Here is a 57,671-nt window from a genome sequence, read left to right on the forward strand (position 1 = left end):
CATGACGGTAACCGGACCGATAATTTCATCGGCTATGGGAGCTACACTGATTCACGAACATATCCTGGTAGATTTTATTGGAGCTGACAAGATCAGCTATGACCGTTGGAACCGGGAAGAAGTGATCAAAAAGGTAATGCCCTACCTGGAAGAGATGAAGGCGCAAGGGGTAAAGACCTTCTTCGACTGCACCCCTGCATTTCTGGGCCGCGATCCTGTATTGCTCAAAACGATCGCTGAGAAAACCGGATTGCACATCGTTACCAATACCGGATACTATGGTGCTATCAAGAATAAACATTTGCCGGCCTGGGCACATACCGAAACCGATCAGCAACTGGCGCTGCGATGGATCAGGGAAGCCAAGGAAGGCATTGAAGGAACCGATGTGCGGCCTGGCTTTATTAAGATCAGTGTCGATGAAGGTAAGCTATCGGCATTGCATCAGAAGATCGTGCGCGCAGCTGCCATTACCCATCTTGCTACAGGCCTCACCATTTGTTCGCACACAGGTAAAGCACCAGCAGCGTTTGAACAACTGGAAATTCTAAAGGCCGCCGGTCTGCAGCCGGATACATTTGTTTGGGTGCATGCGCAGGCTGAAGACAATATCGAGCAACATATCAAAGCGGCCACTATGGGCGCCTGGGTTAGCCTGGACGCCATCGGTTGGGGCAAGCCGGAACAATACGTCTCCCTGCTAACGGAGCTCAAAGAGCGCCGGCTGCTTCACCGGGTCCTTATCTCACACGATGCCGGCTGGTACGATCCCGCTAAACCTGCAGGCGGTGAGTTCATTGGTTTTACCGCACTGTTTACTAAGCTGATCCCTTTGTTGAAGAGCAAAGACTTCACAAAGGCCGATATCGACCAATTGCTGGTCTACAATCCTATCATAGCGTTTACTGCCGGTGTCCGTCGTTTACCATGATGTTTTAAAGACGTCCTCTCACAAACAGCGAATTCCTATATTGCAGCCTAAACCGGGCAAGCGTGGAACCATTCAAAAACCTCTACAACGATACTTTCTTTAACGGGCTCACCAGTGTACTTTCCAAAACACTCAAAGACTTCGACAAGAAGCAATTCCTTAAAAAGATATACGACAAAGACTGGGAAGCCAGGGAGCTGAAGCAGCGCATGAAGCATATTGCAGAGACCCTGCATGGTTTTATGCCTGCCAATTATGATATAGCTGTAAAGCAACTGTATAAGATCATCGATGCTTTACGCAAAGAAGGGAAAAATGGAGCGCTCGAACACATGATCTTCACGGAGTATGTCGAGAAATACGGCATCGATCACTACGATACCTCCATGGAAGCTATTGAATTCATTACCCAGTTCATTAGTTGCGAATTTGCCATCCGCCCCTTTATCATTCGTTACCAGGCCAAGGCGATGAAACAAATGCTGAAGTGGTCAAAGCATGAAAGTTTTCATGTGCGCAGGTTGTCGAGTGAGGGATGCCGGCCGCGACTGCCCTGGGCCATGGCGCTGCCGGCTTTGAAGAAGGATCCTTCGACGATTCTTCCCATTCTCGAGAATCTGAAAGACGACCCTGCTGAGTTTGTGCGTAAAAGCGTGGCCAATAACCTCAATGACATAGCGAAGGATAATGTAGACATCGTGCTGGACCTGGTGAAGCGTTGGCAGGGAAAATCGCCCCGCACGGATTGGATTATCAAGCACGGCAGTCGCACCTTGCTGCGCAAAGCGAATCCCCAGGCCATGAAGTTGTTCGGATTGGCGGTGGCCGATAAGGTAGTGGTCGACAAGCTAAAGATCACTGATAAAAGCATTGGCATCGGCAGTACGCTGCTTTTTGCCTTCGAGCTTACCAACAAAGGAGATCAGCCCATCAAACTGCGGGTAGAGTATGGAATCGATTATGTGAAATCAGGCGGCAAGGCCAGCAGGAAATTATTCAAGATCACTGAGAATATATATCAACCGCACAAAACGGTAGCTTTTAAACGGGCACAGTCATTCCGTAACCTGACAACCCGCAAGCATTATGCGGGTGTGCATACTTTGTCGGTCGTGATCAACGGACAGGAACTGGCGACTAAGAAGTTCGAAGTGACGGAGTAGGGCAGGGGCATATATCGGAAACTCGATTCTTCGCGCCTGGTTCCAAACTCAGGTAGCCCTTTTGCTACAGGTAAAGCAGGATTACGCGCCATTCATACAAGTGGCCCGCTGTGGTCATAGGACAAACGCATAATTTCGGATACACAAATGCAACAACAGTTATGGGAAAAATAACGAATACTACCTGGGATCCTGCCACACAATTGATCAGTACACAAATTTCGGGCAATGTGGATATTGAAGATGTTGAGCGGTGGGAGCAATCCCTGTTTGAAGCGCTCGATCAGGTAGCTGAAAACGGAACATTTAAAATATTCGTGAACCTGCATGGATTCAAAGCCGTCAATTTCGAGGCTCATAAACGGTTTCGCAATATCGTTCCCTTAACACTCTCAAAATACGGCTGGCGCGTGGGTTACCTCGATCTGTTTGACGAAGCTGCTGACCTGCCTATCAGTACCACCAGGGGTATCCGCTGCCGGGCCGCTGTGCATGTGCACCAGGACGAGACCAAGATCAACCTGTATGAGAACAACTATAGCCGGGACAATGAGCATTATTTTAGCGATCCGGTAGTGGCGGAAAAGTGGATTGTTGAGGTGGCGTGAGTGGGGGGAGGTAGGGAGATCAAATAATTGTTTAATTTGATCCCCTCAATCATTAGCCATGCCTTCCAAAAAGAAATCATCCGGCAAAACAGTGCCAGCGCCAGCACGTGTCGCCAAAGCGTCTGCAGGTGCCCGGGAAACCACGAAAAAAGCAAAAACGACTAAACCTTCGTTGGTGACTAAGGAGCCCCGAAATGCCCCCAAAAAAGCGGCAAAAGTCAAACCCGTTCCCGCCACTAAAGCGGCCGCCAAAAGCGCCGCCCCGAAATCCACCGCCATCCCTCCCCGCAGCATCCAGGACGACCTCCAGGTACGCTCATTCGAATCGCTGGCCGACCTGGAAGCCTGGATGGCCACCCATCACCAAAAAGAAAAAGGCATATGGGTGCGCGTCTTCAAGAAAGGCGCCGGCAGCAACACCATCAGCCGCGCCGATGCGCTCGACGTGATGCTTTGTCACGGCTGGATCGATGGCGTAGCCAACAAATACGACGAACATTCCTTCCTGCAACGATTCACGCCCCGACGCTCCAAAAGCATCTGGTCCAAAAAGAATATCGACAACGTTGCACGGCTTATAAAAGAAGGCCGCATGCAGCCGGCCGGCACGAAAGAAATTGAAGCAGCCAAAGCCGATGGCCGCTGGGCCCAGGCCTACGATTCTCCGGCCAACAGCTCTATCCCTGACGATTTTCTGGCCAGCATCAAGAAGAACAAGGCCGCCTACACTTTTTTTCAAACCCTCAATAAAACCAACCTGTTCGCCATCTCCTGGCGATTGCAAACTGCCAAGAAACCCGAAACCAGGCAGCGACGTATGGAAGCTATTATAGATATGCTGGCGAAGGGACAAAAATTCCATTGAGTTACCGGTATACCAACTTGTTACGGGTTAATGAACTGAACAGTCTGTGATTTTCATGACTTTTGCTTATAGCAGATCATTGCCACATTTGGAGAATTAATGACAGGATAATAGCAATTAGTTCAAACGCCGTATTCCCGGCATGGTCTATTGGTGGAATTTTACGCCATTAACGAAAGTCAAAATCATTTCAGATGGAAAAGGCACGGTATAACATTTTCAACCTCATTCACAAGGCGCTCAGGTCAATGCTGTATGAAACAGCTAACCTGATACAACAAACTGATTTCGAGTGCCGCGAAGAGGCCGAACATACAATGTACCTATTGGAGAAGATATTGTATTACTTCGACAAGCACGCTCAGCATGAGGACACTTTCATACTTCCGGCCATAGCCCGGTACAACAAGGAACTCGTAGACAGTTTCGAGAACGAACATGTAGCCGACCATGCACTGGCCGAAAGCATCCGGGAATCCATGGAAGCCTGGGAGAAGACAAATGATCCTGCGGAGATGATCGCCCTCGGCCGGCATATTTTTCTCACCTTCAATGATTTCATTGCGTTCAATCTTACGCACATGAATAAAGAAGAGGATGAATTGAATGCTGTATTGTGGGAATACTTCAGCGATCCCGAACTGATGCAGATCACACAATCATTGGTGGCCACCATACCGGCAGAAGACCTCTTCGATCAAAGCAAACGGATGATGGGAGCGGGCAACAACCAGGAACTGCTTGCCTGGCTTTCGGGCATCAAACAAAAAGCCCCCAAGCCTTTATTTGACCTCCACATCCGCATGGCGCGCGAGGTATTGTCTACAAAACGATGGAATGCCATCAGCGAAGTACTGCTGGCCGATGCAACCGTTGTATATTGATATCCGTACCCTGCTCGCACATTGGGCAGGGTTATTTTTCCTCTACAGAAGCTGGCATAAAGATCGACTTCAGTAAAGCATACAGCTCCGGATGCCTTTGCTCCATTTCCGCAGGCTTTTCAAAGAAATACTCCGACACTACCGCCAGGAACTCCGCTTCATTCGTAGTACCATAATAATTGATATCCGACCTGCCTTGTTTGATCAATTGCATTTCTTCGTGAATGCGTCTAAGCCAGGGCTTAGCATACTGGTGTGGTATCAGGGCTTCGGGCAATCCATCAGTAGCTCCATCCGATTTATCGACTAAATGCACAAATTCATGGATGGCTGTATTGTGCTTATCGCTTCCCGCACGAAAGCCCTGCCGCACATTTTCCTGCGATAAGATCATCTGGTTTTGCATGGGTCCTGTGCCTACCATGCCCAATATATTGCGGCCATTGCCATCCTGGCTATATTCTTCATTGAAGGAACCCGGATAAAGTACCACCTCATGAATGTTGCGATACTCCCAATCGGGAAACGCAAAAATAGGAATGATGGCGCCGGCGGCTACCAGCACCCTGTCCACATCCTCCACCGTCGTATTGACGCCGGTAATGTGTACACGCTCCAGGAAACGCATCACGCGTGCCTCGAAAGCGACTTGATGGTTTTCATCGAGCCGGCGGTAAAAAGCAACATGTTCCTTCAGGAGACCTTTAACGGTGTCTAATGACAAGCCAGTCACCACTTTTCTTTTTCTAAAAGCTAGCGACAATAAAAACGCCATGATAGCAATGCCTGTAATGCCTAAGATCGTTTCCATGTATAAACTGCGTGGTTACTAATTGAATTGTAAGATACGCCATATGAGTGAGTTGAGTGCTTAATTACAAGGCTTTATAATGATAAGCAGGGCGCTGCGTCCTGCCTTTTTTCGTTAAAGTTGTAATAAAATGACAGCCTTTACTACCAATATGTATGCAAAAGACAATTCTATTTATACTGTTATTTGGGGTGGTTAACTTTTTTATCATCCTTACGCATATTTCACTGTATCAGTCAGACACACCCAAACTGAGTTGGATCAGTATGATCGCGCACGGGCTGCTGCTCGTCATCTTTCCCTATCGCAAAATATTCAAACAAAAAACAACCCGATAAACAATGAAACCAAGTAGACTTTTACATGTAATGGTATTCTTTTCACTCGTCAGCGTTACTGCCTGTACCTGTAACAGGGTATTGCCCAACTTCGAGGGGGTTAAGATGGAAAACTATGGCCGCAATGGTCGCGAAGACTTTAAAGCAGTGACCGGCGCACAAGGTATTCTTGGTCCGGGTTCCGAGTTGTTCCAGGTGCCTATGTGGGAACAAAAGGCCGACCCTTCCGAAGTGAACATTACGGCTAAGGATGCGGGTTCCTTCAGTGTAGACCCTACCTATACCTATTCCGCTACCCGTGGCCACGGTGTAGATATCATCTTCCATTATAAACACCTTGGCGTGGACGATCCCAATCTCATGATGGACAATATCGAAAGCAATGTATTGAATCAGATGGTGGTGAATGCCTATCGTGAAGAAGGTCGCAGCTACAGTACCGATAGCCTCATGAACAACCTCAATGCTTTCGAAAAGGCAGTGGAAAAGCGCTTGCGCGATGAGTTTGGAGCCAAGTTCTTCAACCTGTTGACGCTGACCTCCGGCCTGAAGCCACCCGCCTCCATGGTCGCAGCGATTGAAAAACGCAACAATGCCATTCAGCAGGCCGAGCAGGTGAAGAACGAACTGGAAGTAGCGCGTATGCAACTGGAGAAAGCAAAGATCGAGGCCGAAGCTAACCGGGTAAAAGCCACCGGCCTGGAGCCCCGCGTATTGCAGGAACAATGGATTGAAGCGATCCGCAATACCAACAACAAAGTGATCATTACCGACGGTAAAACACCCGTTATATTGGGTAACCCATAAGATTAACCATTAATCAGCCATAAACCTTGTCGCCCGGCATACACTGCCGGGCTTTTTTTATTACGCTGGTTGAAAGCTTAGTAATTGTAACAACTCCTGTTTGGATAAAGCAGGCACCAGGGCATTGCCGGTTTTGATGAGGTCGTCGGCCAGCGATTGCTTGGTTTCCTGCATCTGCATGATCTTTTCTTCTACGGTGTCCGCACAGATGAGCCGGATGGCGATCACCTTCTTATCCTGCCCGATGCGATGCGCGCGGTCGATGGCCTGGTTCTCTACAGCAGGATTCCACCAGGGATCTATCAGGTAAACATAGTCGGCCTCTGTAAGGTTAAGACCTGTGCCCCCGGCCTTAAGGCTTATCAGGAATACGCGGCTGTTCGGATTGGTTTGAAAGGCATTGACCACCGCACCACGGTTGCGCGTACTGCCGGTAAGCATTTCGTACCCGATATCCCTTTTCTTCAATTGTTCAGCGATGAGGTCCAGCATGGTTACAAATTGTGAGAACACCAGGATCTTATGGTTGGGTGATTTGTCTTCGATCTGTTCCAGCAGGGTATTGATCTTGGCCGAGCTATGACCCGTAAGGGCGTCATCACCCAGCAGGGCTGGCGCATCGCAGATCTGCCTTAGCCTGGTGAGGCCCTTCAGTACGTTCATGGGGTTCTTTTTCAACTGATCGTCGGTAGTGGCAGAAATGTATTCCCTGAACTCTTTTTCATAAGCATCGTAAATGCCGCGTTGCTCTTCATCCATTTCGCAATACACCACCATCTCTGTTTTATCGGGCAGTTCGGGCGCTACTTCATCTTTTGTTCGGCGCAGGATAAATGGCTTTACTTTCTGGTGCAACTCGATAGCCCTTTTACTGTTCTTGAACGAATCGATTGGCACAGAGAATACATCTTTGAAATATTGTTTGCTGCCCAGCAGGCCGGGACAGGCAAACGATAGTTGGCTGAACAGGTCGAAGGTATTGTTTTCGATGGGCGTGCCGGTAATCGCGATGCGATTGCGGGCATTGAGCAGTCGTACGGATTTATATCGCTGCGTTTCGGGGTTTTTGATGTTCTGCGATTCGTCGAGGAAAACGTAATTGAACGTATAGTCTTTCAAAAATGAAATATCCGACAGCAAGGTGCCATATGAAGTAAGGATGAGCTCATACTCTTCAAACGATTCGGTGTTTTTGATGCGGCCTGCTCCATGGACAGTACAAATTTTGATGGAGGGCGCAAAGCGCTCTACTTCCTGTTGCCAGTTAAAAATGAGCGTCGATGGCACTACCAGCAGGTTGGTGTTGTGCTTAACCTTGTGCCTTTGCGAAAGAATAAAGGCAATGATCTGGATCGATTTACCCAATCCCATATCATCGGCCAGACAACCACCGAAATTCAGTTCGTCGAGGAAATTGAGCCAGTTGAGTCCCTCACGTTGGTAGGGCCGCAGAATGCCATGCAGCTCTACAGGTTCCTCAACGGCTTTGATGTCTTGTACACCACTCAGTTTTTCCCGATAAGCCTGTATTTCCATTTCTATGGCTTCATCCGGCAGGGCGGCTTCGTACAGTTGTTCAACGGCCGATAGATTGATCTTATTGATCCGGATGGTCGACTCGTCGATCACCTCCGCATTGTTGAAATAGTCCGTAAACTTCTTGATCCACTCTTCCGGCAGTATGCCCTGGGTGCCGTCTCCGAGCTGAACATACTTGTTGTGGTTGCGGATGGATTTGTATACCTGTTTGAGGGAAGCCTTTTGTTTACCAAACTTTACCCGTATGTCAGCATTGAACCAATTGATGCCCGTAAGCACTTTGATGTCGACCTTGACGCGGTGGGGGTTAACGCGATTGTTATCAAGCTCGTTGAAGCCGAGCACCGTGATGCCTTCTTTTTCCCACACCTCAAAAGCCTGGAGGAACCAATCTTCGGAAAGAAAACGGTCACGGTGCAAGTACCAGTAATGCAGGTCGTTTTCCTGCTGTTCGTCGAAGTGTGGATGCTGGCTAAGGATCAATGCCGTAAATGCGCGTTCCGCATCGTCATTGCGTGGAATAAGCACATCCTTCCCCTTGGCATCGGTGGTATGCACGAGCCTTTTGGTACGGATGGGGATCTCTACTTCGCCGTAGCGGATCACCGGAATGATCATCACAAAATTCTTCAGGTCAGAGAGGTAAATGATACGCTCCAGCTTGTTGCCGTTGGGCGTGCGCGCCATATCGGCTGGCGTGGCTTCAGGAATATATTGATAATCGATGTCGAGTTTGTCTTCGAGCTTTTCCAGCAGCTGTGTTTTGAACTCACTGTACTTATTGCTGTGGATCAGGAAATGGTCTCTTTTTTTCAGCAGTTCGATCATTCCCAGCGCCGGCAGCTGATCGATGAGGTATAAGGTGTTATCAGCCTGCAGAAACCAGTTGAAACGTAGCTGGGCGTCTTTCAGGGATAGTTCTCTGTCGGACAACTGAAGTTTGCCGTGTACGGTGTAAAAAGCGCCTTCCTGCGATACGCTGATGTTGATTCCGCCAGGTAACAAGGCGGTTCTTACAGGTGTAACAGAGGTGGCAGTGACATTCTCCGACACCTCCGGATGGTGCAGGTAAAAACGATAGCGTGCCGGGTTCCGGATAATGGCTTTCAGGGCCTTGAGGTCGGAGGTGGATCGTTTGGCTGCCGGATGGATCTGGAATTTATGAATGGCTGTATAGAACTTCAGGTGATCAGGATCGTCGAGGGTCCAGGCAAGATCGAGCGGAGCCAGGGGAGTTAACGGATTCTTGATCTTGCCGTCTTTGGATTGCCCGGCGCTGTACAACTCCACTAATAGGTGCTTATGGTATTTATGTTGTTTGAGAACAATGATGGTCGTTTTGCCTTCGGCCTGCGGGACGCTTGCAGGCAACTCGTCGGTTGCCGGGTACAGCAGCTGCTGTAGCGCCTGCAAAGAGTCGGGGTTCACGGCCAGCAGGGAAGCCTGCGTAGCCGTAATGGTTAGTTTGTTGTTCTCGTATTGAATACTGAAAAAATCATCCAGGTTATCTACGGTGGCCAGACCATAATCCGCCGCAAACTTTTTCAGCTTCTCCAGGCGAACCTGTGGAAAGAAGAAGGCACCGAGGTCATCGCGTCTTAGCAGCGCCGTGAGAACCTGTGCTTCATGGGTGCAAAGTTTTTGATCATCGGGGTTGCAGGTGCAGGAGATCAATAGTTGCTGATCCTGCCGCAGTACAGTCACGGGAGGAAATATGGGATAAGCCAGGCGGTTGATGAAAATGCCATGGTCGGGCTCCAGGCTATGGGGCGAAATGAGCTGGTACTCCCGGGGCTCGATATAATTCGCGCCGGGGCTGCGTTGCGCGATTGCAGTGTCGTTAAGCTGGTCGATGATAAACCGCTTGAAACGTGCGTCGGCTCCGGGTGGGGTAGCTGTATGGTGTGCTGCCTGGTCCATAAGGGTGCAAATATCGGCTATTTGATGGATCGGTCAGGCAGGGAACGGTAAGCCCCTGATCCGGTCGTATGGAGCCATAGGTCGGCAGTATTGAACCCTGAATTGTTTGTCGCGCTGACGCCAGGCACGCAGCTCGAAACACTCGTCGTTTTCGGATAAGTTTTTTATAGTTGCGTTCGCTGAACCACCACGACCGCCGACATGTTTACGCAGCGGGGTTGGGGGCTCTTCCTCTGCAATTACCTGCACGCCTGCATACTGTTGCAGAAGGTATTCATAGACATCGGATGCCTTCCATCCGTACTTCAACCAGGTTTGCGCCTGGCCTACCAGCTTGCGGAACAACGACTTTTTTCTGAAGGGAGGCGGTACCTGCCAATAGACTGCTGATGCAATAGGCGACGCTACAGCCATCCAGTCGGCATGTTTCATGAAATTGCGAAAGGCGGGATCTTTCTTTACTCTTTTGGCGGTGAGCGAACTGCGTGTCCGCACAAAGTACTTTTCACGCATATAGTAAATTGTTACCGGCCCCACCGTACCGGTAAAAGGCGGAATGTAGTTAAGTCGTGCCATGTGCTATGTTTTACTTAAAGTTAAGCCTGGCACATCACGAAAAAGTCAGGGCCTGGCTGCACCCGTGGCAATCTGTGGCTTTCCGTGGCATTTAGTGACTTTCCGTGACATTTAGTGACATTTGGGGGCCTCCAAAAAAGGGGTTTAGCGCCGATTTTTCAGTACAAGGCAATAGATCCAGTTTGTACCAACTACCTGCCTGGCTCGCTTCTTCCATACGTTTCCTTCGCTTTTCCTTCGTGTTTCATTATTGTTTCATTCGGTGTTAAAGCGCAGTATACCAAAAGAAGGAGCGAATGAGGTATGAATAAGGCATGAATGAAACTGGCTTGGGGAGGTTTACAACAAGTGATGATTCTGCATCACCCACTTCAACAGGGCATTATTCCCTTCTTCCAGTTGCAGCTTGCGGCAAATGTTGTGGCGGTGGTTCTTGATGGTATAGGGGCTCAGGAATAGCTCCTGCGCAATTTCCTTGGTCGTCTTTTGATCGCGGATCAATTGAAGGATGCTGCGCTCAGTGGTATTGAATAGGGTAGTGGCATGGGTGATGCGCTCGCCCATAGTCGTATTCTGACTGATCCTGTTCATGACCAGCTGTACGCCGGCAAACAACTGCGCTTCATCCACCGGTTTGAGAATATAGTTGGCGGGGTTGATGGCCGAAGCCTGTTCGATGATGCTGCGGTTCTGGTACGAGGAAATAAAGATCACCTCAAAGGCATATTGCTCGCGTAATTCGGTCACCAACGCAATGCCCGATTGATTGTCCTGCAGGTTGATGTCGCACAACAACAGGTGGGGGAGCATGTCGGCCATGGCCGCCTGCGCCTCCTTTACCGACACGGCAATGCGCGTGGTGCAGGGAAAGGACGACAACAGCTGTTGTTCGATAAACCGGGCAATGATGATCTCGTCTTCGATAATAAGTACACGTACCATGCTTATAGTGGAATTTGAAACTGATAAGTTAAACCCTGTCCATTCGTTACGTTGATCGAGCCGTTCATTTGCCGTGCCAGGTCATGGATCAATGAAACACCCATGGTCACCGGCACGCCCTGCTCGCGATGACTGATCCCCGCGCCGTTATCCGAATAGGTAAACAGCATATTGTGCTCATCGGATTGCTGCATAGTGATCCGGATGGTCGGGTCGGAATGATCGATGAAAGCGTATTTGAAGGAGTTGGTCAGCAGTTCGGTAAGGATCAGTCCAAACGATAAAGCCTGTTTGCCCTGCAGCAGCAGGTTGCGGTCGATATCCTGCAGGATGCGAATGCGGCTGCGACTGTCATAGATGCGCTGCAGGTGATCGGCCAGTTCGGTAGCGAAATCATGGGCTTTTACGGAAGTTTGTTCTTCAAAACGGAAAAGCTTTTCATTTACCAGCATCATCGCTTTGATCTTACCCATATTACCGCGCAGTATTTCACGGGAGGCTTCGTCTTTGATCATCGGCACCTGCAGACTGTTCAGTCCATACAACAACTGGAGATTATTCTTCACCCGGTGATTGAGTTCGTTGATCAGGGTTTCGATCTTCGAAGCCCGGTCGGCCAGCAACGCCTTTTGTTCGGTAAGTGTTCTGTTAGAGATCATGAGTTCCGAAGTGCGCGCTTCCACCTTCTTTTCGAGTATCGCATTTTGGAACTGCTGTAGGGTATTGAGCTCCTCCAGGGCTTCATGCTTATCGATCTCATGCTGCCGTAACGCTTCCTTCAGTCCGGTGGCGAACAACAGAAACACAGCCATCGTCGTGATGTTGGAAATGTAAGGAGTGGGCAACAGGGCCTTCTCCTTAATGAGCGCCGAGCTGAGCACGGTGTAGATCGCCGAAAGAAAGAAGAGCCCTAAACCGTAGGCGAGGTAGCGCTGAGCCCTTGTAAGGCGGTGCCAGCATTTCCAGAGCGAGCAGGCGATAAAGCTGAGCGGAAACACCGATAGATAGAGGTTGATCTTATTGGCCAGCGCGAAATTGCCGGTAAAGTGATCGATGCCCAGTTGAACAACAGACAGCATGCCCAGACCAAGAACAAGCAAAATACCCACCCGGAACAACTTGGGATTGTATTGTTTCATTTGCCAGAAATCCATCAGCAGCATATAAATACCAAAACTACCCAGGTGTACGAAAGTAAAGTTGAAATACCAGCCGGTTTCCGGATGGTTGGGCGTAAACCAGTCGATGAAATATCCGCGGGTGCAGAACCCATACATGCCGATGCCCGCAATAAAGCAGAGTAACCAGAGATAAGGTCTGAAGCGGCTTACGGCCCAGGAGAGCAGGGTGTAGATAAAGAACAGGATCACTGCGCCCTGTGGCCATGCTTCTACAACGCGGGACATCATCGCCTGGGCCATATAGGGTTCGCGTTGCTGCAACGTGAAATCGAATACAGGCCAGTAGTGTTTGCTATGATGTACTTTAAGTAAAAGCTCATAATGGTGCCCTGCCTGCAGGTGGAGGGCCGCGAACTGCCGGCCATCGTATGGTGCAATGAATTTTTTAGGACGGAAAGCGCCCACCTGTTTATGAATGACCAGCCTGCCATGATCGTAGAGGTAGGCATCCACGTAAGTGAGGTGGTGAAAAGAAAGGATCATATCGGCATCAGCAGCAGTAGCATTGCTGAGCGGCATACGCAACCAATAATAGCTGGTGGGCGATTGTTGTTTTAATTGCTGAAGGGGAATGAATGCTGCACGATGCTCGTGGGCATTGGCGGTGTCGGATTGTTTGGTAACATCTTCCCACACCTCGAAATAGGGCGCCAGCTTTGTAATGACGGCGGCCTGATCGCTGGAGCGTATCGTCAATGTATCGGCCCGGCAGGGTAGGGCTGCCAGCAATACAAAAAGGATGCAATACAGTTTTGGTGGGGCGAGGGGCTTGATCAACATGTGCGATAAAAATGCAATATACTGTTTCTCAACACATAAAATCTCTCCTTAATAAGTTGATAACGGAGCTTTTGACCGTTATTTGACAAATTTGTCAATTATACCCAAAAACCTTGATCGTGATCATCATCGTTTACTACGGTCGATTCCTGCTTCGATAACTTTGAGGGCACTCCCCAGTCACCCCGGTCTTGTATCAATTGTGAAAATGGTTGTATGAGTTGTAGTAAAGCAGTTCCATAATGCCAAAGCGGCCAGCTGAGCATCGTCGTTTTGCCCCCTGTAAACCAATTTCCTTCCTAATTTAGAAAAGTTTTAGATAGCCTGAATTATGAATCTACCAATAGCAACCTCCGTCTGCAAAACGATCTGGCTGATGGGGCTCTTCTCGATGCTCACCGGCATTGTAAGGGCTCAATCAATACAGGATGTTCACAACAAGCACCAACCGCTGATAAAAGCCGCCAAGGACGATACAACCCGCATCCGCAACTGGCTCAGGTATGCGGATGAAATGATGGATGTCGATAATGATACGGCCCTGCCGATCCTGCAAAAGGTCATTGCCCTCAGTGAAAAAAAACAATTCGTATATGGTCTGGGTAAAAGCGCCATGTTGATGGGGGTAGTGTATGCCGATAAAGCGTCGTTCGGTACCTCGCTCTCCTGGTACCAAAAAGCCCTCACGCATTTCACTACCCTGAACAATCAGTTGGAGACCGGTAAAGTATACAACAATATAGGCAACCTGGCTTTTTTTCAGGATGAGTTTGAAGACGCCATCACTGCCTACCTGAAGGCGGTAGATGCATTTGAAAAAGCTGGCGAAACGCGACTGGTAGCGCAGGTGTACGATGGCATCGGCAATACCTTTCACGAAATAAGCCGTTTTGATAAGAGTCTCGATTACCTCATGAAAGCAGAAACCATTGCGCGTGCGAATAAGGATACTACGCTGCTAAGCCGGGTGCTCAATAACAAGAGTGTAACGCTTACCTCTATGGGTCGGGAGAGGGAAGGGATCAATATTTACCTGGAGGTATTGAAGATGGCCGATCAGGGAAATAACCTGGTAACGCGGTTCATGGTGAGGTCCAACCTGGCCAATTCCTACATCAACCTGAAGAAACCCGACTCGGCTGCCTACTACCTGCGCGAAGCCGAGCCACTGGCCGTTCGCGCCAATACGCCTTACTACCTGATGAACGTGTACCTGTGTTATGTGAAGGTTCATTATGCGCAACAACGTTGGGCGAAAGCCAAAGAATACTTGTTGAAGGCGAAACCGATCGCAGAAGAGATCGGCAGTAAGGAAGGGTTGTGGAAAGTATATGGGCACCTGCTGAAGGTCTATGCCCAACTTGGCATGAACAGGGAAAGCCTGGCAGCCTTCGATCAGTTCAGGGAGTACAATGATACCATACTGAATGAGAAAATGGCGGCCAGGGTCAACGATTTGGAAGCAAAGTACCGTTCGTTGCAGAAGGATAAGGAACTCTCCGATCAACAGCTGGCCATCGAGCAACAAAAAGTTAGCTTGAAGAAGAAGGACATGTGGATCGTCATCACGGTGATCGCCATGGTTACCTTCCTGATCATAGGCGCCCTGGTTTGGCTGGGCATCCGGCAAAAACAAAAATTGCAATGGCACATGATCCGCCAGGAGCACGAGCTGCTGGCCATCAGGGCCATGATGGAAGGGGAGGAGCGGGAGCGAACCCGTATCGCCCGCAACCTGCACGATGGAGTGGGCAGCATATTGTCGGCTGCACGGCTCAATATGGATTCGCTGGGTCACCAGGTGGGGCAACTGCCATCCATACCGGCTTACCGTGAGTCGTTGACCTTGTTGAAGGATGCTACGGCCGAGATCCGGGAAACAGCGCACAACTTATTGCCGGTGCTATTGCATGAGCAGGGCCTGCAGGAGGCCGTCAGGGCATTTTGCCAGAAATTCAACAGCGATCAATTGGAGGTTGCATTCCAGTCATTGGGGGAGTCCGTTCGATTCGATCATCACTTCGAACTAATGGTGTACCGGACGATACAGGAATTGATCAATAACGTGATCAGGCATGCGGAAGCCTCCCGGGCCATAGTACAGCTGGCCATCCATGCCGATATGGTGAGTATTACAGTAGAAGACAATGGTAAAGGGTTCGATCCGGATAACCTAGAACAGACAGATGGGCTGGGCATCCACAGTCTCCATTCTCGTATGAAGGCATTTCAGGGAAAGGTTGATATCGATTCCTCTGCCCGCGGCACATCCATCCACGTTGAGTTCAAAGCCGATCCGGTACAACATGTGGCTTGAGCGGATGCTGCTCTTGAATCATTACCGGCATGATCGATCGACCATGCCGGTAAGTGTTGTCATTATTGAAGACCCAGAAATTTAAAGGGCTGACTGTCTTTAAACGCCGCCGCGGCATTGCCGGCATATACTTCTCCTTTTGAAAGTCCCAGGCGTTTTACCGCTGCCTTCTCCGAAAAATCGATATCCTTCAGGTTCACCCAAAACGTATTGGGTGTTAACACCGTTTCGAAATAATACACCAGGTTCTTTTGATCCGATACCGAGCGCCAGCGGGTAGAGGAAATATTGGGTTGATCGGGCGTGGTAATGCCGTAGGGCACGGAGCAATTGCGGATCACGCTGAAAACACTGGCTACCGCGATATGGGTATTGTCGGTTTTAGGAATGGCCTCCGTATAAAAGGAAGCCCGTACGAAACGGTCTGCTGCACGGTTGGTACCGGGTAACATAACGGTGCCGCCGATATCGTGCCAGTATTCATTCAGCGCAAGCTGTTTATCGAAAACGGGTGAGTTGGTCATTACCTGGTAGCGCTTATCGTGGTGAATGATCAGTTTACCTTTCACATATTCAAAGATGGCATTGTCGCCCGAAGGGTCCGATACCGACATATGCAGGTTGGCCATGCGGTCCTCACCGGGTACCTTGTCGCTCACCACGATGAATTTTTCCTGTTCCAGCTCTTTCACCACATCGGTTACGGTAGCATAATTGTCCAATACATACTGGATCCAGGCGGCAATGGTAAGTCCTGGCTTTTTGCCATCATAGGCAGGGTATTCAGACTCGGCCAGCCAAAGCAGGTTGGCCACGAGCCCCTTTTCATTCATGCCATCGGTACTGCAGAAATCATAGGCTGATGCCACCACGCTGCCATACTTCGATTTCCACTTCAGTGAGTTGGGGCCGGCTTCGCCGCTCCTGCTCATGCCCCGCGGGAAGATCCAAAGGTTGGGATAAATGTCTTCCTTCCAATCCATCGACCGGGCGGTGAGGATAAGATCATTCAGGCCTTTGTACATAACCCGGGTGCAGGCATAGCTTTCATAAAAAGCACCTGCTACCTGCCATACAAACAATAACAACGCAGACTTGATCATCGTACGCATACAGAGGTTTTTGGTGAATACAATAAATAAGCCGGTTGAGAGCAGGAGTTGTATAGTCGACTAGGCCGGTCGCCTCCCTGTTCGATAGCCTGTAATGCAGGGATGCAGGTGAATAGATCAGTAATGGACCAAAGATATTGATTTAGGCAGGATTTGGGGTAGGCCTGGTGCATGGAAATATACATGACTTCCCATCATTTGTCAATTGACCCCGACCCGGTGGGCCTATAGCTTTGCAGGTATTCACAGAATCAATCATTATCAAAACCAGCAACAATGAAATCATCCGTTTATTTGGTGTTACCCGTACTGCTGCTTGCGGCGTGTGGAGGTGAGGGCGATAAAACCCAGGCCCTCGCATCACCATCTTCCGATTCGGTAAAAGTGGCAGCCGTATTGGACTACGCAGCTGATCCGGCTATCGAAGCCGAAACAAAGTCATTCCTGAAAGCACTCAATACCAGCGGCGGTAAGCCTATGGAAACCATGGAGCCCGCCGATGCACGCAAAGTGCTGGAGGGAGCTCAGACATCGGTGCAGGTAGATGTATCGGGTGTGGAGACTACCGAAAAAACGATTACGGAAGATGGACTCACCGTAAAGTTATATGTAGTGAAGCCTGCGGGCGCAAAAGGTGCGCTGCCGGCCTTTATGTTTTTCCACGGCGGTGGTTGGGTGATTGGTGATTTTGCAACGCACCAGCGCTTCATTCACGACCTGGTAGTTCATTCAGGTGCAGTAGCAGTGCATGCAGAGTATACGCGTTCGCCCGAGGCAAGGTATCCCGTTGCGGTGAATGAATGTTATGCGGCTACTAAATGGGTGGCAACGCATGGTGCTGAAATAGGCGTGGATGGTAAGAGACTGGCAGTAGCCGGCAATAGTGCGGGTGGTAACCTCGCAGCAGCCGTAGCACTGATGGCTAAGGATAAGAAGGGGCCCGAATTGAAGTTCCAGTTATTGTTCTGGCCTGTAACGAATGCTGATTTTGAAACAGGCTCTTATAATCAATTTGCGACCGATCGTTTTCTTACGAAGAACATGATGAAATGGTTCTGGGGGCACTATGCACCGGATGAAGTAAAGCGCAAAGAGATCTATGCTTCTCCCTTGCAGGCAACAGCCGACCAGTTGAAGGGATTGCCGGCAACGTTGGTGCAAACCGCCGAGAACGACGTGTTGCGCGATGAAGGAGAGGCCTATGCCCGTAAAATGAATGAAGCTGGTGTGAAGGTATCGCTGGTAAGGTGCCAGGGCATGATACACGATTATGGCTTGCTCAATCCGTTGGCCACTGTTCCCGAAGTGCAGTCGGCATTGCGGTATGCAGCCAATGAGTTGAAGGGGGCGTTGAAGTAGGGACAGGAAAAATAACAGATGTACCGTGTTGGAAGGAAAAAAAGAGGCTACCCGTAAGTAGCCTCTTTGTGTTAGGCGCCTATTCGCATAGGCTTAATGTGTTGGTGTCTTTCGTGCTAAACTGGATGAGTTTTACTTTGTTGGCCTTGTTGTAATGGAGAACAAGGGTGCCATAAGCGGTCTGAAAAGCGTCCCAGGTGTCATCCTTCATCTTGGGGTGGCCGAGTACTTTGAACAGGCTGCCGCGGCTGGCGCCAATAAGCGGAACACTCAGTTTTCCTTTGAACTTTTCGCCGATTTCGATATAGTCGCGGCTGGTGTAAAAAGTAATGTCTTTGTCTTTGAAGTAGATCGCTTCCCCGCATTTGGCGCTGTCGGTAGTGGCGCTGGTGAAGCAGGGAAATTTCGCCTTGATCTCGCCTGCACCGGCGGTGGCTTTGTAGGTATTCACTTTTCCTTCGAGGATGTCTACGTCGAAGGCGGGGCAGATTACTTTGGCTTTTAACTGGCCAATGGATGACAGGGACAGGGCAAGGCAGCAGAGGGCGAGGCAGATGTTTTTCATAAATGCTTGATTTTAAAGGTTGGGGGCATACTTGCAGGTGTGCCTGCACGAGCATATGCAAATTCAATGCTAAAAAATAAAACGGCGGGTGGGGCGGTAGTATAATTTTTGAACTGTTGGTAAAAGGTGAGAAAGGTGCTGGAAAATTCTGTGCGGAAAAAAAGCCTAGGGGTCGGGCAATTTTTTTGAAAGAAGTTTGTTCCATTTAGTTGATTTCCCTTACTTTTGCAATCCCTTTTACGGAAAAGCGGTTCGCCGCCGGATGGAAAAGGAAGATTAGACTCCCTAGCTCAGTTGGTTAGAGCTACTGACTCTTAATCAGTAGGTCCTGGGTTCGAGTCCCAGGGGGGTCACGAAAAAGAGGTTCGCTTAGCGAACCTCTTTTTTTGTTGCTGGTAGTAATTGTTTACCAGCGTCTCTGTTGAGGGATGGCTTTACCTCGGGTCATTAAAACGGCACGCCCGCATAGCCATTCGAAATCAGGTTTGTTCCCTGGAAGGTGTTGGATAGAATATCGTACCGGGCATAGTTGTCTCCGTTGAAGAGATATAATTGTGGAGTACTGTAATGCCAGGTGTCCACATAGGTGGCGTCGACCGATGAAAAGGGCACGCCCGCATATCCTGCCACGATCGAATTGGTTCCCATAAATGTATTCGTCAGAATATCATATCGTGCATACTGTGAACCATTGAACAGGTATAATTGCGGGGTACTGTAATGCCAGGTATCGACATATGCCGCATCAATCGTTGCAAACGGAACACCTGCATATCCTGCCCCGATCGAATTGGTTCCCATAAAGGTGTTGGTTAGAATATCATAACGCGCATACTGAGTGCCACTGAAAAGGTACAATTGTGGCGTGCTGTAATGCCAGGTGTCCACATAGGCAGCGTCGATCGATGAAAAGGGCACGGCGGCATACCCTGCAGCAATTGTATTGGTACCCATAAAGGTGTTGGCTAGCACATCATAACGCGCATACTGGCTGCCATTGAAAATATACAGTTGCGGCGTGCTGTAATGCCAGGTGTCCACATAAGTGCCATTAAAGCGGCCTTGTGTAATTGATTTTGCCCCTTTATTGTCTCCTTCAGTAGCCGGCTTTTCCGTTGTTGCTTTTGATTCGGATGAAATGATATCGCTTTTTTGACAGGCGAATAATAATAACAATAGGGAGCCAGAAAATAAGGTTTTTACTTTTTTCATATAAATGGTTTTGATTTGATGGCAAGTTAACCGGAACCTATACTGTGTGTTAGCTGCATTTAATAACTGATCGCTTTTCCCAATAACTGATGTAGTTTCGGAAACAAGAGGAATGGGTGCGATCATTGTTTCTCCTGCAAAAATGGATAATAGAATTATATGCTGTTTTGCAGACGAGCGCCTTATTACCCTTTGGCATCACCGGTTAATTTGTTAAATTGGGAACACTATACGCTGGCCATTCCGGTCGGCTAAACCACTCCCAAAAATTAAACCATGTCCAAGGCGGTTCTAATTGGTCTGCTGTCCGGGTTATTGTTATCAGCCGGAGCCCGATCCCAATCGACGGTAAAGCCGGAGGCCTCAGCGTATTCCTATTACCCGCCTGACAAGGATAAAGAATCCTGGCAACGGCTGAATTTGTGGCTTAGCTCGACCTATCTCTATGTTGCCAAGGAGGCGCTGACCGATCAGGACAGTTGCTTATTAATAGCCAGTCGGTATCTGGGCTTAAGCCGGTTTTCCATCTTAGCAGAGGGATTTGGCGATGAAAAATTGCGGGAGCAGTCCAAATGGATCGATCATAGCGACCCAAACACAGCCATTCGATCGCTTTCAAAAGTAACCGGCAAAAGACATTTGCAATTATTGCTGCTGCTTGGCTCCTATTATGTTTTTCAGCCCGCTGGTTATTCCCGGTACAAAGACAGTGTTGAATATTTTCTAAATAAAGCGATAACAGAAAGTAAAGCCCTTAAGGAGGAAAAGTGGAAACGTATTGCGCTTTGCCTGCTGGGAAAAATATACTTGCAGGCGGAAGATCCTAAAAGCGATTCGATCTATCATCTGCTGATAGATCAATGCCGGAAAGCCGGTGATAAAGAAACTGAAGCCAGGGCAATTGCTTATCGTGGTATGTATACAGTCCCCAGGCCAACCACGTTCCAAAGGAAACTGACCGACTTGCAACAGGCTGCCGACCTGTATCACAGCATAGGTGATATCGAATCTGAGATCAATTTATTGATGGATCTGAATTATGTTTTTCTGGCATCCGGACAATTACAAAATTCCCATGATCTTGCTTTGAAAGCGTTATCGCTGGCAGAATCTATTCAGTATCCTTATACCCATTACATGACAGAGTCGCTGGCCAACATCACGATATATCAGGGAAAATTCGGTGATCCATTGAGATATATACGTCAAACAATTAAAGTTGCCGAAAACTGTCGTGATAGTATCGGTTGGGCCCTTTTTTATGGCCGGCTGGCCATTCTATATGATTCCGAGGGCAGACAGAAAGAGGGAATTGCCATGGCGCAAAAATCAATCAGGCGATTTGAGATAGACCGTAACCCCGCCGTGTACAATATCCTGAATATTGTAATTCAACAGATGCATCAGGAAGGCCGCGCAAAGGAAGCGCTCCACTTTGTGTCGCAGATTTCTAAAGAGGTGTCTCCCCCGGTTAGTATTTCAGACTTGTTCTTTTATCACTCCCTGCTTTCAACCTGTTATTTAAACATGAACCAATTAGACTCCGCCGAAATACATATCCAAAAGCTGGATTCGCTGGAAACACTGGCTGAAGCTGTCCGGGGACCTTTCAGAAGATCTGCGGTCAATGAACGATTTGCTGAACTGTTTTTTAAGCGCGGGCAATATCGAAAAGCGAAGGAATATCTCGAAACTTATTTCAAAATACCTTCTTATGGCCATCACGCGCTGATGAATAAGTTGAACGTATATAGTTTACTGATTGCTACCGATTCGGCGCTGGGGGATAAAGAAGCAGTGATATCCCACTATAAGGAATACATAAAATTGCTGGATTCCAACTTTAGCGTAACAAAAGTAAGACAGGCGGAAGAGCTCCAGGTCAACTACGAAACACAGGAAAAAGAAGGTCAGATAGTTGTATTGAATCAAGAAGCAAAACAATCAAGACTTATAAAGAATTTAACCCTTGCCGGTATTATTGCAGCGATTATCATTGCAGGGCTGTTATACCGCCAAACCCGTTTAAAACAAAAGAGCAATAGAATAATTACCCATAAAAACGAACAACTGCAGAACCTGGTAACAGATAAAGAGTGGTTATTGAAAGAGATACATCACCGGGTCAAAAACAATCTTCAGATCATCATGAGTCTCCTCGATTCCCAGTCCAGGTATATCGACAATGATGCGGCGCTTACAGCCATAAATGATAGCCAGCGAAGGGTACAGGCTATCTCCCTGATCCACCAAAAGCTTTATCAATCCGAAAATACGTCCTCTATCGATATGCCGCATTATATAGATGAACTGGTTAGCTACCTGCAGGACAGCTTTGATACAGGCAGCCGTACTGTAATTGAACAAAATATTGAACCATTGAAACTGGACGTGGCGAAAGCGATCCCGTTGGGGCTGATCATTAACGAGGGCATTGTAAATGCCATTAAATATGCCTTTTCCGGACGTCAGCATGGGATCGTTCGGATTGGGTTGAAAGATAGCGACTCCGACTATTTAGTGCTCACGATATCAGATAATGGTATCGGACTGCCTGCGGATGTTAACGTGTCAAGGCGGGGTTCATTGGGGTTTAGTTTGATGCGTGGGCTTACCAGGCAACTGGATGGAACACTTACTATTGAAAGCAACAAAGGTCTGCATATATCGGTCCGGTTTAGCGCTTTAAATAACGAGTCGTATGACTAAAAAAATACTTGTCGTAGAAGACGAATTTATTGTAGCCAACAACCTGCAGATGATATTGGAGGAAGCCGGTTATACGGTAATCGGTGTTGCTGTTTCGGCCCGGGAAGCGCAGGAGTATATTCACCAGGATAAGCCGGATCTGGTACTACTTGATATCAGGATTAAGGGAAAATTATCGGGTATCGATATCGCCCGGAAATTAAGGGCCGATCATATTCCTTTTATTTACTTGTCTGCCTATGCAAACCAGACAATACTAGAAGAAGCAAAGACAACAGAGCCTTATGGGTTCCTGGTGAAGCCGGTCAGGGCAAAGGATCTGCTGGTTGCGCTGGAAATTGCCTGGTATCTGCATCAACATAGCTTTGAATCAAAACTGAGGCGCGAAGACCTGTTGCAGAAAAGTATAACGGAAATAAGTAATGAAGGGTTAGAAGCCCGGCAATTGCTGCTGAAGATTGCGGAGGCGATGCAATCTTACATACCATTTGATTTTATTGCGTGCGGCATCAGGCCGCTGGATACAAATCATTTCACCGATACAGGGTATTTGCGTACCGGATTCGATGAATACCAGTTTATTGGTGAAAAAGAGTGGATGACCATCTCAGGTTTGAACTTGGCAGCAATTTCCGACATCATTGAAAACAGCGATAGCGACAGCTATGCCAATATTTATAATCGCGGATTAACGGAAAGCACGATTAACAATTTTCTGCAAAAAAAACTGATGGATTGGTTGCGGATGGAATCCTATCTCGCATTCCCCGTGGCGCTTGGCTATGGATTGTCTGTACATTACTTCTTTTATAGCCGGCACGTTGACATCTACAATAAAGATCATATCGCCCTGTTAAACCGGTTGAAAACTTGCCTGGAAGAGGTAGCAAATAAAACGGTATATGCTGAAACATCTTCTCCTGCACGTATTCGTCAGCCCGTTACAACTAAAAAGAAGCAGGGGGAGGTGACGGACAATAAGGCATTTAAAGGCATTATCGGCAACCATCATTTATTACTGTCGGCGCTGGACCTGGCAGCGCAGGTTGCGCCTTATAACACGTCCGTTTTGATATTGGGTGAAAGCGGCACGGGGAAAGAAAGAGTGGCACAGGCCATTCACTTGCTTTCGCCCCGGAAAAATGGCCCTTTTATAAAGGTGAATTGTGCAGCTATTCCGCCAACATTGATAGAGTCAGAGTTGTTTGGTCACGAAAAAGGGGCTTTTACCGGTGCTATTGAAAAAAGGAAGGGAAAATTTGAGCTGGCTGATGGGGGAACCATCTTTTTAGATGAGATCGGGGAATTGCCACCAAGCATGCAGGTGAAATTATTGCGTGTTTTGCAGGAACGGGAGATCGAATACGTAGGTGGTAGTACGATTATTAAAGTCAACGTCCGCATAGTGGCAGCGACTAACCGAAACCTGGAAAAGGAAATTGCAGAACGGAATTTCCGGCTTGATCTGTATTACCGGTTGAATGTGTTTCCGCTTACACTGCCGCCACTTCGTGAACGAAAAAGCGATATCGAAGCCCTGGTACTATTCTTTGCACACAAATTTTGCGACGCCTTGAACAAGCCATTTAATGGCATTGCTGATTCGATGATGGAGAAAATGTATGCGTATAACTGGCCGGGAAATATTCGCGAACTCGAAAATGTTATTGAGCAATCTGTTGTGCTCAACGATGGCAGATCTAAATTGCAATTAATGCGGAGTTTTAGTTTGTCAACGCCCGAATCTACCGAAAGAGCCGCTATCAATACATTTGAAGAGGTAAAGCATTTTCAGCAGCAAACAGAAAGGGAATACATTACTTCCATGCTGAAGAAAACAAAAGGCCGTATACGCGGTGCGGGGGGCGCCGCAGAGTTATTGAACATCAAACCCAGCACCCTCGAATCGAAAATGGCGAAACTGAATATCAAAAGGCAGGATTTTATCGACACTCCTGAAAACTTATAGCCTTTATAACGAAATGCCCCGGAATTTTCGGGGCTTCCAAGGATTGCCCCCGATATTTTCGGGGTGTAACACTTCCTCTCTTCTCGCTTAAATTTCACCTGTTGATGTGGGTGAATTGATTTACAGAGTATTACTAACGCTTATTTTTTGCTCTTTGTTGTTTTGAGTGAATGGCATACAAATCGCCACAACGGGGCTAAACCATTCGTATGACACATTCAAATCAATGGGCCACCACTACGCCCGCCCAGGCAGCAAAAGGGTTCAAAATTCACCTGATTGTATTTCTGCTGGCCATTCCGGCTATCTGGATAATATGGTATTTAACCGATAGAACGTATCCATGGCCATTATGGGCTACTCCCGCATGGGCAGTAGGCGTGCTGTTTCACTACCTCGGTGTGTTTGTCTTCAAAAAATCAAGGAACAGCTAAATACAATAATCATGAATCTGCCACAAAAAACATTCAGACGCGTCGTGACAGGTCACGATGCCGATGGGAAAGCTATCATTATTTCAGATGCGCCACCTGTGCATACCCAATTGGTCGGCGGCACCGGAGGGCCTACCTTTTTCGAAGTATGGCACACGCTGGAGACGCCTGCTTTAATTCATCCTCAATCCAGGGAGCCTCATGAAAATGGATTGGTGTTGCCACCACCCAAAAAAGGAACGAGGATGCGTGTTATTGAGTTCCCACCGGAAAGTGAAGAAATACGGAAGTTGACAGCAACGGAAGCAGCCACTAAATTCAGAGCGATGGGAGATGAAAAAGCTTCCACGTCCGCAGAAGGTGCACCTCACCCATTAATGCACCGGACACAGACAGTGGATTATGGCATCGTGCTGGAAGGCGAGATAACACTGGTTCTAGACCGTGCAGAAGCAACTATACAGGCCGGCGATATAGTTATTCAATGCGGCACCAACCACGCCTGGGCAAACCGCTCCGGTAAGATTTGCCGGATGGCTTTTATCCTGATAGACGGACAGTTTACCGATGAAAATGTTTAATACCGAAATGTCAACTATGCGTATCAAGCCTTTGCCGCCAGACAGGCTAAGCCCCGAAGTTCGTTATGTGCATGACGAAATTGCCGGTCTCGTTGGCCGGAGTCAAAGCCAGGTGAACATGCTCGATCAGGCAGGAGCATTGCTGGGACCTTTTCCGCCAATGCTGCATTATCCACAGTTTGGCATACCTGCATTGAGCTTTCTTCGAACACTCGACACACAGGCTACATTGGCAAAAACAGTTCGCGAAGTAGCCATACTTACAGTAGGAGGCGCCTTTGGAGCCCGCTTCGAACTGTATGCACATGAGATCATGGCTAAAGCGTTCGGTATTTCGCCAACAGATATCGCAGCCCTGGCAGCCGGAGGCCATCCATATGGCCTTAATGACGAAGAAGGCATTGCTCATGTTATTGCCTGTTCCCTGGTGAGCGGTCATATTATTCCGGATTCTACCTATAAACAGGCAGTAGAACTGCTTGGACAGGATGGCGTGGCAGAGCTTTACTTTCTGATTGGCGGCTATAGCCTTATTGCAATCATTTTAAATGGATTTGATATACCTGCTCCAGATAAGAACGAGTAAACGAACAGCATCATTTAAGACAAACTAAAATGAAAAAAACGGTTAAATCACTGCTTTCAACAGCAGCAGTTCTATCAATCGCAGCCGGATGTATGAACGAGGAGAAAGATCCGATTGCTATACCGCAAACCTATGTACTCGTACATGGAGCATGGCAAGCCCCGTATGTTTGGGATTCAGTGCAGGCTGATCTGTCAAAAAGCGGAAACAAAGTAGTGATCGTGGAACTTCCGGGCCACGGTTCCGATACAATACCGCCGCATCAACTTACCCTCGATGTATACAGGGATAAGGTGATCGAAGCGATCTCAAAAGAAGACAGCAATGTGATCCTGGTGGGGCATAGCATGGGTGGAATGGTAATAACTCAGGTGGCGGAGAAGATACCTTCAAAGATCAGGAAGCTGGTGTACATCGGAGCTTTTCTTCCTTCCTCGGGACAGGCGCTGACTGATCTCGCATTTTCGGACCCTGACTCCAAGCTGGGGCCTTTGCTGGTTCCTTCGGCGGATCAGTTAACACTCGATGTGAAACGGGATAGCCTCACTTACCTTTTTATTGGTGACGGTTCCGAAATCGACAAACAGCGTGTAATTAAGAACTATCGTCCTGAGCCGGCCATTCCCTTTACCGGTAAGGTTACGCTGACCCGGGAAAATTTCGGTGCAGTGGAGAAAGTGTACATTAAAACACTCCAGGATATCGTGATTTCACCCGGGCTTCAGGACCGTATGATTGCCGGAGCGGGTATCAAAACGATCTATTCTGTCAATACCAGCCATTCCCCGTTTCTGTCGAGACCGCATGAGCTTTCTGGTCTGTTGCTCAAAATTGGTGAACAGGGGAACCCCGACCGATCGGATAGCGTTGTGGCACGCATGATCCGCTATGAAGTACAGCCGGAATTCCAGACCGCATTCCGCCAGGCGGTAAGCGACTATGTATTCCATTCGCTGAAGTCGGAGATGAACGTTTTATCAGAAGCCTATTATGAGCAGGCAGATAGTTCAGTGCTGTGGGTTATTGAAAGATGGAGCAACAAAGCCGGGTTGGACGAAGCCAGTAGAAGTGAAGGATTCAAAACCATCGAATCTTTATCACGTAATTCACTGAAACAATCGGCAAAGACGATCTACATAAAAGACCTTGAACCGCTGCCCAAACCGCAATGGCGCAGTGGTGCCGGAAAAATGGACCAGCCGCTTACCATTATGTTGTTTGTGGACGCAAAACCGGGAACGGAGGATAATTTTAAAGCGGTCTATCACACGGCGATGCCGCAATTCCGAAGCGAACCGGGTGTTATCAATTACCAACTTTCTCAATTGGAAGATGACAATACACAGTTCGTTACGTATGAAAAATTCAGGAACGAAGAAGCGTTTCAATATCACCTGAAATTTCCGCCGATACAACCTGTGATCGATTACCTGAATACCAGCATCAAAAAGCAGCCTTTCCAGGCAGGCCTTCACAGGTTAATTGAGTTTGCACCGGTTCTGCGCCAATAAAAAAACTCCATTCCATTAAAATCAAAACATTCAAAAGATGAAACCGAACTATCATATCCTGATGACAGGTCTCTTAAGCCTATCTTCTCTAGTTAATTTAAACGCCCAGACAAAAATGAAACCTGAACAAGTAAAGTCGCATGAACTGGAAGTAGTAAATCAACTCACTACTTCTGCAGCCATTGTCAATATGCCTGTATCTCAATTGCTGAACGCACCCGGCAACGAGGCATTGAAAGCTTTTTTCTTCACACCTGTTAAAGAAAAGACATTGCAGGGAAAGAAGATAGCCGTGATAGCAGCAGATGGTTTCGAAGAGATCGAATTAACAGGACCCGTTTGGTATTTCAAACAATTGGGGGCCAGGGTCGACATCGTGGCACCTAAGTTTAATCCCGCTCCGGCAAGATACGGGCTGAGCTACCCGGAGATGTCAAAAACACACATTATGGCTATCCAGTATCTGCAGCCTGTAGGATGGATCAAATTCGATCGCACGGCCGACCAGGTGCAAGTAAGCGATTATGATGCTGTATTTATACCCGGTGGCGCCTGGAATCCCGATAACCTTCGCTATGATAAAGATGTGATCAAATTCATTCAGGACTTCAACAAGTCAGGAAAGCTAATCGCGGCCATTTGTCATGCGCCGGTTGTGTTGGCATCAGCCGATGTCCTGAAAGGGAAAAAACTAACGGGCTACTGGAATATCCAGGTTGATCTGAAAAATGCAGGGGGAACTGTAACCGATGAACCCGTAGTTACTGATGGTAACATTATCACCAGCAGGCACCCGATTGATGTAGCCGATTTTTCAAGAGCTGTTGAAGATTGGTTGATCAAAAAATGACGGAGCGGGCGACAAAACCAAGGGGCTGCATTATTCTTTGATTATCAGTACCATTAAGTAATATGGTAGTTTCAATTCCTCGTAATAGTTGGTCGGCAATCGTTCAAGCGGGGTCACTGGGAGAGGTTATCAGCAATGGTAACCTCTTTTTTATGCGCCGATGTTAGGTACGCGGCGGACAGACAGGGCAAGGGCATCAAAATACCCTGCACTAAATACTATTGCGTATATTTAAGTACTGCCGGTAACGTTAGGCGACTGCGCATGTACAATTGACAACCTGAATTTAATGCACATTTTATGACAGCCATAGAAACAAAAAATAGTAAACCATATTTTGCTCCCGAGCTACACATTCCCAATGGAACGCTCAACATTGATTTTTATACGAAATTTGGGGCGATCGAACATTTTGTGTTGAGAAATGACGATGGTAGTATTCATGTTGCAGAGTTGGAAATAGACGGTGCTATCTTTCACCTTCATGAAACAGTGCGTTGGCTTGAGGCACTGGAACCTATCGGTGCCAAAGGCGTAACAACCATTATCGGTTTGTTTGTGAGTGATGTTCAGGAAGTCTTTGACCGCGGTCTGTCAGCAGGTGGAATAGAAATTAGTCCTGTTACCGACCATGAGTACGGTTACAGACAGGCAATGTTCAAAGACCCGTTTGGACATTATTGGCAAATACAGAAAAAAATCTCAATACCTGCATAGAAAACCCTGGAAGCCCGGAAAATAGCAATTATGTGTTTAAAAAGATTGCTCCACTTTGTTACCTCACTCCATTCGGATTTATTGTCGCCCTGGTACTGCTGCAAAGAGCATTTTGAGAATGCGAAGGTTAAGTTATTTTTAATTTTATATTTTCATCCTGTATTTATGCAGAGTTAGAATAATTATGCACCATGAGAAAATTAAAAGTTCTATTGCTTGTTAAGTGCTTATGGATCATGCCTGCTGTGCTTTTTGCACAGAATAAAGTTATGCAGGAATTGGAAATGCGTAAAACAGGGTTGCCGAATGGCTGGACGCTAACGCCTGCAGGAACACAGGTTCAGTTGGGAGACCTGCCGCTAAACCTGGTGATCAGTCACAATAAAAAGTTGGCCGCTGTAACCAACAACGGGCAAAGTACACAGACCATTGAGCTGGTCGATATTGTTCAAAAGAAGAAAATAGACAGCATCGTAATTGCAAAATCCTGGTACGGGTTGGCCTTTGGTTCCAAAGATGACCTGTTGTATGTGTCGGGAGGGCACGACAATATGATCAGGATCTATAGTGTTCTTAAAGGCAAATTGTCTCTCAAAGATTCAATGGTATTAGGCAAGCCCTGGCCAAACAAAATAGGCGTGGCTGGGCTGGATGTAGATGATAAAGTGCGAAAAGAGCTATACGTAGTAACCAGGGAAGACAAACAGCTGTATGTAATAGACCTTCAGAACAAAACTGTCAAATCAAAGACAGATCTAGGCGCTGAAGGATATACCTGTAAATTGTCGCCCGACCGGGAACATCTATACATCAGTGTTTGGGGATCAAAAAAGTTGTTGGTGTGGAATACGGCAGGCAATAAAGTAGAGAAAGAGATACCTGTAGGAAGTCACCCCAATGAAATTACTTGTACCAGGAACGGGAAATGGATGTACGTTGCCAACGCCAACGATAACTCGGTATCTGTTATTAACACACAGGAAGGAAAGGTCGTGGAGACGCTAAATGCTGCTTTATACCCCAATGCACCCAGTGGATCAACAAGTAATGGGGTTGCGCTTTCTAAAGATGAAAAATCACTGTATATAGCCAATGCCGATAATAACTGCCTGGCAGTTTTCGATGTCAGTAATCCGGGAACATCTGTTTCAAAAGGGTTCATTCCGGTTGGATGGTATCCAACCAATGTTAAAGTGGTTGGTAGAGAGATATTGGTAACCAATGGAAAGGGACTTACCTCCAGAGCCAATCCCCAGGGGCCGAATCCTACGGATAAGAAAGAGAAAGTAGAGCGCCATGCAGGCGATCAGGATAAACCCAAAGAGATACAATACATTGCTGGTCTCTTCAAGGGAACATTGAGTTTTATAGACAAACCCGGTACGGAAGTGTCGTCTGCTTATACACAAGCGGTTTATCAAAATACGCCTTATTCAAAAGATAAAGAGTTGAATGCAGAAGGTGAACCGGGAAATCCTATTCCGATGAAGGTAGGAGAGGCTTCTCCCATAAAGTACGTTTTTTATGTTATCAAGGAAAACCGCACCTACGACCAGGTATTAGGTGATCTGCCCCAGGGAAATGGTGATCCGAATCTATGTCTGTTTGGAGAAAAAATAACTCCCAATCAGCATAAGATCGTGAAGGAGTTTGTTCTGTTGGATAATTTTTATGTGGATGCTGAAGTGAGTGCCGATGGACACAACTGGAGTATGGGTGCCTATGCTACCGACTACCTGGAGAAAACCTGGCCTTCCAGTTACGGAGGAAGGGGCGGCACCTACGGTGGTGAAGGAGAAAGAGAGATAGCAAACAACCGGGATGGTTTTATCTGGGACAATGCAAAACGTCACCAGGTAACTTATAGAACGTATGGTGAGTTTGCAGATAATGGGAAGGCCACTGTAAGATCATTGGAAGGTCATGTTGCCACAAAATATGCCGGTTATAATCTGAGCATCGCCGATACAACCCGATTCAGACAATGGGTAGCCGATTTTGATTCGTTGATGAGGATAGGAAAAGTACCGCAATTAACCACACTTCGGTTTGGAAATGATCATACAGAAGGTATGCGGGCGGGTAAAAAAACGCCATATGCACATGTGGCCGACAATGACTTGGCAGTGGGCATGTTCATAGATTATATCAGCAAAAGCCCGGTTTGGAAAGAATGTGCTGTTTTTATTTTGGAAGACGACGCCCAGAACGGTCCCGATCACATTGACGCACACAGAAGCCCTGCTTATGTAATCAGCCCTTTTGTGAAGAGAAGATCTGTTGACCATACAATGTATTCCACTTCGGGCATGCTTAGGACGATTGAACTCATTCTCGGCATGAAACCCATGACACAATTTGATGCTGCAGCAAAACCCATGTGGCGGTCGTTTACAAATAAGCCCGATTACACGGCATTCGATCATGTTCCTGCCAACGTTGACCTCAACGAGAAGAATCCAACAGCCGGAAAGCTGGCGCAATTAAGCAGTAAGTTCGATTGGTCTAAAGAAGATGCCGTTCCGGATTTAATCTTTAACGAAATCCTGTGGCTGGGTTTAAAGGGAGAAAGTGCACCGTCACCTACAAGGGCAGCATTTCTGACAATCAACAAGAAAAAGGATGATGATGACTAAAATAACGGCACCACAAACGTAAACACATTATGGGACGTGTCAACCGAATACTCCAGACTGCCTTTATGCAATAGCGCGAGTGACCGTGCGAGCGAGAGTCCGATGCCCGTACTCTCTACCTGGCTGCTATTGCCTGAGCTGAAGAAGGCATCGAAAATGTATACGCGGTCCTTTTCTGCAATGAGGTCTCCGTCATTCACCACCCGCACAACAGCCAGAGTTGGTGAAGCACCCGTAGCAGGCCGCAGGCCCACATTCACCATAATGTACGAATGGCAATACTTGATCGCATTGTCCAGCAAATTGCCGACGATCTTGATGATGCCTTCTTCGTCTATGTTACAGACTATTGGCCGTTGTTCGATAACCAGCGAATAGTCGATCCCTTTTCTATCTGCCTTGGGTTGAAAATTGTTGAACAGCTCCTCCACGATAACCACCAGGTCGCGCGGCTCGGTATGCAGGAAATAATTGCCCGATTCTACTTTCCGGAAATCCAGCAGCTGATTGATCAGGGTAAGCAACCGGTCGGTATTCTTGTTCATCACCACAACCTCATGTTTCAGGTCGGGCAACCTTTCAATGGATTTGAACAGCTTGTCCATCGGGGCCTTGATCAGCGTGAGCGGCGTGCGGATCTCATGCGCCACTTTGGTAAAGAAGTCTATCTTGAATTGATTAAGCTCTTTTTCTTTGTGCATCGCAAAGAGTTCCATCCTTCGAGCCTGCCTTTCTTTGTGCCGGTTGTAGAAGAACCGCGCAAAGAGGTAAATGAGCCAGGCAGCAACGATGGCGTAGATTAGGTAGGCAATGGTTGTTTTCCAGAAGGGAGGCGTCACTTCAATGGCAATGCGTTTTTCATTGCCGATCCATTCACCATACCCATTCGTTGATTTAACCTTGATCACGTAATCGCCGGGCGATAGGTTGTTGAAGTGGATCCTCCTGTCTTTACCGATAAAATTCCATTTCTCGTCCATCCCTTCCACCATATAGGCATACTCAATGTTTTCAGTAGAAGTATAGCTCAGGGTGGCAAAATCAAGGCTAAAGGTCGACCGGTGATAAGGAAGTTGAATAGGAGAGCTGTTGAGGATGAAGTTCTCCGAAAAGGCGTAGAGTGAATTGGTCGACACTTCTTTGTTGTACACCAGCAATCGTGTAAAGAAGATGGGAGGAACATGCTTGTTCACGACAAACTGCTCGGGGTTGAATTTCACGAAACCCTTGAGACTGCCGAAATAGAAATTGCCCGCCTCGTCTTTGAAAGCGGATCGATGGTTGAATTGATTGCTCAGCAAGCCATCGCTTTGCCTGAACACTTTTCCAATCTGTCCGCTGGTGTCGATCAACACCAGCCCCTTCGAAGTTGCTGCCCATAAATTGCCGCGCCTGTCCTCCAGTACACTACAAACCACATTGCTCGGCATGCCCGATTCCGAATCATACACTTTCGTGAGCTGGTTGCCAGCACCCATCCTGAATAAACCCGATTCGGTGCAGATCCATAAGTAACCCAACCGGTCTTCCAGGAAATTGACCACCTTGGTTTCCTCAAACAGGTGGCCGCCCTTATAACGGATAGCCAGTTTGCTGGAAGTCGTTCCGTCAATATAAAAAACTCCCTGATCGTGCGTGCCTATCCAAATGCGACCCTTCGTATCCTGCAGGATCGCCGAATAAAAGCAATTGCGCGGCAGCCCTTCAATCGCATAAAATCGCTTTTGCACTACATCAAATCGGTAAATGCCGTTCGATGTACAGGCCCATACAGCCCCCTGGCGCGTTTTATAGAGCAGGTTAATGTAGTTACTGTTCAGGCCATTGTTGGAAAAAGCCACCTGGTGCTGCCGGATGGTATTGCTGGGGATATTTACCACATACAGGCCATTCTCAAAAGTGCCTACGTACAGGTTGTCGCCATCGGCCAGCAGTCCGTGAATATTGGTGGGCAGGCCCCAGGCCAGTTTCCCATGGGCGCCGTAGTTGTTGAATACTTGTTTCGAAGGGTCAAACTGGCCAAGCCCCTTGTCTTCTGTACCAATCCACAGCTTGCCATATTGGTCCTGCACCATTTCCCGCACCACGCTGCCGCGCAAGGCCGATTCCCGTTGCTGGGGATAGAACTTCTCGAACTGCAGGGAATGGTTGGGAAAATAATTGATGCCGCCGAAATAGGTGCCTGCCCAGATGCCGCCTTCCTGATCCTTGCACAATGAATAGATAGCATTGTCACTAAGCGAATACTTGTCGCCGGTGATCTTATGAAGATGTCGCGCGCTGTCGGTGGCATCATCGAAAATGAACAACCCGGCTTCCGTGCCTACCCAGTATTCGGTATTACTCACCCTAAGAATGTTGCGCACAAACAAACGCTCCTCGTTGTTGGGCAATAGGGGTACCGATGTCCATACACCCTGCGAAATGTCAATTCGTTTTAGTCCAGTCAGCGAAGTGCCGATCAACAACTGATCGTTACTGGTTTCACAGATCGACTCGATCGTATTGTTGTAATTGCCTTCGTCGCGTGAAGGATGAAAATAGTCAAACTGCTGCGTGCTGCGCCGGTACCTGGCCAGTACCCCTCTTTCACAGCCCAGCCATAAAGTGCCATCTTTGGAAGTATACAGGGTGGTAACATTCTTCAGCGCAGGTTCGGTATAATGGCTAACCTCTTTTGTTTTTACGTCGTACTTATACAACGTACTCCCTTCCACGAACCACAGGTTGTTGTCGGCATCGCTTTGTATCGTTCTAACCCATTTGCTTTGCGTATTGGGTAAACGGGTAAACGATTCGTCTTGCTTGTTGAAGTAGTAAAGCCCCTTATTGGCGCCCACCCACAGAGTGCCTTTCTTATCCTGGTAGAGATAGAAGATGGCATTGATGTTGGAACCGGTAGTAGGGTTGGGGTCGATCCGGAAGGTTTTGAAATCATACCCGTCAAACCGGTTCAAACCATCCGAAGTGCCGAACCATAGAAAGCCATCTTTGTCCTGCAAAGAAGTAATGACCGTGTTGTTCGATAACCCATTCTCTATCTCGAAATGCCTGAAGTAGATGGATTGGCCATAGCCATGGCAGAAGCATAGCAGTAGCGTTATTGGCAGCAGCAAAGCCCGCATGATGAGGCTGGAAGGGCGTAAAGGCGAATGAGTCAAATTGGCTCTATTTTGATCAAAAATAAAGAACGCAATTTTAAGCGACGTGTAATTTTGGATCAAATTGACTGACTGCAATAACGATTGAGTATGAAGACTAACACTGCCTATGAGATGCATTGGGCCTGGCCATGTGCTGCCCTCATCATGTTGCTGGTCTGCGCCTGTTCCGACAAAGGCGAGATCGAAAACAGAATTCCTTACGATCCCGCCAAGCCGGTTGAAGTCAACCGCATCGCCCCCGACAGCGGCGGCGTCAACACCCAAATGATCATTTACGGTTCCAACTTTGGTTACGACACCTCGTTGATCAGGGTCTATATCAACGGCCATCCGGCACGCGTCATTGGTAGCAACGGCAATGCCCTCTACGTGCTCGTGCCCTCCAAGGCTGGCACAGGTGATGTAAAGGTCATCATCGGTGGAGATGCCGCACCCAAAGAAACGGTGGCGCCTAAAGGATTCAAATACATCTATCTACCCTCTGTAAGTACGCTGGCCGGCTTCACCGACAAAGATGGTAAAACAGCCATCGTTGATGGACCCATTGCCAAAGCACAATTCGAAGAGCCCTATTGGCTCACCTTCGATAAAGAGAAGAACATCTACCTCATCGAAGAATCACGCGCCCTGCGCATGATCGATGCAGCTAAAACGCAGGTCACCACCAAGTTCAGGAATGGGAATGGATTGGGCCGGCCCCGCACCCTGTCATTCAACCCCACCTTCGATACCATGTATATCACCAACGATCAGTGGGATTGGACAGGCCTTAGCACCGCTGTGGCAACCAAGGCCGATAACTTCTCCCGGTGGACTTCCCTCATCTATAGCCAAACCACCAATGGAGGTGCGGCGCAACCCCAAACGGGTGATTATTTCTTCAATGCCTATTCAACCGGTGCCATCTTCAAGTGGGATCGAGTGGCCAAAGTATCCAAAGAACTTTTTCGCATAGGTGATGTGAATTGGGAGTTCAACATCCAGTTTGCACCCAGTGGCGAATTCGCCTACATCGTAGTCGTTAATCAACATTACATCCTGAAGTCGAGGTACAACCGGGAGACCGGACAGCTCGAAACGCCCGTGCACTTTGTCGGCGGCCGGAGAAGTTCGGGCCACATGGATGGAGTAGGTACCGATGCCCGCTTCAATACACCGCACCAGGGCGCCTTCGACGAAAACGACAACTTCTATGTGTGCGATGTATTCAACCACGTCATCCGTAAAATTACTCCCGAAGGAGTTGTGAGCACCTTTGCCGGCCGCCCCGGTAAATACGGCTATTCCGACGGAGCCCTGCGCGACGCCCAGTTCGACCGCCCCATGGGTATCATCTACGACCGCGAAACAGGCACCTTCTATGTCGCCGATCAAAAGAACCGGCGCATCAGGATCATCTCTACCGAATAATTGAAATACCAAATACTACCACAGACCAACCAGAATACTGCAACAATGAAAAGATATATAACATTACTACTGTTAATGTTCGGTAGTCTCGTGACTGCACACGCCCAGGAACCCATACAGGTGTCGGGCACCGTAAGCGATGAAGCCAACGCCCCGCTGGTAGGGGTCAGCGTTTCCATCAAAGACAGGGTGAGCGGTGGAGTCATGACCAATTCAAAAGGTCAGTACACGATCAAAGTAGAGCCTTACAGCACGCTCATATTTTCTTATGTAGGATTTGGTAACCAGGAGATCAAACTGGGCACCAAATCGCTGCTCAATGTACGCCTCAGCCGCTCCGACTCCAGTGCACTTACACAGGTCATCGTAACGGCCGCTGGTCCACAGAAAAAGCTGTCTGTGGTAGGTGCCATCTCCTCGATCAATGTGAACGACCTCCGCACACCCACTGCCAACATCACCAATGGACTGGCCGGTAATGTGCCCGGCATCATTGCCATGCAAACATCCGGTGAGCCCGGCAACAATCAATCCGAGTTCTGGATCCGCGGCATCTCCACCTTCGGCGCCAACCAGGCCGCCTTAGTATATGTTGACGGATTTGAAAGACCATTCAACGAGATCAATATCGAAGACATACAAACCTTTTCGGTATTGAAAGATGCATCGGCAACCGCTATCTACGGGTCAAGAGGCGCCAACGGCGTAATCCTCATCACCACCAAAAAAGGTAAGGCTGGCAAGATCAACGTCGACGGAAAGGTGGAGTATGGCTATTTAACCCGTACCCGCACCCCAAAATTTGTGGATGGCTATTCCTACGCGCAACTCGTCAATGAAGCGAAGATCACCAGGAACCAGGAGCCAATCTATACCCCCAATGAGTTGGAGCTGTTCAAAGAAGGACTGGATCCCGACCTGTACCCCAATGTGAACTGGCAGAATAAAATGCTGAAGGATGGCGCCAATATCTACCGCGCAGCCATCAACCTCTCCGGCGGAGCAGCCATCGCCCGCTATTTCGTATCGGCCAGTTATGTCAACGAAGAGGGTATGTACAAGACCGATCAGGCATTGAAAGATTATAAGACCAATGCCCATATGTCGAGGTGGAACTACCGACTCAACTATGATCTCGACATCTCTAAAACAACAACCCTTGCACTGGGTGTGTCTGGATTTCTCGAGAAGCAGAACTTCCCGGGCCTCAACAACCTCAATATCTGGTATTCATTGATCGGCCAATCGCCGGTGTCCATACCCTTCAAATACTCCAACGGACTAATCCCTGCTTACGGTACCGGCAATCAAACCAATCCCTGGGTGCTGGCCACCCAAACCGGATTCCGTGAGCACTGGGAAAATAAAACGGAATCGAATATTACCCTTAACCAGCGCCTCGACATGGTTACCCGCGGGCTTCGTTTTACAGCACGCCTGGCATTCGATGCCAACAGCATCAACGATATCAACCGTATCAAGTGGCCCGAGCAATACAATGTAGAACGCCGCCGCGATAGGAATGGCAACCTCGTCATGCACCGCCTCTCCGGCGAGCAGTTGATGACACAGGAAACAAGTTCCTGGGGTGAAAGGGTGTACCAGGCAGAAGCCGAGTTGGGCTATAGCCGAAACCTCAAGGGCGATCACCAGGTAGAAGGGTTGCTGAAGACCTTTGTGCGCGAACAAAGACAAACGCAGAACCTGGGTACGGATATCAAGAACGGATTGCCCCGCCGCAACCTGTCGCTCGCCGGTAGGGCGATGTATGGATTTAAGAATCGCTACCTCGCCGAGTTCAACTTCGGCTATACCGGATCGGAGAACTTCCGGGTAGGTCACCAGTTTGGCTTCTTCCCCGCCGTGGCATTTGGCTGGAACGTAGCCGAAGAGAATTTCATCCGAGATAACTATACCTGGCTCGATCTCTTTAAGGTCCGTTATTCGGTAGGAGAGGTGGGCAACGATAACTTCGGTTCATTGCGCTTCGCTTACCTCAGTACCATCGAAGGAGGTGGCACCTTCAACTTTGGAGAACCGGTTAGTCCCAACGTATATCCCGGATTGTACTTTACGCAGGTGGCGTCTGATGCGCTTACCTGGGAAGTAGCCCGGAAGCAGAACCTCGGACTGGATGTTGCGATGTTCAACAACGCCTTCTCCTTCACCCTCGACGTGTTCCAGGAAAAACGCCGCAACATCTATATTCAGCGAAGCCAACTGCCATCGATGGTGGGTATCAGCAGCCAGCCCTGGGCCAACGTAGGTATGATGGACAACCGCGGCATCGACGGAAATTTCTTCGTAAGGAAAAATATCCGCAAGGTAGATATCACCGTCAGAGGAAATATAACCTACTATAAGAACGAGATACTCGAGCGTGATGAACAAAACAATAGCTACCCTTACCTGATGCAGAAGGGATACCGCGCCGAGCAAACCAGGGGATTGATCGCGCTCGGTTTATTCAAGGACTATGATGAGATCAGAAACAGTCCAAGGCAAACTTTCGGTACCTACATGCCCGGCGATATCAGGTACAAGGATGTAAACGGCGATGGATTGATCAATAACGATGATATAGTACCCGTAGGCGCCGGCTGGCGCCCTGCCCTCGAATATGGCATGGGCCTGTCGGCCAGTTTCAAAGGCATCGACTTCAACGTGCATTTTCAGGGAGCCGGCCGTAACTCCTACTTCCTCAACGGACCTACCGTGTATCCGTTTGTAAACAGCGGATGGGGCAATATCCTGGCTGAGGTGGTAGAGCCCGGAACGCGTTGGGTGGAAACCAACCTCACCGATGGAAAAACGCCCGCAGAGAACTCCAACGCAAAATATCCACGCCTCAGCTACGGCGGCAATGCCAACAATTACCGCCCCTCTACCTTTTGGTTGAGAGATGGAGCTTACTTGCGGTTCAAGACACTGGAGTTGGGATACTCACTGCCGGCAACCCTCACCAGCAGGTTCAAGCTGCGCGGTTTACGGGTGTACCTGCTCGGCACCAACCTCATGGTGTGGGATGATGTAAAAGTGTGGGACCCCGAAATGGCCAGCAGCGACGGTACGCGCTATCCGTTACCCAAAACATTCACCCTGGGTACAACAATCAAATTCTAATCCGCCAAAAAAGACGACAATGAAACGCAGCATATATAGCATCCTGATCATGGCAGTGGCAGCAGGGGCATTCAGCTCCTGCAAGAAGTTCATGAACATGGATCATTACTTCAAAGACAGGATGAATGTGGATACCCTGTTCGTACGAAAGGATTATGCAGAACAATGGCTGGCCGATGTGTACACGCACCTGCGTGGAGAGAACGTTGATGTGGCCAGTAAGGATTATGCACCCTTTAACCTGATCTCCGACGACCTGTTCTTCGGCGACCGGGGCGATGAGTTGGATGGAAGAAGTTACAAGAATTATAAGAACGGAGAATATACCGAGAGCTGGATACAGGGATCCTGGGGCTCTTGTTACCAGGGTATTCGCAAGGCAACCATATTCATTTACAACATCGATCGCAACCGTGATATGACAAAACAGGAGATTGCCGGCCGCAAAGCCGAAGCAAGATTTCTGCGGGCATACTATTACTGGTTGCTGTTGAGGAAATATGGTCCCGTACCCTTGATGCCCGAGCAGGGTATTGATTATACCTTGCCCTACGAAGACCTCGCTGTACCAAGAAGCAACTACGATTCCTGCGTTGAATACATAACACGCGAACTGGCAACAGCTGCCAAAGACCTGTCGCCCGATCGCACCAACCGCGATATCGTGCGCCCCACCCGGGGAGCCGCATTGGCAGCGCGGGCAAAAGTATACCTGTATGCAGCGAGCCCCGAGTTCAATGGCAATACCGAAATGGCCGACCTGGTAGACAATGAAGGAAAGGCATTGATACCGCAAACCTACAATGAAGAAAAATGGGCGAAAGCAGCAGCGGCCGCCAAAGATGTAATAGAACTGGGGCTCTACCGCCTGTTCACAGTCCCCTTTAATGCGAACGATCAGGGAACGGCGCAACCTAAAACAATTGTTCCGCCCTACGATGCCAGGTACTCCGATGCCTCATTTCCCAATGGCTGGAAAGACATCGATCCGTTCGAGTCATACCGCCAGTTGTTCAACGGTGCGATCACTGCCTCGGGAAATCCTGAACTTATATTTTCACGAGTTAATGAGGTGAGCAATGTTGGTCCCGAAGCCATGGCAAAACACCAGACCCCTTATTCCATGGGTGGCTGGAATGCGCACGGCATCTCCCAAAAACAATGCGATGCCTACTACATGAATGATGGTACCAGCATCGCTACCAATCCACGCGTAGGAGGCTTTACTGCCAATGCGGTGGATAATAAACCATTGCCGGCCGGAGTATCTTTGCAGTATGCCAACCGCGAGCCCCGCTTTTATGCATCGGTAGCTTATAATGGTAGTATCTGGTATCGGCTTAGCGCGCTCGATGCCAATTTGAGAAGCAAGCAGATATATTATTACCGCGGCGAACCAGATGGAAAACAACCGGCATCTCCACAGTTTCATGTTCGCACAGGATTGGGCGTTAAGAAATTCGTCAACCCGATCGACTCACACGACGGGAAAATATTGGGCTCCTTCGTAGTGCCCAAATACGAACCCGCCATCCGTTATGCAGAAATCCTGTTGATCTATGCAGAAGCACTCAACGAATTGGGCGGCACCTACAACATACCCGATTATACCGGTAAAACCACGCACGCCGTTTCCAGGAATATCACCGAGATGAGCAAGGCCATCAGCCAGGTACGCATCCGCGCCGGCTTGCCCGATTTTGATGGCGGCACCTATGGCGTCAAAGACCAGTTCAGGAAAGCACTTAAAAGAGAAAGGCAGATCGAGCTGCTGGGCGAAAATCATCGTTACTACGACCTGCGCCGTTGGAAAGACGCACCCGTCGAAGAGGCTACACCGGTAATGGGTTGCAATATGGATATGACCTCGGCACAGCGCGACCTGTTCCATACACCGGTCGTGATACCTTCCCTGCCCACCATCTTCATCAAGAAAATGTACCTGTGGCCCATATCGCACGACGAATTGAGAAGAAACAAAAAACTGACCCAAAACCCCGGTTGGACAACACCCTTCTAAAAAAGCATCAACATGAAAAAGATCCATTTATACATATTATCGAGTTTGCTGTTGGGCCTTTCCTGTAAAAAAGAGTGGACACAGGAACTGTATGTGCAGGAAGTATCCATGGTCAAAAGCGGTGTAGTGACTGTTTATGCGAAATACCAAAGAGCCGGCGGAGGAGTCACCGTGAAGGTGCCCGTAGTAGTCAGCGGGTCCAATGACAATAGAAATAATATCGATGTTACGATCGAGATAGATAAAGATACCTTGCAAAACCTGAACTTCGATCGTTTCCGTTTGCGGCAGGATCTCTATTTTCAACAACTCGACGCAGCCAATTATACCTTCAGGTCGATGACGACCACGATACCATCGGGCTCATTACAGGGGTATTACGACCTCGATCTCAAACTGGAAGGCCTCGACCTCATCAACAAATACATCCTGCCGGTAAAGATCGCTTCTACATCCAATAACAATGTGTCCAAAAGGAAATGGTTCAGTAAGTCGCTCATGCAGATCATACCGTTCAATGATTATTCCGGCAGGTATTCCAACGCCGGACTGATCTGGAACCGTGATGTACCGCAAAACAATCAAACAGCGCTGAGCACGCCTTACCGCAACGCCTGGGTGGTCAACGAGAATACGGTATTCTTTTTTGCCGGCAACATCGACGAAGAAGCATTCGACAGGAAGAAATACAAGATCGTAGCCGCCTTGAATGCCGACAGTACCGTTACGCTTACGGCGCCCGATGACGTGATCAGGTTCTCGCAACAGAAAGGCACCTACACCATCAGTAAACGGAAGGATGAGGTACAGCCCTACCTCGAGAAAACCTATATCACCATGAATCTGGAGTACTGGTACAGCGACATCACCAACCCGGCATTCCCGATCAACTATCGGTTCGTCGGCCCCTTGACGCTCGAAAAAGTAAGGAACACACAGATCCCCGATGAAGACCAGCAGGTACGCATTGAATAATGATGCAAGGGGGAGACATTTGGAAAACTGCCGTTAATTGCGTAATTAGCTATACGATTGCTTTGACCAAACAACCAAACGCTGCGGTATGAATGAAATGGCTCCCCTGCTTCAAACAGCCAAGCCTGTCGTCTTGCTCGTAGACGACAGTGAAGATATACTTGATTACCTGGCCCACGATTTTAGGCGGAAATACCAGACTTACACAGCCCGGGATGGCAATGCCGCCATCGCTACCATGCAACGGGAAGAAATACAATTGGTGGTCAGCGATGTGATGATGCCTAAAATGGATGGCTTCGAATTGTGCGAGAAGATCAAATCTAGCCCCGGCTTAAGTCATATCCCCGTCATATTGCTCACCGCTAAAAATACTTATCAGTCAAAGATACAGGGGCTCAAACTGGGCGCCGATGCCTATATCGAAAAGCCTTTTTCGCTCGATCATCTTCACGTGCAGATGGACAACCTGCTGGAGAACCGTATGAAGCTGAAAGAATCATTTGCAAAATCTCCCCTCGCGCACATCAATAGTCCGGGTTATTCGAAAGAAGAAGAGTTGTTCTGGAAGCAGCTGACTGCAACCATATTGGAAAACCTGCAGGATGCAGCATTGGATGTGGAAAAGATAGCGCTCCTGATGCACATGAGCAAAGCGACCCTCTACCGGAAAATGAAAACGACATCGGGCATGTCGCCCAGCGATGTGATCAACCTTACCAGGCTCAGAAAATCGGCCGAACTCATGACAGCCGGCAACTTTCGCATCAATGAGGTGGCCAAGGAGGTCGGATATACTTACCCGGCGCAGTTTCGCCGCAATTTTCAAAAGCAATTCAGGATGACACCCGCCGAATACATCGAAAAGGTGAGGTCCGCCACCAGGATCAGGTAGGCATAACTAGTATTATGCGTTCCCGCTTACAGCAGAATATTATTGATCGGCGCCACGGCAGCCGGTAAATTCGGATCGTCCAGCATTTCTTTGAGATCGGTCTCGATCATTTTACTGATCTGTGTAATGGGCACATCATTGGGACTTCCTTCGAAAGGGTTGATGGAGCTGTCGCCTACCGCGTCGAGTGTCACAAAAGCCCAGCCTACCACCGTAGCAAACGGAATGAGGAAGTAAATGGTATAGCCCGCCAGGAAAGTGCCATCGCCCAAATGGTTGAATTCTTTCAGCAAACCAAAAGGAAGTAAGATCACAAACAGGTAAAGCAGGTAAGTAGTGATCGAAGAGAAGTTGCGCGGGTAAGGAAAGTTCTTGATCCGTTCTGCTTTGCCCTGCTGCTCGTAAAAGCTATCGATGCTTTTTTGTAATTGCATTTGTTGAAGATCGTTCAGGAAACCATCGCGGTGTAATTCGTTGATGGTCTCCGATTGCAAGGCCAGGGATTGACTGGCCCTGTTCTTCTTGCTCAAAAGATACGCAAGCTCATCGGGCGATAAAAAAGATTGAACAGCACTTTCCAGCGGCTCTTCACGTTCAGGGATCTTATAAGCCTTCGACATATATTCCTCATAACGCAATTCATCCATCGTTTCCCATTTGCGGGGTTCACGCAATTGATACCGGAGAAAAGTAAGCCAGGCAAAATGCCGGTCGAATAATAACCTGGAGTGAACGCTCGATTTGCCACCCAGGAAATCGCGGGCTTTCACAGCAAAGCTCCGGCTGTCGTTGATGATGGCGCCATAGATCTGCCGGGCTTCCCAAAGCCTGTTATAACTGGCGTTGTTCTTAAACCCTACAATAAAAGCAACAGCGGTACCCAGCATCGCAACCGGAAGCCACGAAATGGCGATGAACGTAAATCCGAAGCAAAATAGAATGGTAGGGACAAGCGTCAGGAAAAAACACAGGTAAATGTCGCGACGACTCCATACGATGAACTCTCTGAGTGGGTAACGTTTGCCGGTATGCATACAGGTGCCGGAATGAACGGTTAAGAAAAGCCTTACTACGGCAATAAAGATACAGGATTACAGGTAGCCCTACTCAGCGGCCGCGCCGATGTCATGAAAAGTCATGACATAACCTGACATCGGCTGTAGTATTTATGCCTTCACTTGGAACAGGGCTGCAACCAAAGTAATTTTGAGACGCGCTTAGAGAGACTCTTGTTTGGATCGTGGAGAGAACACCAGTCTGAAAGAACATAAGCGAGGCTGTTAAATGTCGAAGGCACCGGCTCCGAGGCGCTCCCGTACCCGATCCGTACCGCTCCCGTACCGGTCCCGTACAAATAGCACAACTTTGAAAACATAGGCATTTACACCAAAAATGTCTGGAAGAGAATTGTCCTCCGGGATCAGGTAAACATCTCCCGATAAGCTTTTTTCGCAAGCTATTGTTCCCTGCTGGCGAAATCGCGGCTAAGGCCCCTGGTAGTCGAAATTTTCGCCTATCTTTTGGGGAGCATAATGAACATTGTTTATGAGAAAAATAGCCTTATTTCCTTTCGGATTGCTTGTATTGATGATCGTGTTGGCATTTGCCGGTGTCGGCAACAGCCCCTGGCACGCAACACCACCGGCACCGCGCCAGTTCAAATGGGCGGGCGCCTGGCAGCCCACCCGCAAAAGCGCCGCCGATGGCATCACCCAACTCGATACCAAGATCGGCACCTTCATCACCCTGCCCGATAAAAAAGCACTGGCCAATGTGATCTTCAACGTGCAGCATAAATTTCCCGGAGCAACACCCTGGGCCACCTGGGCCGTTGGCGATCTCTCGCAGGCAACACCTGCCTATACCAACCTGCCCCATGCAACGCATGAAGAATGGCTATCCTACATGGACCGCCTCGGCGTAAAAATATACCTGGAGATATTTCCATTCAAGCCCAATGCGAAGAAAGGGCTCGCCGCATCAAACATCAGCACCATGATCAATACCTGGCTCACCAGGTTCAAACACCATGCTTGTGTAGCAGGCCTGGGAATAGAACTCGAATACTGGGGAAAGGCCAGCGATTCTGCCGCCGCAGCATGGGATGCGCAGATAAAGGCACACAACCCCGCCTACAGGTTGATGCTGCGTCACTACGATCCGGGTCATATGCCGCCAAATTACCGGGGCAAAGGCGACCTTATATTCGTGGACGATGCCTCCGAAGGCACTATGGAAGAATTGAACAAAGGATTTGCCGCCTGGGCCAATCGCTTTGCACCCACTGCCTGCGCGTTTCAATTGGGATATCCCGCCGATGAAGACGGCATGAACGGAAGTAATGAATTGGGTTGGTGGAAACTGAAAGACCCTATCCGCGAGTGGGGACAGTCAATACTCACCCAGGTAAAAGATGCAAACCAGGAGTTGGGATTCATCTGGGTCACTGCCCTCTCGGGAAAAACCTATCATCAGCAATGGGATCTTACGAAAGGAGCAAAGCTGCCCTTGCCGAACAAGTAAGTTTGCTGTACCAACCAAAGTCGGGATTGCGTCGACAACTCGTTGCCTCAGTTGCCTTGTTGCCTGGATGCCTTTCCAAGCCTTGCTGCCTTTCCCTAGCCCGTAATCGTCGCCCGCCCCTTATCCAACGTCAGGAACTTGTCCACGCACGAGGGGATCTCCTCCCGGTAATGGCTCACATAAACAAGCGTAGTAGGGGAGTGCGCACAAATGGCATCCACCAGGTTGCGGAAAAGCTGTGTATGCGCAGCATCGAGCCCCTGACAGGGTTCATCCAGGATCAGCAAAGCCGGATGCTTGATCAGCGCCCGCGCCAGCAGCGTAAGCCTTTGCTCGCCCGCTGAGAGCCTGCTAAGTCCATGGTGGGCTTTTTTCTCCAGGCCCATCAGGCTTATCCATCGGTGAACGAGTTCATCCTGTTCAGGAGTTAACTGGCGGAACAAGCCGATCGTATCGAACAACCCCGAAGCAATTGCGTGGTAGCAGGCAGCAGTATAATCGAAATAGAGGTGCATCTCGGGCGAAACATACCCTGTTTTGCGTTTGATGTCCCAGATACTCTCGCCGCTTCCCCGGCGCCTATCGAAGAGATAGATCTCATTGGCATAAGCCTGGGGATTATCGCCCGTGATCAAACTCAGTAACGTTGATTTGCCGGCGCCATTAGCCCCCGAAACACACCAGCGATCACCGCGTTGAACGGCCCAGTGCACGTCTTGCAGAATATGCTTCCCTTCGTATTGGATCGACACATTCTTCATACGGATGGCCGTGGTAAAATCGGTGTCCTGCATATCACCCATGGCACGGAAGGCCTCCTCTATAGGCAAGGATAAACTAACTGCTTTCGGCGCTACATAATCAGCAACGGCAACAGCGCCGGTTAAAACACCCTTCTCCAGCGTCGCTACATGCGTAATACAGGGCGACAATTGTTCGGGCGTAGTGATCAGCAGCAGGTGGATGCCCGTTTGGCTGATCGTGCCGAGGATATCGTGCAGGATGGCGCGGCCGTTAACATCGAGCCCCACAAACGGATTGTCGAGAACGAGCAACTGTGGGTGTTGCAGCAGGGCAATCGTTAGTTGCAGTCTTTTGTTTTCACCGTTCGACAATTGGATCACCGGTTCCTGCAGCAGCTCGCCAATCTGTAACTGAGCGATCCATCGGTCAGCAGCTTGCTGATTGTCGGGCGTAATATAGTCTGCCAGTAATTGACCAACCGTAGCGGTTTGCTCGGCGTCGAAAGAGTTGAATCGTTGCTGGTAATAGAAATCGCTCCGGTTCGTCAGGTCTTTGAAACGGTGCTGCTGTTCAACAATGATGATCTGGTGGTGATAAGTTTCAGGTGTGCCAAAGGAAGCGTTGATGTGACCGCTGTAAAAATGACGGCCAGCCAACGTGTGCGCCAGCACGGTTTTACCACTGCCCGATTCGCCGGTAATGGCCCAGTGCTGTCCGGGAAGGATGGTAAGATTGATATTGTCCAAAACCTGCTGCGCACCAAGTTTCACGGATACCCCGTCGAGTTGCAAAAAATGATCTGCCATAATGAGCCTTGCTTAAGGCCGGCAAAGATAAGGCATAAAAAAGCACACCATGGATGCAGGTGTCAACCTGCCCATGGTATGCACAGAGTAAGGATCAATAACTATGTACAAATAGACTATTGTTCCAGTTTGATTTCGCCGATATCAGTAGGCTGTCCGTCTACTACTGTAACACCATCCTTCGCCGCATTCTTGTAAGGCGGCTTGGCCTCGATGATCACGCGATAAGTACCTGCTTTCGCTCCGGTAATTTCAAACGCACCCTTATCGATATTAGCTTTTAGTGTGTCCGTGCCGGAAAGAGCCCATGCACGTACCGCACCATCAGCTGGTGATACAGTACCTTTAACAGAACCAGTTTGAACAGCCGTGAAGGCGAATAATCCTGCGGTGGCTGCAACGATGCTTAATCCCACCAGTCTTGACTTGATGCTTTTCATACAATGTACAATTATAGGTTAATAAAAATGGTTACTAAATAGACATCCTTACGGTTAGCTGGAGTAGCGGGGTTATGATAGTGTAGACAAGGACTATGCCATAAACTTTTTCAAATCACAAAAAATAAATTAACAACTCTTTGCACGCACAACATCAATCTGCGGTGTTTCATGGCACGATTGTTATAAACGCACGATTTCCCTCGATGTAAAGTGATGCGCAAAAAAATCTACACCTCATTACTGATAATTAATGTCCGTTGATCGCCAATTCAACATAACACAGGCTTAAATATGCCGTCATGTTGCGGTAATATAGCAGGTGCACCTTTGCCGTGAAATAAATAACCATGAAAACAAAACAGTATTGTATGAAAATTTTATCCTTGATCGTTGTTGCCACATTCTTATGCTGTACCAATGTGTCGGCTAGGTGTCTGCGCGATACTGCCGTAAACAATGCGCAACCAAGTCTGGAAGTGGTGTACCTCGGCGCCGAAGGCGATGACCTGTTGTTTACCGTGAAGTCCGACAATGTATCCGCAAAAACGATATTTGCCATCCGCAACGAAGCGGGGGATGATATATACCGCACCTGGCAATCAGATGCCAATGCCATCCGCCGTATCCGCATACCGCGGTCAACCGTACGTACCCTCCATTTTATCCTGGGTAGCCGCAAACAGCAATGCATCAAAACATTTACCATTAATACCAGTATCGTGGAAACCGTCCAGGTGAAGGAAAAAGAGCGTTAGTCGCTTCACCGATTGATTTAGTCACCTCATCGTTAATAATACGGTGAGGTTTTTTTATTTCATTAACTTGCTAGGATAACTGGTACCCTCAAAATGCAGGTTGGCAGATAAAATACCCACATTCCTCTATTTTAGCCCCCGGCAACCAACAGTTTTGATCCGGTATTCGTAGTAATCTTAAACACTATAGCATGTTGGCCGCCAACCGAATTGTACTGCTCTGCATAATAATGATCCTGCCCGGCCTTGCCACAAAGGCCCAGCAAAGAATAAAATCCTCCCGTTGTGCCACTGTTCCCCTGCTGGAAATGAACCTCGAAAAGAACCCAGAACTGAGGAAAACCTACGAGCGCGAAGCCCTGCGGGTAAAAGAGACGGCTACCCTGCGTGCCCTTGAATCTACTCTGCGCGAACAGGCCGATACCCTTTACGTACCCGTGGTTTTTCATATTGTCCTGCAGAATCCCAACCAGGTTACGGACGCACAGATCAAAGCACAACTGGACACCCTCAACGTCGATTTTGCCGGCCTCAATGCGGACTCCAGCAAGATACCTTCCTACTTCAAATCACGTTTCGGAAAAGCGAAGATCCAGTTCAGGATCGCCCGGCGTACCCCCAATGATGAACCCTCCAACGGCATCAACCGGTATGTAACCACCAAAAGCAGCTATAATTACACCGATAATTCATTGAAATATAAAGCCCAGGGCGGCGCCGACGCCTGGGATCCTTCCAGGTACCTCAATGTCTGGCTCACCAACCTGAGCAACAGCATCCTGGGCTATGCTACCTTTCCCGGCAGCAGCGCAGCAGCCGAACAAGGGGTGGTGATCCAGTTCAGCACCGTTCCCGGAGGCAATTTGTCGCCCTACAATAAAGGCCGCACCCTCGTGCACGAAGCAGGCCATTACTTCTTCCTCTACCATATCTGGGGTGATGATGCTACCGGATCCTGCACCGGAACCGATGAAATAGCCGATACGCCCAACCAGGCCGATGAAAGCGGCGGATGCCCCACCGGCGTGCGCACCGACAACTGCTCGCCCGTATCGCCCGGCATCATGTACCAGAACTATATGGACTATACCAACGATGCCTGCATGGTCATGTTTACCCAAATGCAGGCAGAAAGAATGGAGTCCACCCTCACCGGCATCCGGGCTTCCCTGCTTGCTTCCAACGGAGCCGATCCGGTCATACTCGTCACAATCAATGCGTCGCTGCGCAGCATCAACAATCCTATAGCCCGTGTTTGTACCCCCGGCTTTAGCCCATCCATCACCTTGCGCAACCTGGGGTCGCAGGTACTTACTTCGGCAGGTATCTATGCCAGTATAGATGGGGCCGCTCCGGTGCGCACTGCCTGGACGGGCAACCTCGCCAGTCAGGCCGCTATTAACGTAACACTCAATAGCCTCACCGCTACCACCGGTAAGCATACTTTAAAGATCTATGTGGCCGAACCCAATGGCACAACCGATGGAGAAATGAGTAATGATACCCTCACCACTACTTTTGAATACTATCCGCCGATAGAGCCGCCCGTGGTAGAAGGGTTCGAAGGAACTACCTTCCCGCCTGTGGGATGGGATATCGTTAATCCCGACAACTACATCACCTGGGAGCGTACCACCGTGGCTGCCAAAACCGGCAACGCATCCGTCGTGATCCGCAACCTCGATTACGCACAGAACGGTCCCCAGGATTATTTGCGTCTCCCACTCGTAAACATCAATTCGGCCGACTCTGCCTTCCTCAGCTTTCAGGTGGCGGCTGCCGTATTCAGCGATCTCTCTACCACTAACAATGTGTGGGATACCCTGCAGGTACTGGTGAGCACGGATTGCGGTAACAGCTATACCAGCCTCTATAAAAAGTGGGGTAGTAACCTCGTCACCCGCAAAACACCGGTCACCACCTCCTTTTTACCCACGGATTCCGAATGGCGTAAGGACTCCGTCGACCTCACCGGCTATATCGGCAAAGGCCCCATCATGGTAGCCTTCCTCAATAGCTCCGAAAATGAGAACAATATTTACCTTGACGATATCAACTTAAGTAAGTTGACCATCAACCCCAACCTGAAGGCCAAGGGCATTCTGATAACGCCCAACCCCACCAGCGGAGCCCTGAGCGTACAGTTCTACCCAAACCCCACCAACCTGAAATCGATAAGCATTTATGATATGTCCGGCAAAAAGATGGCTGAAAGAACCATGAACAACAGCGGCAATACCCGCTACGACTTCGACCTGAGCTACTTTGCCAGCGGTCTGTATACGGTCCGTATCATCTACACCGATAAGACAGTGGTGCAGAAAGTGATGAAAGTCCGCTAAATGGTTACCTGCGCAAAATAAACGACCCGGTTACCTGCAAGGGGCAGCAGCCGGGTTTTTTCGTGGCCTTTTATACCGGCCAGAGCCTGCGTAACTCCAAAATGCCTTTACAAGTATCTCATGATCAATCATTTTTTTCCACAAAGGGTTAATATTTCCGGCAAACAGCTTTTTACGCGCTTTTGCTATATTTGCCCGTCCCTGAAATAAGGGGACAGGGAATTGTCTACCCCAAAATGACGGGTAGAAGGATTGTAAAATCCCTGATAACCAATATAATATGGCAAAAGAAAAAGATAGCAACCTGTTTGATTACACCGAAGATTCGATCCGTAGTCTTGACTGGCGCGAGCATATTCGCCTCCGTCCCGGTATGTATATCGGGAAACTGGGAGACGGCAGTAGCCCCGATGACGGCATCTACGTATTAATAAAAGAAGTGATCGATAACTGTATCGACGAGCATACCATGGGTTACGGCAAGCACGTCGAGATCACCATAGAGGGTAAAACAGTCACCATTCGCGACTACGGCCGTGGAATTCCCCTCGGTAAAGTGGTCGATGTGGTGAGCAAGATCAATACCGGCGCCAAATACGATAGCAAGGCATTCCAGAAAAGCGTTGGCTTGAACGGGGTAGGTACCAAGGCCGTAAACGCCTTGAGCAACTACTTTAAGGTAACCGCTTACCGCGAGGGCAAGGAAAAAACAGCCGAATTCGAAAGAGGCGTGCTCACAAAAGAGCACAAGGAAACGAAGTCCACCGAAGAGAACGGCACCATGGTCTCTTTCATCCCGGATGAAACCGTGTTCAAGAACTTTCACTATATACACGAATACCTCGACGGTCAGTTGTGGAACTACTGTTACCTCAATGCCGGCCTCGTCATCAACTTCAACGGGAAGAAATACGTGAGCAAGAATGGTCTGCTCGATCTCTTGCAGCGGAAGACCAATGAAGATGAACTGCGCTATCCCGTTATCCACCTCAAGGGCGAGGATATCGAATGCGCCATCACCCACGAAAACCAATACGGCGAAGAATATTATTCATTCGTGAACGGTCAGTACACCACCCAGGGAGGTACGCACCTTGCGGCATTCCGGGAAGGATATGTAAAGACCATCCGCGAGTTCTTTAAGAAGGATTACGATGCGGCCGATATTCGGGGCTCAATCTGTGCAGCCGTCTCCGTACGGGTACAGGAGCCCGTATTTGAAAGCCAAACGAAAACCAAACTGGGGTCACAGGTGGTGTTCGATGGAGGTCCCACCATGCGGAACTTCATTGGCGATTTCCTGTCCAAGGAACTCGACAACTACCTGCACCGTAACCCCACCACCGCCGAAGCATTGAAGAAGCGTATCGAGCAAAGTGAGCGGGAGCGTAAAGAGCTGGCAGGCATCAAGAAACTCGCCAACGAGCGTGCCAAGAAAGCCAACCTGCACAACCGCAAGTTGCGCGACTGCCGTTTCCACCTCAATGATGAAGCTACCGGCAAGGATAAGGACAAGATCGTAGAACGTCAGAAGGAGAGCACCATCTTCATCACCGAAGGTGACTCAGCGAGTGGATCCATCACCAAGGCCCGCAGTGTGGAATCGCAGGCAGTATTCAGCTTGCGCGGAAAGCCGCTCAACTGTTTTGGCCTCACTAAAAAAGTAGTGTATGAGAACGAAGAGTTCAACCTGCTGCAGCACGCACTCAATATAGAAGAAGGTTACGAAGGATTGCGGTACAACAACATTGTAGTCGCTACCGATGCCGATGTGGATGGCATGCACATCCGTCTGCTGCTCATGACATTCTTCCTGCAGTTCTTCCCCGACCTGGTGAAGAATGGTCACGTGTACATCCTGGAAACACCTTTGTTCCGGGTACGCAACAAACAACAAACGATCTACTGCTACGACGAAGGCGAAAAGCAGGCAGCCGTTAAAAAGCTGGGCGCAAAACCCGAGATCACCCGCTTTAAAGGGTTGGGCGAAATATCTCCTGATGAGTTTGCCCGCTTCATTGGCGACGATATGCGCAAGCAGCCCGTGATCATCGAACAGGGCGAACATATCCAGCAGCTGTTGGAATATTATATGGGTAAGAATACCCAGGAGCGCCAGGAATTCATCATCGATAACCTGAAGGTGGAACTCGATCTCGTAGAGGAGGAGAAGGAAAGCTAACCATGTTTGAGTTTCATGCCGACCGGAAACGATATTTCGACATACAGCGCGACAATGCCGTACGCTATGTGATACCGTTCATTGAACAATCGTTCTCCATCAAACCTGGCCAAAGGGTCATGGAGATAGGTTGTGGCGAAGCAGGCGTATTGCTGGCATTCCTCGAAAGAGGCTGCACCGGGGTAGGCGTGGAGCTCGATAGTTCCCGCCTGGTCAACGCGGCAGTGTGGACGAAGGAATACCTCGAAGCGGGAAAAGTAAGTTACATAGACAAGGACATATACAAAGTCGACGTAGAGAAGGAACTGGGCGGTAAATTCGATATCATCATCCTCAAGGATGTGATCGAGCATATACCCGATCAGGCCAGGTTGATCGCCGAAATGAAAAGGCTCCTCAACCCAACTGGGGTCATATTCTTTGGGTTTCCACCCTGGCAAATGCCATTTGGTGGCCACCAGCAGATCTGTAAGGGAAAATGGCTCAGTAAACTGCCCTGGTATCACCTGCTGCCAAAAGGCCTGTACCGGTACATCCTTACCCGCAACGGAGAGAATGTAGAAGAGATGATGGAGATCAGGGATACGCGCATCACGATAGAGCGGTTCGAGCGCATCGTGAAACAAACAGGGTATAAGATCAGCGAGCATACCCACTTTCTCATCAACCCCATCTACGAATATAAATTCGGATGGAAGGCGAAGAAACAGTTCGGCATCGTAAGGCATATACCCTGGCTGCGTAATTTTGTAACGACCTGTGTATACTATCTAATAACACCAGAACAGTAATAGTATGATCCATATAGTATTTAATGAAGCTGATGTTGATGTATTGAAGAAGGCCATCGAACTCGATGAAACCTTACAGGGTGAAGTGCTGCTCGTTAGAGACGATTATGCAGTAGGCCCGCTGGCAGGCATCTATACCACCGAAGGCATCGAAGCCCGTAAGCAATGGTGGCGCGATGTGCTGGCCGGAGGCGATTATGCCGCAAAGGTCGATGAAGGCCTGGTAGACGATAATAAACTCGTGGCGGAACTCAAAGAACGCCTGCAAAACGAAACAGCCGAGATCGTATGGATCTGGGCAGCGCAAAATAAACATGATGTAAGTGGCTACTACTGGCTTATGAGCCAACTGAAGGATTTCCAGGGAAGGCTCTTTATCCTGTACCTCAACAACCTGCCCTTCATCAATGAAAAAGGACTGATCTTTTACCCCGAGTGGCTGCACGTAATTCCACCTAAAGAGTTTTTGAAAGCCAAAAAGCTGGCCAGGCCCATAACACTCAGTGAATTTGAAGTGGATCCCGACGAATGGACCAAGCTGCAGAATGAAGAAGGCAAAGGTGTACGCTTACTGGAGGGCGGTAAAAAGCTCAGTCAGCAGGGATACGATTTTTATGACGCCGACCTGAGAAAATACATCACCGGCGACTGGCAGAAGGGGTCGAAGATCATTCACCAGTTCCTGAACAAGAATAAGCAAACTACAGGTGATGCCTATATACTCTGGCGCCTCAAGACCATGCTGTCAACCGGCGAATTCGATGTACAGGGCGAAGTAAAGAACATGAAGGAATTTGAAGTAAAGAACAAGGTAGCACAGGGAGCCGAAACCACCAATGCATAGATATAACATGAAGAACAGAGGCTGGCTTATATTACTCGTGCTGTTGCAGTTTGCCTGCGGCCAGCACGTAAAAGCTCAAACCGATGCCGACCGCATCAATGAGTTGGTAACGGCTTATGTCCGTCAGTATAAGTTCAATGGCACCTTGCTTGTCATCAACAAAGGCCAGGTGGTCATCAGCAAAGGATACGGATTGAAGAGCGCCAAAGACAGCACCTGGAACGATGTGAACACCATTTACCAGATGGGGTCGGTCACCAAGCAGTTCACGGCAGCCCTTATTCTTCAACTGGAAGAGCAAAAGAAGCTGTCGGTAAAGGACAAGCTGAGTAAATACTTTCCGGAATATCCCTGGGCCGATTCAGTCACGATCGAAAACCTGCTTACACATACTTCCGGGATCTTCAACTATACCAATGATGGTAAGTTCATGGCGTCGGAAGCCGTAAAGCCCGCCACCCCCGGAAAGATCAACGCCCTTTTCAAAGACAAGCCGCTGGAATTTAAACCCGGCACAAAGTATAAATACAGCAACTCCGGTTATATGCTGCTGGGCTACATCGTTGAAAAAGTATCCGGAAAGCCCTACGAGCAGGTGATGCACGAACGCATATTGCAGCCACTCGGCATGGCGCACAGCGGCTTCGATTTTGCCCACCTCAACGATCCCAATAAAGCCACTGGATACACAACGTATAAAGAACAATTAAAGGTACCCGCTGCAATCGTCGACTCATCGGTAGCTTATGCTGCAGGTTCCTTGTACTCCACGGTCAACGATATGTGGGCCTGGCACAAAGGACTCATGAAGAGCGCGACCATCAAAGCAGCCACCCTCGAAAAAGCATATAAGCCCTTCCTCGACAACTATGGTTATGGATGGGAGATAGACTCGGTGTATGGCAAAAGAATGCTGCAGCATGGCGGTGGTATCTTTGGGTTCAACACCCTTTTCTCGAGAATACCCGCCGATGATTGCTGTATCGTATTGCTGTGCAATATGAATACAGGCTCGCTCGAAAAGATCAGCCGGGCCATACTGGCCATCCTCAACAACCGGGCCTACGATGTACCGTTGGAAAAGATCACAGTACCCGTCGATGCGGCAATACTGCAGCAATACGCGGGCGAGTATGAACTGGCGCCCGGATTTATCCTCACGATCTCGGTGAAGAACAATGCACTGAAAGTGAGGGCCACCGGCCAGCCGGAATTCGACATGTATGCCGAGTCGGAGAAGAAATTCTTCCTGAAAGTAGTAGATGCCACAGCCGAATTTGTGCGTGGAGCGGATGGAACAGTAACAGGATTGATCTGGGAACAAAGCGGCAGAAAAGAAGCAAAGAAAATAAAGTAACAGACGGGAACCTCATCAGGCAGCCCCACTAAAATAGATCTATGGCAAAATCAAAAATAAACGAACAGGCCTTTAATCTCGACAGCGGGCTCACCGGCCAGTATAAACACTGGTTCCTGGATTACGCGTCCTACGTAATCCTCGAAAGAGCGGTACCCGCCGTGGAAGACGGGTTGAAGCCCGTACAACGGCGTATACTGCACGCCATGAAAGAAATGGACGATGGTCGTTACAACAAGGTAGCCAACATCATCGGTCAGGCCATGCAATACCACCCGCATGGAGATGCCAGTATTGGGGATGCCCTGGTAAACATGGGACAAAAAGACCTGATGATCGATACCCAGGGAAACTGGGGCGATGTGCGTACCGGCGATGATGCGGCAGCCGCCCGTTATATAGAGGCACGCCTCAGCAAGTTTGCACTGGATGTAGCATTTAATGCCAAGACGACCGATTGGGCACTCAGTTACGACGGCCGTAAAAACGAGCCCGTAACACTTCCCATGAAATTCCCCCTGCTCCTCGCACAAGGAGCAGAAGGGATCGCAGTAGGCCTGGCCACCAAAATATTACCCCACAACTTTATTGAGCTGATAGACGCAGCGATCAAATACCTGCGGGGAAAGAAGTTTGAATTACTGCCCGATTTCCTTACAGGAGGCATGGTCGACGCATCCAACTACAACGAAGGAAAACGCGGCGGTAAAGTGCGCGTGCGCGCCCATATCGAAGAGCTGGATAAAAAGACCCTCCTCATCAAGGACGTACCCTATGGGGTTACAACGGCCCAGTTGATGGACTCCATCGTAAAGGCCAATGACCAGGGTAAGATCAAGATCAAAAAAGTAACCGACAATACAGCCGCAGAAGTAGAGATACAGGTCGATCTGGCGCCGGGCATATCACCCGACATCACCATCGACGCCCTGTATGCCTTTACCGATTGCGAAGTAAGTATATCGCCCAACGCCTGCGTGATCGTCGATAAGAAACCCCAGTTCCTCGGTGTGCACGAATTGCTGCGCCTGTCGGTCGACAGAACCAAGGACCTGCTGCGTCGTGAACTCGAGATCAAGCTGGCAGAGCTGCAGGAAAAATGGCACTACACCTCGCTTGAAAAGATCTTCTTCGAAGAAAAGATCTATAAGGAGCTCGAGAAAAGGCACGAAACCTGGGATAAGGTATTGCAGGCCATCGCCAAGGCCTTCGAACCATTCCGCAAGCAGTTGCGTCGCGATATTACCCGCGAAGACATCGTAAAGCTTACCGAAAAGCCCGTACGCCGTATCTATAAACTGGATATCGACGAACTGAACGATCAGATCAAGGGCCTCGAGAAAGAGATCAAACAGGTAAAGCACGACCTCAACAACCTGGTCGATTTCGCAGTA

42 protein-coding genes and 1 tRNA gene (1 of these 43 cut by a window edge) are annotated in these 57,671 nt (G+C 48.8%); 31 read left to right on the forward strand and 12 right to left on the reverse strand.

Annotation, left to right across the window (positions count from 1 at the left end; all coding sequences use genetic code 11):
* The first annotated feature begins 34 nt into the window (after nucleotides 1-34).
* The 5 genes from P2H89_RS25590 (at nucleotide 35) to P2H89_RS25610 (ending at nucleotide 4,451) form a co-directional block, all read left to right on the forward strand.
* The gene (locus P2H89_RS25590; RefSeq protein WP_275832400.1) at nucleotides 35-931 is read left to right on the forward strand and encodes a hypothetical protein; all 897 of its coding nucleotides are present in this window, start codon (nucleotides 35-37) and stop codon (nucleotides 929-931) included.
* Between the two features lie 62 nt (nucleotides 932-993).
* Nucleotides 994-2,094, forward strand: coding sequence for a DNA alkylation repair protein (locus P2H89_RS25595; RefSeq protein ID WP_275832402.1), 1,101 nt, complete (start codon nucleotides 994-996; stop codon nucleotides 2,092-2,094).
* Between the two features lie 161 nt (nucleotides 2,095-2,255).
* Entirely contained in the window at nucleotides 2,256-2,702 is a 447-nt protein-coding gene (locus P2H89_RS25600) for a hypothetical protein (RefSeq protein WP_275832404.1), read from the forward strand.
* Between the two features lie 58 nt (nucleotides 2,703-2,760).
* Entirely contained in the window at nucleotides 2,761-3,567 is an 807-nt protein-coding gene (locus P2H89_RS25605; protein ID WP_275832406.1) for a YdeI/OmpD-associated family protein, read from the forward strand.
* Nucleotides 3,568-3,761: 194 nt separating this feature from the next.
* Nucleotides 3,762-4,451: a hemerythrin domain-containing protein gene (locus P2H89_RS25610; RefSeq protein ID WP_275832408.1), complete on the forward strand. Its 690-nt coding sequence runs from the start codon at nucleotides 3,762-3,764 to the stop codon at nucleotides 4,449-4,451.
* A gap of 31 nt (nucleotides 4,452-4,482) precedes the next feature.
* Here P2H89_RS25610 and P2H89_RS25615 read toward each other — a convergent pair whose 3' ends face one another.
* Nucleotides 4,483-5,262 (reverse strand): M90 family metallopeptidase, encoded by a 780-nt coding sequence (locus P2H89_RS25615; protein ID WP_275832410.1) that lies wholly within the window; start codon nucleotides 5,260-5,262, stop codon nucleotides 4,483-4,485.
* 341 nt (nucleotides 5,263-5,603) lie between these two features.
* On the opposite strand from P2H89_RS25615, the gene P2H89_RS25620 reads away from it, so the two are divergent.
* Complete coding sequence (locus tag P2H89_RS25620; protein WP_275832413.1) at nucleotides 5,604-6,407, forward strand: SPFH domain-containing protein; 804 nt, start codon at nucleotides 5,604-5,606, stop codon at nucleotides 6,405-6,407.
* 60 nt (nucleotides 6,408-6,467) lie between these two features.
* Here the strand turns inward: P2H89_RS25620 and P2H89_RS25625 are convergent, their stop codons facing one another.
* The 4 genes from P2H89_RS25625 to P2H89_RS25640 form a co-directional block, all read right to left on the reverse strand.
* Entirely contained in the window at nucleotides 6,468-9,866 is a 3,399-nt protein-coding gene (locus P2H89_RS25625; RefSeq protein ID WP_275832415.1) for a DEAD/DEAH box helicase, read from the reverse strand.
* A 33-nt stretch (nucleotides 9,867-9,899) separates the two neighbouring features.
* Entirely contained in the window at nucleotides 9,900-10,442 is a 543-nt protein-coding gene (locus P2H89_RS25630) for a hypothetical protein (RefSeq protein WP_275832417.1), read from the reverse strand.
* A gap of 339 nt (nucleotides 10,443-10,781) precedes the next feature.
* A complete protein-coding gene (locus P2H89_RS25635; protein ID WP_275832419.1) occupies nucleotides 10,782-11,384 on the reverse strand; it encodes a DNA-binding response regulator in 603 nt (200 codons plus the stop codon).
* A gap of 2 nt (nucleotides 11,385-11,386) precedes the next feature.
* The gene (locus P2H89_RS25640) at nucleotides 11,387-13,345 is read right to left on the reverse strand and encodes a histidine kinase dimerization/phosphoacceptor domain -containing protein (protein ID WP_275832421.1); all 1,959 of its coding nucleotides are present in this window, start codon (nucleotides 13,343-13,345) and stop codon (nucleotides 11,387-11,389) included.
* A 331-nt stretch (nucleotides 13,346-13,676) separates the two neighbouring features.
* On the opposite strand from P2H89_RS25640, the gene P2H89_RS25645 reads away from it, so the two are divergent.
* Nucleotides 13,677-15,662: a tetratricopeptide repeat-containing sensor histidine kinase gene (locus tag P2H89_RS25645; RefSeq protein WP_275832423.1), complete on the forward strand. Its 1,986-nt coding sequence runs from the start codon at nucleotides 13,677-13,679 to the stop codon at nucleotides 15,660-15,662.
* A gap of 62 nt (nucleotides 15,663-15,724) precedes the next feature.
* Here the strand turns inward: P2H89_RS25645 and P2H89_RS25650 are convergent, their stop codons facing one another.
* Nucleotides 15,725-16,774: a linear amide C-N hydrolase gene (locus P2H89_RS25650; protein WP_275832425.1), complete on the reverse strand. Its 1,050-nt coding sequence runs from the start codon at nucleotides 16,772-16,774 to the stop codon at nucleotides 15,725-15,727.
* A gap of 276 nt (nucleotides 16,775-17,050) precedes the next feature.
* On the opposite strand from P2H89_RS25650, the gene P2H89_RS25655 reads away from it, so the two are divergent.
* Nucleotides 17,051-18,133, forward strand: coding sequence for an alpha/beta hydrolase (locus P2H89_RS25655; RefSeq protein ID WP_275832427.1), 1,083 nt, complete (start codon nucleotides 17,051-17,053; stop codon nucleotides 18,131-18,133).
* A gap of 79 nt (nucleotides 18,134-18,212) precedes the next feature.
* On the opposite strand, the gene P2H89_RS25660 is transcribed toward P2H89_RS25655, so the two are convergent.
* Entirely contained in the window at nucleotides 18,213-18,698 is a 486-nt protein-coding gene (locus tag P2H89_RS25660) for a hypothetical protein (protein ID WP_275832429.1), read from the reverse strand.
* A 279-nt stretch (nucleotides 18,699-18,977) separates the two neighbouring features.
* Between P2H89_RS25660 and P2H89_RS25665 the strand changes: the two genes are divergently transcribed.
* Nucleotides 18,978-19,051, forward strand: a tRNA-Lys gene (locus P2H89_RS25665).
* A 94-nt stretch (nucleotides 19,052-19,145) separates the two neighbouring features.
* Here the strand turns inward: P2H89_RS25665 and P2H89_RS25670 are convergent.
* Nucleotides 19,146-19,910, reverse strand: a complete 765-nt coding sequence (locus P2H89_RS25670; protein WP_275832431.1) for a hypothetical protein — start codon at nucleotides 19,908-19,910, stop codon at nucleotides 19,146-19,148.
* A gap of 276 nt (nucleotides 19,911-20,186) precedes the next feature.
* Here P2H89_RS25670 and P2H89_RS25675 point away from each other — a divergent pair, with 276 nt between their 5' ends.
* From P2H89_RS25675 to P2H89_RS25715, 9 genes are all read left to right on the forward strand, one after another.
* Nucleotides 20,187-22,619, forward strand: coding sequence for a sensor histidine kinase (locus P2H89_RS25675; RefSeq protein WP_275832433.1), 2,433 nt, complete (start codon nucleotides 20,187-20,189; stop codon nucleotides 22,617-22,619).
* A complete protein-coding gene (locus P2H89_RS25680) occupies nucleotides 22,612-24,588 on the forward strand; it encodes a sigma-54 dependent transcriptional regulator (protein WP_275832435.1) in 1,977 nt (658 codons plus the stop codon). The genes P2H89_RS25675 and P2H89_RS25680 overlap by 8 nt, the downstream gene beginning before the upstream one ends.
* A 209-nt stretch (nucleotides 24,589-24,797) precedes the next feature.
* Nucleotides 24,798-25,022, forward strand: a complete 225-nt coding sequence (locus P2H89_RS25685; protein WP_275832437.1) for a 2TM domain-containing protein — start codon at nucleotides 24,798-24,800, stop codon at nucleotides 25,020-25,022.
* 11 nt (nucleotides 25,023-25,033) lie between these two features.
* Complete coding sequence (locus P2H89_RS25690) at nucleotides 25,034-25,603, forward strand: cupin domain-containing protein (RefSeq protein WP_275832439.1); 570 nt, start codon at nucleotides 25,034-25,036, stop codon at nucleotides 25,601-25,603.
* A 16-nt stretch (nucleotides 25,604-25,619) separates the two neighbouring features.
* On the forward strand, nucleotides 25,620-26,189 hold the full coding sequence (locus P2H89_RS25695) for a hypothetical protein (RefSeq protein WP_275832441.1): 570 nt from the start codon (nucleotides 25,620-25,622) through the stop codon (nucleotides 26,187-26,189).
* A 29-nt stretch (nucleotides 26,190-26,218) separates the two neighbouring features.
* Nucleotides 26,219-27,700 (forward strand): alpha/beta fold hydrolase, encoded by a 1,482-nt coding sequence (locus P2H89_RS25700; RefSeq protein WP_275832444.1) that lies wholly within the window; start codon nucleotides 26,219-26,221, stop codon nucleotides 27,698-27,700.
* Between the two features lie 115 nt (nucleotides 27,701-27,815).
* Nucleotides 27,816-28,550, forward strand: coding sequence for a type 1 glutamine amidotransferase domain-containing protein (locus P2H89_RS25705; RefSeq protein WP_275832446.1), 735 nt, complete (start codon nucleotides 27,816-27,818; stop codon nucleotides 28,548-28,550).
* A gap of 300 nt (nucleotides 28,551-28,850) precedes the next feature.
* Nucleotides 28,851-29,267 (forward strand): VOC family protein, encoded by a 417-nt coding sequence (locus tag P2H89_RS25710; RefSeq protein WP_275832448.1) that lies wholly within the window; start codon nucleotides 28,851-28,853, stop codon nucleotides 29,265-29,267.
* A 191-nt stretch (nucleotides 29,268-29,458) separates the two neighbouring features.
* Complete coding sequence (locus P2H89_RS25715; RefSeq protein ID WP_275832451.1) at nucleotides 29,459-31,903, forward strand: bifunctional YncE family protein/alkaline phosphatase family protein; 2,445 nt, start codon at nucleotides 29,459-29,461, stop codon at nucleotides 31,901-31,903.
* Here P2H89_RS25715 and P2H89_RS25720 read toward each other — a convergent pair.
* Nucleotides 31,900-35,064: a sensor histidine kinase gene (locus tag P2H89_RS25720; protein WP_275832453.1), complete on the reverse strand. Its 3,165-nt coding sequence runs from the start codon at nucleotides 35,062-35,064 to the stop codon at nucleotides 31,900-31,902. The two genes, P2H89_RS25715 and P2H89_RS25720, sit on opposite strands and share 4 nt — an antisense overlap.
* Before the next feature lie 90 nt (nucleotides 35,065-35,154).
* Here P2H89_RS25720 and P2H89_RS25725 point away from each other — a divergent pair, with 90 nt between their 5' ends.
* The 5 genes from P2H89_RS25725 to P2H89_RS25745 all read left to right on the forward strand — a co-directional run bounded on the left by P2H89_RS25725 (nucleotide 35,155) and on the right by P2H89_RS25745 (nucleotide 43,490).
* Nucleotides 35,155-36,477 carry an IPT/TIG domain-containing protein gene (locus tag P2H89_RS25725; protein WP_275832456.1) on the forward strand — a complete coding sequence of 441 codons (1,323 nt, stop codon included), beginning with the start codon at nucleotides 35,155-35,157 and terminating at the stop codon, nucleotides 36,475-36,477.
* A 45-nt stretch (nucleotides 36,478-36,522) separates the two neighbouring features.
* Nucleotides 36,523-39,600: a TonB-dependent receptor gene (locus tag P2H89_RS25730; protein WP_275832458.1), complete on the forward strand. Its 3,078-nt coding sequence runs from the start codon at nucleotides 36,523-36,525 to the stop codon at nucleotides 39,598-39,600.
* 19 nt (nucleotides 39,601-39,619) lie between these two features.
* Nucleotides 39,620-41,620, forward strand: a complete 2,001-nt coding sequence (locus P2H89_RS25735) for a RagB/SusD family nutrient uptake outer membrane protein (RefSeq protein WP_275832460.1) — start codon at nucleotides 39,620-39,622, stop codon at nucleotides 41,618-41,620.
* A 12-nt stretch (nucleotides 41,621-41,632) separates the two neighbouring features.
* Complete coding sequence (locus tag P2H89_RS25740) at nucleotides 41,633-42,595, forward strand: DUF4973 domain-containing protein (RefSeq protein ID WP_275832462.1); 963 nt, start codon at nucleotides 41,633-41,635, stop codon at nucleotides 42,593-42,595.
* An 88-nt stretch (nucleotides 42,596-42,683) separates the two neighbouring features.
* Entirely contained in the window at nucleotides 42,684-43,490 is an 807-nt protein-coding gene (locus tag P2H89_RS25745) for a response regulator (protein ID WP_275832464.1), read from the forward strand.
* Between the two features lie 26 nt (nucleotides 43,491-43,516).
* Here P2H89_RS25745 and P2H89_RS25750 read toward each other — a convergent pair whose 3' ends face one another.
* A complete protein-coding gene (locus tag P2H89_RS25750; protein WP_275832466.1) occupies nucleotides 43,517-44,524 on the reverse strand; it encodes a bestrophin family ion channel in 1,008 nt (335 codons plus the stop codon).
* Between the two features lie 511 nt (nucleotides 44,525-45,035).
* Between P2H89_RS25750 and P2H89_RS25755 the strand changes: the two genes are divergently transcribed.
* The gene (locus P2H89_RS25755; RefSeq protein ID WP_275832468.1) at nucleotides 45,036-46,013 is read left to right on the forward strand and encodes a hypothetical protein; all 978 of its coding nucleotides are present in this window, start codon (nucleotides 45,036-45,038) and stop codon (nucleotides 46,011-46,013) included.
* 95 nt (nucleotides 46,014-46,108) lie between these two features.
* On the opposite strand, the gene P2H89_RS25760 is transcribed toward P2H89_RS25755, so the two are convergent.
* The gene (locus P2H89_RS25760) at nucleotides 46,109-47,563 is read right to left on the reverse strand and encodes an ATP-binding cassette domain-containing protein (protein ID WP_275832471.1); all 1,455 of its coding nucleotides are present in this window, start codon (nucleotides 47,561-47,563) and stop codon (nucleotides 46,109-46,111) included.
* A 116-nt stretch (nucleotides 47,564-47,679) separates the two neighbouring features.
* Nucleotides 47,680-48,003, reverse strand: a complete 324-nt coding sequence (locus P2H89_RS25765) for a carboxypeptidase-like regulatory domain-containing protein (RefSeq protein ID WP_275832473.1) — start codon at nucleotides 48,001-48,003, stop codon at nucleotides 47,680-47,682.
* A gap of 371 nt (nucleotides 48,004-48,374) precedes the next feature.
* Here P2H89_RS25765 and P2H89_RS25770 point away from each other — a divergent pair, with 371 nt between their 5' ends.
* From P2H89_RS25770 to P2H89_RS25800, 7 genes are all read left to right on the forward strand, one after another.
* A complete protein-coding gene (locus P2H89_RS25770; protein WP_275832475.1) occupies nucleotides 48,375-48,761 on the forward strand; it encodes a hypothetical protein in 387 nt (128 codons plus the stop codon).
* A 191-nt stretch (nucleotides 48,762-48,952) separates the two neighbouring features.
* Nucleotides 48,953-51,103, forward strand: coding sequence for a M43 family zinc metalloprotease (locus P2H89_RS25775; protein ID WP_275832478.1), 2,151 nt, complete (start codon nucleotides 48,953-48,955; stop codon nucleotides 51,101-51,103).
* A gap of 280 nt (nucleotides 51,104-51,383) precedes the next feature.
* Nucleotides 51,384-53,285: a DNA topoisomerase IV subunit B gene (locus P2H89_RS25780; RefSeq protein ID WP_275832479.1), complete on the forward strand. Its 1,902-nt coding sequence runs from the start codon at nucleotides 51,384-51,386 to the stop codon at nucleotides 53,283-53,285.
* A 2-nt stretch (nucleotides 53,286-53,287) separates the two neighbouring features.
* Complete coding sequence (locus tag P2H89_RS25785; protein WP_275832481.1) at nucleotides 53,288-54,076, forward strand: class I SAM-dependent methyltransferase; 789 nt, start codon at nucleotides 53,288-53,290, stop codon at nucleotides 54,074-54,076.
* Between the two features lie 4 nt (nucleotides 54,077-54,080).
* Nucleotides 54,081-54,920, forward strand: a complete 840-nt coding sequence (locus tag P2H89_RS25790; protein ID WP_275832483.1) for a DUF1835 domain-containing protein — start codon at nucleotides 54,081-54,083, stop codon at nucleotides 54,918-54,920.
* A complete protein-coding gene (locus P2H89_RS25795) occupies nucleotides 54,913-56,277 on the forward strand; it encodes a serine hydrolase (RefSeq protein ID WP_275832487.1) in 1,365 nt (454 codons plus the stop codon). The genes P2H89_RS25790 and P2H89_RS25795 overlap by 8 nt, the downstream gene beginning before the upstream one ends.
* 41 nt (nucleotides 56,278-56,318) lie before the next feature.
* Nucleotides 56,319-57,671, forward strand: the 5' portion of a protein-coding gene (locus tag P2H89_RS25800) for a DNA gyrase/topoisomerase IV subunit A (RefSeq protein WP_275832489.1). 1,170 nt of this gene lie beyond the right edge of the window; only the first 1,353 of its 2,523 coding nucleotides appear in the window; it begins with the start codon at nucleotides 56,319-56,321; the stop codon falls past the right edge of the window.

Source organism: Paraflavitalea sp. CAU 1676, assembly GCF_029223285.1.
Lineage (GTDB): Bacteria > Bacteroidota > Bacteroidia > Chitinophagales > Chitinophagaceae > Paraflavitalea.

Coding starts and splice junctions, on each gene's coding strand:
- P2H89_RS25590 (WP_275832400.1), top strand. CDS start 35: ATGGGAGCTACACTGATTCACGAACATATCCTGGTAGATTTTATTGGA.
- P2H89_RS25600 (WP_275832404.1), top strand. CDS start 2,256: ATGGGAAAAATAACGAATACTACCTGGGATCCTGCCACACAATTGATC.
- P2H89_RS25605 (WP_275832406.1), top strand. CDS start 2,761: ATGCCTTCCAAAAAGAAATCATCCGGCAAAACAGTGCCAGCGCCAGCA.
- P2H89_RS25610 (WP_275832408.1), top strand. CDS start 3,762: ATGGAAAAGGCACGGTATAACATTTTCAACCTCATTCACAAGGCGCTC.
- P2H89_RS25615 (WP_275832410.1), bottom strand. CDS start 5,262: ATGGAAACGATCTTAGGCATTACAGGCATTGCTATCATGGCGTTTTTA.
- P2H89_RS25620 (WP_275832413.1), top strand. CDS start 5,604: ATGAAACCAAGTAGACTTTTACATGTAATGGTATTCTTTTCACTCGTC.
- P2H89_RS25625 (WP_275832415.1), bottom strand. CDS start 9,866: ATGGACCAGGCAGCACACCATACAGCTACCCCACCCGGAGCCGACGCA.
- P2H89_RS25630 (WP_275832417.1), bottom strand. CDS start 10,442: ATGGCACGACTTAACTACATTCCGCCTTTTACCGGTACGGTGGGGCCG.
- P2H89_RS25635 (WP_275832419.1), bottom strand. CDS start 11,384: ATGGTACGTGTACTTATTATCGAAGACGAGATCATCATTGCCCGGTTT.
- P2H89_RS25640 (WP_275832421.1), bottom strand. CDS start 13,345: ATGTTGATCAAGCCCCTCGCCCCACCAAAACTGTATTGCATCCTTTTT.
- P2H89_RS25645 (WP_275832423.1), top strand. CDS start 13,677: ATGAATCTACCAATAGCAACCTCCGTCTGCAAAACGATCTGGCTGATG.
- P2H89_RS25650 (WP_275832425.1), bottom strand. CDS start 16,774: ATGCGTACGATGATCAAGTCTGCGTTGTTATTGTTTGTATGGCAGGTA.
- P2H89_RS25655 (WP_275832427.1), top strand. CDS start 17,051: ATGAAATCATCCGTTTATTTGGTGTTACCCGTACTGCTGCTTGCGGCG.
- P2H89_RS25660 (WP_275832429.1), bottom strand. CDS start 18,698: ATGAAAAACATCTGCCTCGCCCTCTGCTGCCTTGCCCTGTCCCTGTCA.
- P2H89_RS25670 (WP_275832431.1), bottom strand. CDS start 19,910: ATGAAAAAAGTAAAAACCTTATTTTCTGGCTCCCTATTGTTATTATTA.
- P2H89_RS25675 (WP_275832433.1), top strand. CDS start 20,187: ATGTCCAAGGCGGTTCTAATTGGTCTGCTGTCCGGGTTATTGTTATCA.
- P2H89_RS25680 (WP_275832435.1), top strand. CDS start 22,612: ATGACTAAAAAAATACTTGTCGTAGAAGACGAATTTATTGTAGCCAAC.
- P2H89_RS25685 (WP_275832437.1), top strand. CDS start 24,798: ATGACACATTCAAATCAATGGGCCACCACTACGCCCGCCCAGGCAGCA.
- P2H89_RS25690 (WP_275832439.1), top strand. CDS start 25,034: ATGAATCTGCCACAAAAAACATTCAGACGCGTCGTGACAGGTCACGAT.
- P2H89_RS25695 (WP_275832441.1), top strand. CDS start 25,620: ATGCGTATCAAGCCTTTGCCGCCAGACAGGCTAAGCCCCGAAGTTCGT.
- P2H89_RS25700 (WP_275832444.1), top strand. CDS start 26,219: ATGAAAAAAACGGTTAAATCACTGCTTTCAACAGCAGCAGTTCTATCA.
- P2H89_RS25705 (WP_275832446.1), top strand. CDS start 27,816: ATGAAACCTGAACAAGTAAAGTCGCATGAACTGGAAGTAGTAAATCAA.
- P2H89_RS25710 (WP_275832448.1), top strand. CDS start 28,851: ATGACAGCCATAGAAACAAAAAATAGTAAACCATATTTTGCTCCCGAG.
- P2H89_RS25715 (WP_275832451.1), top strand. CDS start 29,459: ATGAGAAAATTAAAAGTTCTATTGCTTGTTAAGTGCTTATGGATCATG.
- P2H89_RS25725 (WP_275832456.1), top strand. CDS start 35,155: ATGAAGACTAACACTGCCTATGAGATGCATTGGGCCTGGCCATGTGCT.
- P2H89_RS25730 (WP_275832458.1), top strand. CDS start 36,523: ATGAAAAGATATATAACATTACTACTGTTAATGTTCGGTAGTCTCGTG.
- P2H89_RS25735 (WP_275832460.1), top strand. CDS start 39,620: ATGAAACGCAGCATATATAGCATCCTGATCATGGCAGTGGCAGCAGGG.
- P2H89_RS25740 (WP_275832462.1), top strand. CDS start 41,633: ATGAAAAAGATCCATTTATACATATTATCGAGTTTGCTGTTGGGCCTT.
- P2H89_RS25745 (WP_275832464.1), top strand. CDS start 42,684: ATGAATGAAATGGCTCCCCTGCTTCAAACAGCCAAGCCTGTCGTCTTG.
- P2H89_RS25750 (WP_275832466.1), bottom strand. CDS start 44,524: ATGCATACCGGCAAACGTTACCCACTCAGAGAGTTCATCGTATGGAGT.
- P2H89_RS25755 (WP_275832468.1), top strand. CDS start 45,036: ATGAGAAAAATAGCCTTATTTCCTTTCGGATTGCTTGTATTGATGATC.
- P2H89_RS25760 (WP_275832471.1), bottom strand. CDS start 47,563: ATGGCAGATCATTTTTTGCAACTCGACGGGGTATCCGTGAAACTTGGT.
- P2H89_RS25765 (WP_275832473.1), bottom strand. CDS start 48,003: ATGAAAAGCATCAAGTCAAGACTGGTGGGATTAAGCATCGTTGCAGCC.
- P2H89_RS25770 (WP_275832475.1), top strand. CDS start 48,375: ATGAAAATTTTATCCTTGATCGTTGTTGCCACATTCTTATGCTGTACC.
- P2H89_RS25775 (WP_275832478.1), top strand. CDS start 48,953: ATGTTGGCCGCCAACCGAATTGTACTGCTCTGCATAATAATGATCCTG.
- P2H89_RS25780 (WP_275832479.1), top strand. CDS start 51,384: ATGGCAAAAGAAAAAGATAGCAACCTGTTTGATTACACCGAAGATTCG.
- P2H89_RS25785 (WP_275832481.1), top strand. CDS start 53,288: ATGTTTGAGTTTCATGCCGACCGGAAACGATATTTCGACATACAGCGC.
- P2H89_RS25790 (WP_275832483.1), top strand. CDS start 54,081: ATGATCCATATAGTATTTAATGAAGCTGATGTTGATGTATTGAAGAAG.
- P2H89_RS25795 (WP_275832487.1), top strand. CDS start 54,913: ATGCATAGATATAACATGAAGAACAGAGGCTGGCTTATATTACTCGTG.